The organism is Serratia sp. NFX21, assembly GCF_048517035.1.
Classification (GTDB): Bacteria; Pseudomonadota; Gammaproteobacteria; order Enterobacterales; family Enterobacteriaceae; genus Serratia; species Serratia quinivorans.
In genome coordinates this window covers 570,861-628,172 of record NZ_CP183196.1, presented here as the reverse complement: position 1 = coordinate 628,172, position 57,312 = coordinate 570,861, and the positions used below count along the sequence as shown (strand labels likewise).

Here is a 57,312-nt window from a genome sequence, read left to right as displayed (position 1 = left end):
GCGCACGCCGCCCCAGGTGGTGCCGGTGTTCGGATCTTTGGTGCCGCCAAATGCCAGCAATGAGCTGGAAATCGGCCGCCGCGATGCCGCCAGCGTCCAGCCAATGTGGTTCCAGTCACTGCTGTAGGCCAGCCCGCCGACCCAGTCGACCACGTCGAAGCCCATCGGCGTGGTACCGATATCCCCCGCCCAGCGATCGTTCTTCCAGCCAACCGCCACGCTGGTGCCGGTGGTTTTCTGATGTTCGTCGCCGCTACAACCCTGGGTATTACAGGTGCCAAAGGTCTCGTAATATTTACCGCTGCCGTCGCTAGAGAAACTGCCGGCATCCAACTGCACGGTATCGGAACGGAAAAAAGCCCGCCCGTCGTACAACGGCATGTCCACCTGCAGCATGGTGTCGTGCGCTTTGTAATCGGAGATACCGCCGGTGCCGCTCGAACCCCAGTAATCGTGATCGAGCGTGACGTTAACGTCCTGCTGACGGTACAAATCTGCCGCATCCGAGCGAATACCCCGCTTGAGCCAGTCGTCGCTCGGGTTGTTGCGTGTCAGATAGGTATAACTGTCGTTATCCTGCGGCACGTCTGGCGCAATGCCGCTGGCCACCATCGCCTGTTTATAATCCTGTTGCGCCAGCGTCGGTTGGCGTTGGTCGCGCTCGAGCCGGGCCGCATCGCGGTAAATCAACGCCTTCGACTGGCTTGCCGGCTCTGATTGGGCCGCGGTTTTTAGCCGGGTAAAGATATCGGTGGCTTTTTGCGGTTCGCCAACGGCATACCAGGCGTTAGCCTCCCGTCGCTCGCTGTTGCCTGAGGGGGTTGGCTCCGGCGCTTTGGTTTGCAGCCGCTGGCGTGCCTCGTTCAGCTTGCCCTGCGCCACATAGGCCTCGATTTCGCCCAGTCGCGCATCCGGGTTATTCGGTTCGCGAACCCGCACCCGCTGATAGTCGGCCAGTGCGGCGTCATAGTCACCGCGTGCCAGCGCCCAATCGGCCAACTGGAGATCGATACGGGTGTCCGCCGGCTGGCGGCGCAGATAAGCCACCGCACCCGGCTCGTCGCCTGCGGCACGCAGCCGCTCGGCATGTTCCAGCGTCGCCTGCATTTTCAGTCGCTGCGCCAGTTCGCGCATATTGTCGTTCCACTGCGCGCTAGGCAAAGTATTCAACTGCGTCAGCGCCTGCTGGTCGCGATCGCTGCCGGAGAGATACAGCGCATAGGCATAGGCCAGTTGCGGGTTGCCGCGCTGTTTTTGCGCCAGCCGACTGAACAGGACATCCGCCTGCTCTGGCTGTCCGGCCTGACGCAGCGTTTGCGCGTAGTGGTAGGTCAACCAGACGTCATCGGGGTCCATCTGCTGGGCGCGGCGATATTTTTCCGCCGCCTGATGCCACTGCTTTTGCTGTGCCAACTGCTCGGCCTGCTGCTTGAGCATATCGAGCTGCAAACCCTCGAGCGTACTGCGCATTTTGTTTTGCTGGCTGCGCGGCAGGCTGTTGAGATAGGCCAGCGCCTTTTCCGGCGACTGACGCTGATAGATATTCACCAGACCGCGCACCGCACTGCCGCTGCCCGGATCCAGGCGTAGCGCCTGCTGATAGAAACGCTCGGCGGCGGCATCATCTTTACGCGCCACCGCAACGTCACCCAGGCCGATCACCGCACTGCTGTCGGTGTTGTCGAACTGCCGCGCCTGTTGGTATTTTTGCTGCGCCAGCGCCAAATTACCGGCTTTCAACGCCTTGTCACCTTCGTCGACCGCCAGCCAATAGCTGTTGCTCTTGATCAAACTCTGCCATTTACTGCTGCCATAGCCGCTTTTATCGGCCTGCAACGCCTGGCGGAACAGGCTCAACGCTTGCGGACGGTTACCTGCGCGGGAATAAGCCTGCCCGAGCGCGCCCAGCACTTCGGCGTCATTGGGAGAAGCCGCCAGCGCTTTCTTCAGTTCGGGAATGGCGGCACGGCTGCCGCCCTTGTCGACCTGCGCCAGCCCGCGCACCCGCGCCAGATAGGCCGGGTCGGACAACAACGCCTGCTGTCGTGCCAGTTCTTGCCGGGCGCTGACCGCCTGATCGCCTGTCTCAAATACCCCGAGAAAACGGTTCAGAGCCGCCACGCTTTGCGGGCTGACCGGCATGGCTTTCACTTTTTCCAGCCACAGATCGGCGGCATCCCCGCGACCGGCCGGGTCTGCGGCCACTTTCTGCAGTAAATCATAGGCCTGAGCATCGCGATCCTGACTAAACAGCATCCGCGCCAGCGACATGCGCAGCGGCACGTTGCCGGAATATTGCTGATCCAACGTCTGCAGTTGTTTCAGCGCCGCCGCTTCCTGCCCGGGCAGCCGAGCCACCAACCGCCAGTATTCCACCGCCAGCTCAAGCGTCGGCGGATCCCCATGGAACAGAGCGTCATACTGCGCCTTGGCCTCCGGCAAACGTCCGGCGGTCGCCATCAGCCGCGCCTGCTGCAACTTTTGGCGGGTTTCCGGTTGGGTCAGCAGCATATTCATTTCCGCCTGGCGATAGGCGCTGGACTGCGGCGCAATCTTTTTCAGCTTATCCAACTGCTGTTGCGCCAATGCCTGATTCCCCTGGCGTAACGCCAGGCGCATACGCGCTGAAATCACCTCCGGGTTGTTCGGATCCATCAGTTCAAGCCGGTAGAGCGATTGGCGAACCAGCTCATCTTTGTTGCCGGCCTCGCCAACGCGCACCTGCTCCAGCAGCCACTGTTCCGGCGCGACGGTTTCTGCCCCCTGCGCCTGCGGTAGCATTGCCAGACTTAAAGGCACCAGACCCAGCCAGTTTATTCGGAAGTTACGCATTGGCCGCCCCAGGAGGGTTGAAGTTCACCCTGCCGATTAAAACGATAACGTTGTTGATCCCATCCCTGGCCAAACAGCGCCAGCGAGGCGCTGAAATAGGCGTCGTCGCCCGGCGGGTTTTGCTTAATGCGTTGGCGTTGTACCTGTAACGCCTCGGGTTGATTGGCCAGCATCGGCAACATCGAGGCAGAAAAACCTACCGGGCCGTTACCCGTGGTTTTGCCGCTGGCGGTGTCGGTTTTCTCCGGCGGCACGCCCTGTTGAACGGTGAGCTGTGCCATAGGTTGCAACTGCTTGAGCAGCGCCGCCTTGTGTTGATCGTCGTCCGCCAGCATACCGGCCCACAAATAGGCCCTGATGGCGTCGTAGCTGCCGATGTTCGGCTTGACGGTGTCCGGTTGCCAGCCTTTGCCCACCTGCCACACCACCCAGTCCGGCAAGAAGCCGTGAGGGGCCGTCTCCAGCCATAGCCGTTGATTGGTTTGCTGCATCGCACGCCATGGGCCGTTCAACGCGGCAAAACGCGCCAACAGTTGCGGCGGCAGGTAGCTTGGGTTGAGCCGCCAGCGATCTTCCGCCACAAACCCCACCTTACCCGGTAACAACATCAGCCCCAGACCGGGAATATCAGCCACTTCTTCACGGGCAATCCGCTGCAACAGCAGGGTACCGAGAGTTTGATAGCGACGGCTTTTCCACAGGCGACCCGCCTCCAGCAGGTTATAGGCAATCCACAGATCGGAATCGGAGGCCGAATTGCTGTCCAGCACCGTCCACTGCTTTTTATCGTCCTCACCCCATAGCCAGGCCGGCAAATGGGCGCTGAGATCGCCCGCCGCCAGATTATTTTCCGTCCACGTCAGCAGTTGGTCGAAAGCAGGTCGATCGTTGGCCACCAGCGCGAAGAACAGGCCATAACTCTGGCCTTCCGAGGTTGTGATTCGATTCGGGCTACTCGGATCGATCACCCGTCCCTGCTCGCTGATATAAAACTGTTTGTACTGTTGCCAGGCCGGCCACTCGCAGGTGGCTACCGCGCTGAATGAGCACAGTAGCAACATGCCGAATGTCAGACGCTTCAATGCCGCAGGCATAGCGATTAATCCCGATCTTCAGGCGACAGGCGACGACGGCTGAAGGCTTTCAAACCACGCCACAACAACAGCGCCAGGATCACCACCACCACGACCGCAATCACTGCCAGCAACACCGGGTGAGTCGACAGCGCATGCCAGATACGCTCCCACCACGGCAGGTGACCGACGTAATAAACGTCGCCCACGCGCAGGCTGTTCACCCCGGATTCCCGGATCACCGCCACCGAACCAAACACCGCCGCACGCTTGCCACTGTCCAGCAGTGCATTGTTGAGCAGGTCGTAGCCACGCGGGCTGTCGGCCAGCAACGCCACAATGCTGCGCTGATCGTTAAACGGTGACTGCACGCCAACAATCGCCGACATGGCCCCTTCTGAACTGATGGTAGTTTTGCTGTCCGCCTTGGTGTCCTCCGCCAGCACGTCCATGGTCGGCAGCGGCAACTGCCGCGTCGGCTGCTTCACCCAGCTCTGGGTGGCATCCACCAGCAGGTTGATTTTTTTGTCGTCCCGCAGTTCCGGCGGAATAGTGCCGATCATCAGAATATCGGCATCGCGTTCCTTGGCCTGCGACCAGTCGTCACTCACCGTCACCGCCAGCGCCGGATAACCGGTCTGGGCGCCGATAACGCCCATCGCGTTCAGCAATGCGCTGACCTGAGATGGCTGTGGCTGCTTGTTCACCAGCACCAGGGTCTGCGACAGATCGGCCAAACGGCTGAAAGGGAAACCGGCATTGGCAAAGGCACGCAGATCCGGCATCGCCATAAAGTGGCGGTAACCGGAGAAATCAATGGTCGATGAACCGTCGATCACCGCATGGTTGGCGGTGAAGGAGTAGGTTTCACAGCGTCCTTCGGCACCGCTGGCGAGCAGAGTGGTGTAGTCAAAGTCGAAACGCAGTTGGTTGGTGGCTCCCAGCCGCAGCGCCGGGATATTGACGCTCTTGTCCGAGTCGATCAGCCCCTGGGTCAGTGGCAAACGTAACAGTTGAGCGCCCTGCTCATGCTCCGGCACCAGCGAATAGGCCTGCACAAACTGGTTGTTCAGGCTGACGCTCAGGCGCGAGCCGTCCTGAATGCGCGGCGCGGTGTAGCGATATTTCAGATGCATATCAATGCCGGTACTGCGGATCAGGAACAGGTCCGGCGGCAGATTCATGGTCAGCGAGATCGGACCCGGCTCAATGCCGCTGGTCTGCAGTTGTTCAGCATACTGCTGCAGCTCGGCAAAGGTCATTGGCCTGTCGGTACGCACCCAGTTAGGCGCGTCATACGGCTGGCGCGGCGCCAGTTGTTCGACCTTGTCCACCGTAACATTCTGGCCACGGAACAGGATGTTACCCTGCGCAATGCCTTTCACGGCGGTGATCAAATCGTTGTCGTCACGGCCCTGCACCAGCAGCAGCTTGATGTACGGATTATCCGGATGGCTGATCATCTCCACCGTCGGGCCGTTGACCGGCGGATAATCGCGCAGGAAGTCCGGGCGCTGCTTATTGGTGGCAAAAACGATGGCATGCTGCTCCGGCAGCTTGTTATACAGCGTCGGGAACGACTGGCCGCGCCACTGCGCTTTGCTGCCGAACCACGAGGCCAGAATGCCCGCAGCCCGCTGCTGGGTGATATCCGGCTGGCCGGCAAACACCATTGGCAAGGTCAGCGGCCGGTTGTCGCGACTGTCGAAGAACGGCTCCGGGAAATGCGAAAGCTCGTTTTTCACCGGCAGGGTTTGGTAGCGTAGATTCAACGAACTGGATTTGCTGACTTCGAGCCACAGCGTGGTGCTGGCCGGGTTTTCACAAATGTTCTGGTAATGACCAACGAACACCAGCCGCACACGGTTAAAATCGGTGATATAGCGCGGATCGATGGCCATCTGGATACGATTGGGTTTGCCGAGCTGCTCTTTGGCGAGAGTGGTCACGCCCATCAGTTCGTCATTGAGGTACACCTTGACGTGCGACTCCACCGGGATCAGCGAAGGTGACGGGGTGAATTCCAGGTCGAGCATCGCCTGCGATACCACTTCATCGCTGCGCACACCGAATTCGACCTGGCCATCCGGCCGGGTGCCACGCAGGGTAAAGGTGCCCGGCGGCGGCGCAATCTTGGCAAACGGCAATTGCACGTCACGCACCGGCGCATTCGGATCCTGCGGCGCGACCGATCCCATGGGTGTCGTAACCGCTGCGTCGGCTGGCACCGCCAGCGGCGGTTGTGCGGCAACGGTCGGCGCGGTGGCAGTTTCAGCCTGAGACAGGGTGCTGATGCCTAAGGCCAGGGCGGTAAACCAGGTTATTTTTCTCGTCATCGTATCATCATCAATGTTAGAGCCTGGGGGCCAGGCGAGTAAGCGGGCGGTTTGCCTATACCACTGTCTCTTTTTGGCTGAAGGCCGGAGCCCTGCCGACGCCGTGCGGGATAAATGACACTATCCAGCCAATCAGCGTCGTGGTTCCAACCAGCAGGCGGCGCACCATCGGCGGTGCGTAATCCGCCATACGTATATAACCCCGGAAGCCCAGCGCCAGAACGTCGCGCAGGCTTTCGATCGGTTTATCTTCAGGGAACCCGTCCTGCCACAACGCCCAGGTATCGGCGCGGGCAAAGGTGCACTGAATAAAATCAATATGTTCACGGGTGCTAAGGCCTACCATGCGGATGCCCACCTTGCTGCCGAAGGCGCGCGTGACCACGCACGGGAAGCTGTATTCCTGCTGACCGCGTTTGAGTAACAACGACGCCTTGTCACCGTCTTTCAGCGCGTCCGCCACGCGCATCTCAATCCCCACCCCGCCGTCGGAGTAATCGCGCAGCGTGCAGGGGAACAGATGGCCGTCGGCACGAGCAATGGCGGCCGGCATGGCAATCTCCACCCGGTGCGCCTGGCGAACTTGCTTGGCCTCTACCGCCACCGCCACCGCGCCGCCGAGGATGGTCATGTTGTACAAGACCCACACCAGGCTGATGATCACCGTCATCACTTCATCCGCCGGGCCGTAGCCCAGACGCCAGACGCCGAAGAACAGCCCGGCCAGGTTCAAAATCACCAGGAACATATAGGGCCGGGTAATCACCCAGTCGACATGCTCCTCCTCCACCAGCCCGCCTTTGGCGGTCACGTTGAATTTACCCTTGTGCGGATTGAACAGCGCCACCGTGGTCGGCCGGGCGATGTACCAGGCCAGCACTGTCTCGTAGATCTCGCTCCAGAAAGAGTGGCGGTATTTGCCCTGAATACGCGAGTTGGTCAGGCTGGCGTGGATCATATGCGGCAGCACGTACAGCGCGATCGCCAGCGCCGGAGCAAAGATGATATAGGCGTGCAGCAGCAGGAAAGCCAAAGGCGCGGTGAGGAAGATCAGCCGCGGAATACCGGAAAGGAAGTGCAGCATGGCGTTGGCGTAACACAACCGCTGCGCCAGTTTCAGCCCCTTGCCGAACAACGGGTTGTCCAGCCGGAAGATCTGCACCATGCCCCGCGCCCAGCGAATACGCTGCCCAATGTGCGCCGACAGGCTTTCGGTCGCCAGCCCCGCCGCCTGCGGGATACGAATATAGGCAGAGGTGTGCCCGCGCCGGTGCAAACGCAGCGAGGTATGGGCGTCTTCGGTAACGGTTTCCACCGCAATACCGCCGATTTCATCCAGCGCACTGCGCCGCAGGATAGCGCAGGAGCCGCAGAAGAAGGTCGCGTCCCACATGTCATTGCCGTCCTGCACCAGGCCATAAAACAGCGTGCCTTCGTTCGGTGTCTGGCGGAAACGCCCGAGGTTGCGTTCAAACGGATCCGGCGAGAAGAAGTGATGCGGGGTCTGCAGCATCGCCAGTTTTTTGTCTTTGAAGAACCAGCCCATGGTCAATTGCAGGAAAGAGCGCGTCGGCACGTGGTCACAGTCGAAAATCGCCACAAACTCACCGGTCGCCTGTTTCAGTGCGTTATTGATGTTACCGGCCTTGGCGTGTTCATGGGTTGGCCTGGCAATATATTTCACCCCCACCTCTTCGGCGAAGGCCTTGAATTCAGGCCGGTTGCCGTCGTCGAGAATGTAAATGGTGACCTTCTCTTTTGGCCAGTCGATGCCCAGCGCGGCGTAGATAGTGGGCTTCACTACCCCCAGATCTTCGTTATAGGTTGGCACCAGCAGATCGATGGTCGGCCAGGTCGAACTGTCGGCGGGCATCGGTACCGGCTGACGGTTAAGCGGCCAGACGGTCTGGAAATAGCCCAGCACCAGTACCACCCAGGCATAGGTTTCCGCCACCAGTAACAGCAGACCGCAGGTCAGGCTAAGAGGATCGTCCCAGTTCAGCGTGGCGGTATAGCGCCACCACAGGTAACGACAGGACACGGTCAGCGACAGCACGATCAGCATCAGCGCCGGCAGGCGGCCCGGTACACGGCGCACTACCATGGCGATGCCCCACAACAACAGCACAAACACAAACTGCGCAGGCAGGTCGAACGGCTGCGAAATACACAGGATCGCCAGGATCGCCGCCAATACGCCGACAATAATAAACAGCACGCGGCGCACTCGCTGGTTCATCCGGCTCAGCCGTGCCACCGAGCGCTGCTCCAGTCCGGCATTTTCCAGCCGTTGCGGGATAGTTTTCAGCCAGTTGGCGTAGCGCAATTGCAGGCGCTGCCAACCGGCGAAACGCTGATGGTCCATCGGCTCGCGATCGGTACGGAACACCAACAGCCACAATCCCTGCACCAGATAACGCAGCACATCAGCCGGCCGCGGGCGGCTAGACGACAGATGCGGGAACCAATAGGCACGACCGGCCCGCAGCCGTTGCCAGCCCGGCGATTCAAAGCGCAGAAAAATCCAGCCCAACGCCACCAGCAGCGTAGTGAAAAAGGCGGTAAAGGCCGATGAGCCATGGCGACGATAGGCGCGATAACGCGTCTGCACCGCCTGTTGGACCGGCGGCACCAGCAGCAGGCTCATCACCCGGCTCATGGCGCCGTATCCTTCAGGTTGATCAGACACCAGTTGGCCAGCGTCAGCACTTCATCTGCGGCCAGGCTTTCCGGTCGATACTCGCCCAGCGGCTGCTTTACCGCCAGCGCTTCGGCCATCGCCTCATCACGGTGGATGACCACCGGTAACAGTCCGCCCAGGGTTTGCAGCCATAGCTGATGCAAATCCTGCTGGAGCTGGCTGGCAGCGAAATAGTGGTTAATCAGGAAACGGCAACCTTCCGGTAACGCCTGTTGATGCAACCGCACCTGGCAGTTAGCGTCCGGGGCGATCAGCATAAATACGCAGTCAGCCAACGGCAGTGCCTGCGCGGCCAACAGGGGGTCATCCGCCGGCAAGTCCAGCAGGATCCAGTTGTACTGCGCACTGGCGCTTAGCTGCGCCAGATTCTCCTGCCAGCGGGTGGGATGTTGCCGGCAATATTGTTGTAAATTTAACCGTTCTGCCGCGGTGAGCTGACCAAAGGGCAGAAAGTCGAGGTTTTCGCAGTAGCGCATCGCGCCCTGCTGCCATTCGCCGCCGTCCTGCTCCGCCCTGGCCCAACCGCGTGGCAGCTCAAACGGCGTATTAAAATGCAGACGCAGCAGGTTATCCGGCGCGAAATCGACGGCCAGCACCGACTCGCCCAATTGCTGTAATGCCCACGCAAGCGCCGCGGTGACCGACGTTGCGCCCATCCCGCCTCGCAAACCCTGCAGCGCAATCACTGGCATAAATTAGTGGCTCCCCGTGTTCTGCACCAGTTCGGCCAGCAGCGGCCAGCGAGTCATCATCTGCGTTAAACGCTCCTGACGCGAAATATCGATATAACTTAATTTGGGTAAGGAAAATGCATGACTGAGGGCCAGCAGATCATCCTGTGTTTCTGGCGGTACTACTGCATGAAAGCGCGTTAATTGATTATTCATTCTGCCGCCTTTAAAAATAGGCTAATGTTAATTAACTATAGCAACGTAATAAAAAGACATGGCCAATAAGATGATTCCTAACAGATATTATTACACAGAATGTAAGATTTGTTATTATTGATCCCAATGATAATATGACTGAATAGCAATGCTCAGTTGGCCACGACGACACTTTCAACGAAAGTAGAAACATAACCTATGGCGCAATCTTTCTCATTAGGTATTCGGCAGGTTTGGGAAGAACTGTCTGTCATGCAGGCCCCGGGTCTGTATTGGGTGAATATCGACCGTCAAACCGATGCTAACCTGCTTTGCCAACAAACCCTGGCCGCCCAGGCCACAACCAGCCAGGTGGCATTGATTTGCAGTGGGGATAAACCTGACCGACTGCTGGCCGAACTTGCCTCACCGGCGCTGAAAAAAATTCCGCTGTACCAGCTGCCGGAAAAAAAAGCCGCGCTGACGCATTTCAGCGACGACCTGATGCGCGCCTTAAAACCCCAAAACCGCTTATTAATCCTGTTGGCCCATGCCAGTTTGTGGCAAACCTTCACCAGTGAAGAACTGCGCGACTGGACCCGCACTACCGGCGCCTGGTTACGCCGACAAGGCTGCACGCTGCTGATCCTCAGCCACGGCGGCGGCGTCAACAAACTCAAGGGGCAACTCAGCGCCCAGCACCGGATCCTTAACGGCCTGTCCAGCCTGCAGTGGCAACAGGACAGCGCACAGTATTTGGTTAACTGGTGGAGTACCGAAAACGGCATCAATGCCAACCAACTGCTGACGCTGTATGCCGGTGAAAACGGCTGGCAGGGTGACGATGACAACAACAAACCCTCGCCGACCTCCATTCGCAGCGATGAAGGACTTTATCTGGCCCAACAGAGCATTCTGGAAGGTGCGCCGCCGCTGTCGGCCAACTGGCAACTGCTGGAAAGTAATGCGCTACTGGCGCAGCACGGCATGCTGACACTCTCGGCAACGTTGATTTTTGCGCTGTACCAAAGCGATGAAATCGATGCACTGGCACACCAAATCCACAGCCTGCGCCGCCAACGCGGCAACGGGCTGAAAATCGTGGTGCGCGAGATGAGCGCCAGCCTGCGTTACAGCGACGAACGCCTGCTGCTGGCCTGCGGCGCCAACCTGATTGTGCCGCACGTGGCACCGCTGTCGCGCTTTCTGACCATGCTTGAAGGCATTCAGGGGCAGCGCTTCTCACGCCACGTTCCGGCAGATATCGACGCCCTGCTGGCCGGGTTGCGGCCGTTGCAGTTGAAGGGCTACATGCGGCCGGATGATTTTAGTCAGGCGGTCATTTCGCTGATGGGCAACACGCTGTTGCCGGAGGATGGTAAAGGCGTGATGGTCGCACTGCGCCCGGCGCCGGGGCTGCGTGCCGAACAGGCGATGACCCTGTGTTTTTTGCGCCGCTTCGGCGACGTGATGACCGTGGTGCAAGGCCGGCTGGTGCTGTTCCTCTCCACCTGCCGAATTAACGATTTGGATACCGCCCTGAAATTTATCTTCCGCCTGCCGGTAGACGAAGCCTTCAGCAACCGGGTGGTCTGGCATCAGGACGTAGATATTATTTCAGAAATCAAACGGCTGGCGCACAACGCCCCGGTTCCGTTGGGCGCGGCGACCGCAGCGGTGGCACCACGTCAAACCGCCGCCGAGGCAGCAAGCCCGCAGGAACGCCGTCAACCGGTGGCCTTCACGCTAACCACCACGGCACAGGAGAACAAGCATGTTGAACCTTAGCGATATTGTGCAGTTGATTATCCTGTGCGCCATTATTTTTATTCCACTGGGCTATGCCTTTCATCGGCGTTTCCCGCACTGGCGTCAATACTGGCAAAACCTGTTGTTATCACCGCGCTATTTAAAATCCGCCGGGTTATGGGTGCGCGAAGGTTCTTCATCCCAGATTAAGCGTAAAAACAGCCATGAAGCCAACAAATAACCCGCAATCCGATAACTCCCTGTGGCGCTACTGGCGTGGGCTGGGGGGCTGGAACTACTACTTCCTGGCCAAGTTTGCCCTGTTGTGGTTCGGTTACCTGAATTTCCACGCACTGCCAAACCTGGTGTTCATGGCATTTTTGTTGATGCCGATACCGGCGCTGCGCGTGCATCGCTGGCGACATTACCTGGCGATCCCGATCGGTTTCGCGCTGTTCTATCACGACACCTGGCTGCCCGGCATCAACAGCATCATGAGCCAGGGCTCGCAACTGACCGGCTTCAGTGCCCAGTATCTGCTGGAGTTGACCAACCGCTTTATCAACTGGCAGATGATTGGCGCCGCCTTTGTGATGCTGATTGCCTATCTGTTTTTATCCCAGTGGATACGGGTGACAGTGTTCACCGTTGCCGCGCTGGTGTGGCTGAACCTGGTCAATATTGCCGGCCCGGCAGTGTCACTGCTGCCCGCCAGCAGCACCGCTTCCACCAGCGGCACACCGGCAGCGACAGCCCCGGCGGCTGGCGGTGATAGCGTCCCGGCGGACAGTGCGCCACCCACCAGCGCCAACCTGACGGCCTATCTGAACCAGTTCTACGATAAGGAAAAGGCCCGCGCCACCGCCTTCCCGGCCAGCCTGCCTGCCGATGCTCAGCCATTCGACCTGCTGGTGATCAATATCTGTTCGCTGGCCTGGGCCGACATGGATGCGGTGAAACTGGAAAACCACCCGCTGTGGTCGAAGATGGACATTATGTTCGACAACTTCAACTCGGCGACCGCCTACAGCGGCCCGGCGGCCATCCGTTTGCTGCGCGCCAGCTGCGGTCAACCCTCACACCACGACCTGTATCAACCGGTGAATCAGCAGTGCTATCTGTTTGATAATCTGGCCAAGCTGGGCTTCAAAGAACAGCTGATGCTCGATCACTCCGGCGTGTTCGGTAACTTCCTCAAAGAGCTGCGTGAACAAGGGGATATACAGGCCCCGCTGATGTCTCAGGCCGGTATCGGCAATGAACTGGCGTCGTTTGACGGCGAACCGATTTACAACGATCTGGAACTGCTCACCCGCTGGCTGAGCCAGCAGCAAAAGGCCGGCGATACCCGCAGCGCCACCTTCTTCAACGTCATTCCGCTGCATGACGGCAACCGTTTTGTCGGTTCGAACAAGAGCGCCGACTATCAGCCGCGGGCGCAAAAACTGTTCGACCAGTTGAATACCTTCCTTGATCAACTGGAGAAGTCCGGGCGCAAGGTGATGGTGGTGATTGTGCCGGAACACGGCGCAGCGCTGGTGGGGGACAAAATGCAGATGTCCGGCCTGCGGGATATCCCCAGCCCGAACATTACCCATACGCCGGTGGGCATCAAACTGGTGGGCATGAAAGCGCCGCATCAGGGCAGCCCGCTGCAGGTTAAAACGCCGAGCAGCTACCTGGCACTTTCCGAGTTGGTCGCCCGCCTGGTCGACGGTAAAGCGTTCACCGCCCCAAGCGTCGACTGGCAGGCGCTGACGCAGAACCTGCCGCAGACGGCGGTCATTTCGGAGAATGACAACGCCATCGTGATGCAATACCAGGGTAAACCGTACATCCGCTTGAACGGCGGTGATTGGGTGCCTTACCCCCAGTAAATGCAGCTAAGAGTCTGGCCCGTTATTATTAAGCACGCCTTCGGGCGTGCTTTTTTATAGCCGATATCAGGCAAAGTTAAACTTAAGCGATTCAATTATTATGATCGTGCGAAGATTCCTAACTAACGATTATTTCGTCAGGATTTCGTTAAGAGAAATAAGCGCTATTAATACGAATTAATTATTCGCTCAATAAACTAATTAATAAACCAATGGGTTTAATCAAAAAAATGCCGGCGTAAATGCCGGCATTCTAATTAATCGTGATTGATAACAAAGTTATGCCGCAGGATTTTCATCCTGATCGACCGCAAAGCAGGCCACCATCTGTTCGCCGTATTGCTTCAACTGGGGCTGCAACTGGGTACAGGGTCCAAAAGCACGACGGCAGCGGGCATTGAATGCACAACCCGGCGGTGGATTCATCGGGCTGGGCAGTTCGCCGGTCAGCTTGATGCGTTCACGACGCATATCCGGATTCAGACGTGGCGTCGCAGACAACAACGCCTGGGTATACGGATGACGCGGGTTGTTGAAAATGGCATCTTTGCTGCCCTTTTCCACACAGCGACCGAGGTACATCACCATCACTTCGTCGGCAATATGCTCAACTACCGACAAATCGTGCGAGATGAACACATAGGACAGCCCCAAATCCTGCTGCAGATCCATCATCAGATTCAGTACCTGCGCCCGCACCGAGACATCAAGGGCGGAGACAGGTTCGTCGGCAATCACCACGTCCGGGTTAAGCATCAGCCCGCGTGCGATAGCAATACGCTGCCGTTGTCCGCCAGAAAACATGTGCGGGTAGCGATCGTAATGTTCAGTTTTCAGACCGACCTTGGCCATCATCTCCAGCGCTTTTTCACGACGTTGCGCGCTGTTTAGCCCGGTATTGATCTGCAGCGGCTCCTCGAGGATCTGCCCGACCTTTTTACGTGGGTTAAGCGATCCGTAAGGATTCTGGAACACAATCTGGATCTTCTGGCGCCGCAGCTTCTCCGCGGTGACGTCCGGTTTCAGCAGATCCTGCCCCTGATAGTACAGCTCACCGCCGGTCGGCACTTCAATCATCGTCAACAAACGGCCCAGCGTTGACTTGCCACAGCCGGACTCGCCCACCACCGCCAGCGTTTTGCCACGCTCAAGGGTGAAAGAGACGCCGTCCAGCGCTTTAACCAGCCTTTCCGGGGCAAAGATGCCCTTCTTGACCGGGTAGTGTTTCTTCAGGTCAATCGCCTGCAATAAGGGTTGGTTCTGGCTCATACGGTCGGCCTCCCCGCATCATCCAGCGGTGTGTGACATTTAACCTGACGGCCGGGAATGGTGCGTAATTCCGGCTCTTCAACGCGGCAGCGCTCATTGGCGTACGGGCAACGCGGGTTGAGCAAACAACCGCTTGGGCGGTCATATTTGCCCGGTACCACGCCCGGCAGCGAAGCCAGGCGCGCCTTGTCAGCCGCGAACTCCGGCAGCGCGCGCAATAGCGCCTGAGTATAAGGATGCCGCGGTGCGCGGAAGATTTCCGATGCTTTACCGGATTCCACTACCTGACCGGCATACATCACGATGATGTGATGCGCCGCCTCGGACACCAGCGCCAAATCGTGGGTAATCAGCAGCAGCGCCATATTTTCCCGCTGCTGCAACTCCAGCAGCAGCTCGATAATTTGCGCCTGGATGGTCACGTCGAGTGCGGTGGTAGGTTCATCGGCAATCAGCAGCTTCGGCCGACAGGCAATCGCCATGGCGATCATCACGCGCTGGCTCATCCCACCGGAAAGCTGGTGCGGATACACGTCCAGCCGCGAGGCCGGATCGGGAATGCCCACCTGCGTCAGCAGATCGATAGCCCGCTGACGACGGGTGCGACGGTTGCCGCCCTGATGCACCTTCAGCGCTTCCATAATCTGGAAACCGACGGTGTAGCACGGGTTCAGGCTGGTCATCGGATCCTGGAAGATCATCGCCACTTCCGAGCCCACCAGTTGGCGGCGCTCTTTTTCGGAAATTTTGCGCAGATCCTGGCCGTTAAACTCCAGCTTTTCGGCCATCACCTTACCGGGGAAGTCGATCAGCCCCATAATCGCCAGCGAGCTGACGGATTTGCCGGAGCCGGATTCACCGACGATCCCCACTACCTGGCCCTGCTCCACGCTGTAACTGATTCGGTCTACCGCGCGGAAAGGGGTGCCTTCGTCACCGAAGTGCACCGAAAGCTTGTCTACATTTAATAACGCCATCTCTCTCGTCCTCTTTACTGCTTGAGTTTGGGGTCGAGAGCATCACGCAAGCCGTCCCCCATCAGGTTAAATGCAAGCACCGTCAGCAGGATCGCCACGCCAGGGAAGGTTACTACCCACCAGGCGCTTTGTGCGAACTGCAGTACGTCGGAGAGCATGGTGCCCCACTCCGGCGTTGGCGGTTGTGCACCCATACCCAGGAAGCCGAGAGCGGCCATATCCAGGATAGCGTTCGAGAAACCCAGAGAAGCCTGAACGATCAGCGGCGCCAGGCAGTTTGGCAGGATATTGATAAACATTTGGCGCATCGCACCGGCCCCCGCCACGCGTGAAGCGGTGACGTAGTCGCGGTTCACTTCCACCAATACCGCAGCACGGGTCAGACGCACATAGTGCGGCAAGGCGACAAAGGTTAACGCCAGTGAAGCATTGACGATCGACGGACCGAAAATCGCCACCAATACCAACGCCAACAGCAGGCTGGGCAACGCCAGCATAATGTCGACGATACGCATGATGATGGCATCCACCACGCCGCCAAAGTATCCGGCCAGCAGGCCCAGCACCACGCCCATGATCAGCGACAGCACCACCACCAGGCAGCCAACCAACAGTGACAGTCGGGCGCCATACATCAGGCGCGACAGCACATCGCGGCCAACGTCATCAGTACCCAGCAGATATTGCCAACTGCCGCCTTCCTGCCAGACCGGCGGCTTGAGCAACGCATCGCGGAACTGATCCGCCGGCGCATGCGGTGCCAGCACCCCGGCACCGATGGCAATCACAAACATCAGAACGATATACACCAGGCCGACAACGGCCCCTTTATTGCGCTTGAAATAGTGCCAGAACTCCTGGAACGGGCTCATCGGCTTCGGCGCACCTTTAACTACAGACTCAGTGACTTGAGACATTAGAGCGCCCCTTATTTCTTGTGGCGAATACGCGGGTTGACCACGCCGTAGAGCACGTCTACCAGCAGGTTAACCAGAATAATCATACAGGCGACCAGCAATACGCCGCCCTGAACAACCGGATAGTCGCGACGTTGCAATGCGTCCATCAGCCAACGCCCCAGGCCCGGCCAGGAGAAGATGGTTTCGGTCAGGATCGCACCGGCCAACATGGTGCCGACCTGCAGGCCGATCACCGTCACGACCGGCAGCAAGGCGTTACGCAGCGCATGCACCACAATCACCCGCATACGGCTCACGCCCTTGGCGCGCGCGGTACGGATATAATCTTCGCCCAGCACTTCCAGCATCGAGGAGCGCGTCATACGCACAATGACCGCCAGCGGGATGGTGCCCAACACGATGGCCGGCAGGATCATATGCATCACGGCGTCAGCGAAGTCGCCCGGTTCGCCCCAGATCAGGGTGTCGATCAGCATAAAGCCGGTCAACGGCAGGCTATCGTCAAGGAACACCGTATCGCTGACCCGTCCCGATACCGGCGTCAGGTTGAGCTGCACCGAGACCAGCATGATCAACATCATGCCCCACCAGAAAATCGGCATCGAATAGCCGGTCAGTGAGATACCCACCGCGGTATGATCGAATATTGAGCCTCGCCTGACCGCCGCCAGCACCCCAACCGGAATGCCCACCAGCACGGCGAAAATCATCGCGCAGAGCCCCAACTCCAGCGTAGCCTTGAAGCGCGGAACGAACTCTTCCCAAACGGAGATACGGCTTTTAAGCGAGGTACCCAGATCGCCATGCAACACGTTGGATACGTAAGTGAAATATTGTTGATAGAGCGGTTTATCCAGCCCCATTTCCGCCATCAGGTGTGCATGGCGTTCTGCGGAGATCCCGCGTTCCCCGGCCATGATGGTCACCGGGTCGCCGGGGATCATATGGACGAATGCAAAAGTCAGCAAAGTAATGCCGATAAACGTTGGGATAACTAACCCCAAACGTCGGAGTATGAACTGCAACATATCCCGAACTCTCTGTATCAATGCCCGGCAGCTCATCGTCCGCCAGGCTTATTAAAGCTCACACACCTCTGGTGCTTCTCTGCCTACGGGCAACCCCACCCCTCCCTTAAAGAGAGGGGCGTGGTATTAACCGGTAGTAAAATTAATCCAGAGAGACATTCTCAAAGTGATGCTTACCAAGCGGATCCACGACGTAGCCCTTCACTTCCTTACGCACTGGCTCGTAAACGGTGGAGTGGGCAACAATCAGCGCCGGAGCCTGATCGTGCATCACTACCTGAGCCTGTTTGTACAGTTCGATGCGTTTGTCGTGGTTCGATTCGGCGCGCGCCGGTTGAATGAGATCTTCAAACGGCTTGTAGCACCAGCGAGAGTAGTTGGAACCGTCTTTAGCCGCGGCGCAGCTAAACAGCGTGGCGAAGAAGTTATCCGGATCCCCATTGTCGCCGGTCCAGCCCATCATCACCGTCTGATGTTCGCCCGCTTTGGCGCGCTTGAGGTATTCGCCCCACTCATAGGTTACGATTTTGGCTTTCACGCCGATTTTCGCCCAGTCAGACTGGATCATTTCTGCCATGCGGCGCGCGTTCGGGTTGTACGGACGCTGTACCGGCATTGCCCACAGATCGATGGAGAAACCGTCTGCCATGCCCGCTTCTTTCAGCAGTTCTTTAGCCTTGACCGGATCGTAGGTGTAGTCTTTCACCGCGTCGTTATAGCCCCACATGGTCGGTGGGATCAGGTTCTTGGCCGCCTGGCCTGCACCCTGGTACACCGCGTCGATGATCGCCTGCTTGTTGACCGCCAGGGTCAACGCCTGACGCACCTTCAGGTTATCCAGCGGTTTTTTCTCAACGTTGAACGACAGGTAGCCGACGTTCAGCCCCGGTTGTTCCATCAGGTTGATGGTTTTGTCCTGCTTCATGCGCGCGATGTCAGCCGGGTTCGGGTACGGCATCACCTGGCATTCGTTTTTCTGCAGTTTGGCGTAACGCACGGAAGCGTCTGGCGTGATGGAGAACACTAAACGGTCAATCTTCGGCTTGGTGCCCCAGAAACCGTCAAACGCCTTATAGAGAATTTTGGAGTCTTTCTGGTATTGCAGCAGTTGGAACGGACCGGTACCGATTGGGTTCAGGTCAATTTTCTCCGGGGTGCCGGCCTTCATCATTACGTCGGCGTATTCGGCAGACAGAATAGAAGCGAAGTCCATGCCCAGGTCAGCCACAAACGGGGCTTCCGGACGGGTCAGCACAAAGCGAACGGTGTAGTCGTCCACTTTCTCGATTTTGGCGATCAGCTTCGGCATGTCCATGCCTTCAAAGTACTCATAGCTGCCGCCGGAGACTTTGTGATAGGCATTTTTCGCGTCCAGCTGACGTTCGAAGGAGAACACCACGTCGTCGGCGTTGAAATCACGGGTCGGTTTGAAGTCTTTGCTGCTCTGCCACTTCACGCCTTTACGCAGGTGGAAGGTGTAGATTTTGCCGTCTTCGCTGACATCCCATTTTTCAGCCAGGCCCGGCTGCAGTTCGGTGGTGCCGATTTTGAATTCGACCAGACGGTTGTAAATAGGCACCGAGCTGGCGTCATAGGTAGTACCCGAGGTGAACAGCTGCGGGTTGAACCCTTCCGGGGAACCTTCAGAACAGTAAACCAGAGTCTTGGCTTGCACGCTGGCCGCAACGGTCAGCGCAATCAGCCCAATACCGAATTTCAGAATCCCTGTTTTTCCCAAGGAACTTGTCATCGTTTGTGCTCCATTATGTGATGTGATGTGTGTATTACCGCCAGAGCCTGTATTTTTTATTGCGCGGCCTGTGCAGTCGTGCCCGAAGGCTGGGAGGGATAATTGCGCGAGAGAGCCGGGTGGAACGCCTCCCGGTGGGGGCGTCTGAGCGCGTGGAATTCACTCAAACAACTCTCGCTCTTACCCCTGAGGCTACCAAATTGCCAACTGTTTGGGGTGTCGTCAATATAACCAGTGGGGATTTACGCAGACTGTGAGAAACAGCAAACAAACATAAAAAAAACCTTTTTTTAACAGTGGCAGCATGAAAACTTATGCTATGCGGTCATTTTTAGTTCGATAGGCTGTGTTGCAGAAAGTTGCTGGTGTTTAACTCCGATAAAAAACTAAAAAAGTTTGTTGCTGAATGATGAATATCTGAACGGTTATTTTTGTGATCGGCGTAAAAGACAGGACGAAATGCTGTCCTGTCACCCGAAAGGGTGAGGCGTCGGCGCATTTTTTTAGCCGGGTGACGCCACAATCTATTCACCGTAAAAAAACTTTCGTCTGTTAAAAAGCCGGGGGCAAAAGGATATCCCCCGGCAACGTGCTACAACCGATTTATTGCGTGCCGGCGCTGTTGCCCAGGCTGCTATTCATATTGTTCAGAATATCTCCGTTATCGGCGTCGATTTCCCAGGAGAACAACCCGCCCAACTGCTTATCGAGCACATACTTGCCCTTCGCCTGTACCGAGCGGGCATCGTCGAAGGTGATCAGGTCACCGGTGGAAGGTTTGAACACATAAGGCGCTTCGGCAGTGGCGTCGTAGCTGTACTGCCATTCACCGCTCATAAACTCATTGGCGATTTGGCGGTAATCCACGATGCCATTTTCCCAGGTGCCTTTTACCGGGCCGGTCGCGGTGCCGGTAAACGGAATGTTGTTCTGGTAGCCGTTAACACCGGTCCAGCCGCGGCCGTACATGGCAGTCCCCACCACGATTTTGCCCGGCTTCACCCCCTGCGTCAGCAGCGCGTTAACGCCATTCACCGTGGTATAGGCCGTATCCGGTTTCCAGGACGGCGCTTTCAGTGCGGTCTGATGGCCCAGGTTTTTCAGATCGAACGCGCCATAGAAGTCGTAACTCATCAGGAAGATGTGATCCATCGAGTTCTGCGCGGTGTTGTAGTCCACCTTGTCGATTTTGTCCTTGCCGGCACTGATCGCAGAGGTCAGTTCATACTTGCGACCGGTTTCCGCGGAAAGCTGATCCAGCATCGCCCGCAGTTCTTTCATCAGTTGCACATAGGTCGCCCCATCCTGTGCGCTGCCCAGTTTCGGGTTAGCGCCCTGCCCGCCCGGGAACTCCCAGTCGATATCCACGCCGTCAAAGAACTTCCAGGTTTGCAGGAACTCTTTCACCGAGCCGACGAAGCGATCGCGCTTGGCCTTGTCACCCATAAAGAAGAACGGGTCGGACAGGGTCCAGCCACCAATCGACGGCAGGATTTTCAGGTCCGGACGAGCCTGCTTCAGCGCCATCAACTGACCAAAGTTACCTTTGTAGGGGTCGTCCCAGGCGGTCACGCCTTTTTGCCCTTTCTGCAGTGCGGCGAACGGATCGTGGATCGACACCTTGAAGTCTTCACGCCCCTGGCAAGAACGTTGCAGCGCCTGGAAACTGCCTTCGATCTCTTTCAGGCTGTCGTTGATGCCGTCGCCGCCGCAGATTGGAATGAAACCGTACAGCAAATGCGTCAGGTTCTGTGCCGGCAGTTTATCGACGGTGAAATTACGGCCGTAAACGCCCCATTCAACGAAATAAGAACCGACCACTTTGCCGGAATCCTGCTTATAAGGCTTATTCTTTTCCAGCAGCGGTTCTTTTAACGGTGCCAAATGGCTGCCATCGGTATCCGCCACGACAATTTCGGTGGCATCGCTGGCGGTACAACCATCAGCATTACATAACGCCACCTGCATTTGATAACGGCCGCCTTTATTAACCTTAAAGTTTGCCGTGCCCGAAGCGCCGGTTGAGGCACCGCTCCAGACTTCTTTGCCATTTAATAATACTTTTGCCGTAGTACCGGTATCGCCATTCCATAAATTCCATGAAACGGAAACGTCGGCGGCACTTTTCACCTTCACCAGGTTATTATAAGCCGTCGCCGCCTGATCGACTTCGACAATGGCGAACTTGGTATTGCCCCAGGCCAGCGTAGGCTTGCCCGGCACGGCGGCCTGCGCCGCAGAGCACAGCGTGCTGCCGATCAGCAACGCCAACAGCGGTTTATTAAATTTGCGCATAACTGATTCCTTTATTCCGAGAGGATAAACGTAAAATATTTAATGACGACCGCCGATTGTCGGACAAGAATAATTCCGCAATAACTCTGGCCGATTAAAATGAATAACTAAGTATTAATCTTTCCCACGTAACGGAAATCTATCATTCCCATTTCGTGTATTCAGACTATAGATAAATTAATCCTTAAAACAATAGCGCTATCAACCGGGTTTTATTGAGCAATAATGAATTAATTTAATAATAGATAACCAGCAGCAGTGGGAATCAGGATAGTGAATTAAATACAGGGAAAGGATAAATATTTGTCATGCCACAAGATGTTGTCTTCATTGACAACACTCTAAATGTGCTGTTATTTTAAACAACACGAAGGAGACGGAAGTGCCTTCTCAACTGATCTATCAGGACAAAATCCAACTGACAAACACTGAATTTATGCAAATGGTTATTTGGCATGTCGATCCCCCCGTTAACGGCAGCACTCATAACTACAAGTACAGGTTTGCCTACGTCAAAGCGGGCATTTGCCGTTTACGTTATGACAATGAAGCAGGTAAAGGCGACCACAAACATGTGGGCGACAAGCAGCAACCTATTACGTTTACCCACCTGACAGCGCTGCAACGCAGCTTCTTCAATGAAGTCGCACGACTAAGAGGTGAAAGAGAATGAACAGAGTCACCATCCGCGTGGCTTCTCTTGAGGAAGTACAACGCAATTTGGAGAAAGCCCTGCAGGGCAACAAGCAGCAACAAGGAAGCTACATCACATTTTTAGACTGGGAGAGCCTGTGGAAAACCCTGTCGCCTAAAAAAATGCAAATCCTTCATACCATGACCGGCGCTGGCGAACTTTCAATCCGGGAAGTGGCACGTCGCGTTAAACGGGATGTTAAAGCGGTGCATACCGATCTACAGGCTCTGTTAGGCTGCGGCATTGTTGATAAAAGCGAACGAGGCATTATTTTCCCCTATGACGAAATCCATTTTGACTTCGTAGTCGGCAAGGCCGCCTGAATGACAGACGAAAAAAAACCTGCTTTAAAAAGCAGGTTTTCTTGAATGTGGTCGGCGAGAGAGGATTACTTGCATCTGCGATGCCGCCCTGCGGGCCGTTGCTAAAGCAACGTTGTCTCGCTGCGCTCGGCTCAAACCTCCTTCGGAGGTTCTCATCCTATAAACTACAGACGAAAAAAAACCTGCTTTAAAAAGCAGGTTTTCTTGAATGTGGTCGGCGAGAGAGGATTCGAACCTCCGACCCACTGGTCCCAAACCAGTTGCGCTACCAAGCTGCGCTACTCGCCGATGCGGGGCGCATCTTACTGCTGACGATATTACGCGTCAATCACTTTCTCGTCCCGGTCAATCAAGTGGTGATAAAAGCGGCATAAAGCGCGCTACAGCAGCCTGCAGCGCGCTTTTTCATCATGCCTTGGCAGTTTTCAGCGCCGGTGATTGAGCACGCAAGAACGGCAACAGGAACAACGCAGACAAACAGGCAGCGATCGAGATCACCACGAAGAACCCATTCCAGTGCCAGATTTCCATGATGCGGGCAATCGGGTAACCGGACAACGCCGCCCCCAGATAAGCAAACAGGCCGACAAAGCCGGTTGCCGCCCCGGCAGCATCCTTGTGCGAACATTCCGCCGCTGCCATGCCGATCAGCATCTGCGGACCAAAGATAAAGAAGCCGATAGCAAAGAAGCAGGCCGCCTGCAGCAGGAAAGTAACACCCGGCATGATCCACAGCGCTGCAACCGACAGGAAGATGCCGATGGCGAAGATCAGGTTCATTGGCCCACGGTTACCACGGAACAGTTTGTCAGAACCCCAACCGGCCACCAGCGAGCCGATAAAGCCACCCACTTCGAACAAGGATATCGCCGAGTTGGCGGTCATCAGCGAATAGCCTTTCTCCTGCGTCAGATACAGGTTACCCCAGTCGTTGATGGCCGTACGCACGATGTACACCAGCACGTAAGACACCGCCAGCAGCCAAATGTATTTGTTGGTCAACACGTAGCGCTTGATGATTTCGCGGTTGGTCAGCCCCTGGCCTTCCGATTCCTGCACCAGTTCCATGGCATCGTTACGCCATTTACCCACGCTGGGCAGCCCCATGGTGGACGGCTTGTCACGCAGGCGCCAGCACATCAGCAGGCCCAACACCACGCCGATAATACCCGGAATAATCATGCCGTAGCGCCAGCTAAAGTGCAGCGAGATAAAGCCGACCAGCAGCGGGATTAACGCACCGCCAAAGTTGTGCGAAGTATTCCAGATCGCCCACCAGCTACCGCGCTCGGAACGCGAGTACCAGCTTGTGAGGATTTTCGAACATGGCGGCCAGCCCCAGCCCTGGAAGAAGGCGTTGAGGATCCACAACGTCCCCAGCATCAGCAGCGAAGAACTGAGACCGAAGAAGATATTGAGTATGCCGGTCATAATCAGGCCCAACCCCATAAAATAGCGCGGGTTGGAACGATCGCTGATCATGCCTGAAATAAACTTCGAGCAGCCGTAAGTGATGTAGAACAGCGTACCGAGAATACCGACGTCGGACATCGTCAGGCCAAGATCGCTCAGCATCGCCGGCATAATGAAGTTGAAGCTTTTGCGCGTGAAGTAAAACGCGGCATAGCCGATGTACATCGTCCACATCAGCTGGATGCGCCAGTATTTATAGCTGGCATCGATCTGTTTTTGATCGGTAACCGGCGGCACATCATCGCGGCTTTTAAGGAAAGACCACATGTGAAACCTCAGAGAATATGAAAAGTGCCGCTATCATGCTGCGCGCGCGCGAAAATGACTTACGCCGGATTCCCGACGCGCCTAGGAGTATTTCCTAGTTTGGCCCTTCCGCCGGTGAAACTGTGGGTAAGATCACATTCAAACAGGTGCCATTCTCCGACGTCAGCCGCAGGCGGCCGCCCAGCGCACTGATGCGCTCCTGCATGCCGCGCAGACCATAACCCGGCTCATGATGGGCTAGATCGATACCGACGCCGTTATCGCGAATGGTCAGCAAGACTTGCGGCAACCGCCCTTTGCGCTGACGAAGACGTGCATCCAGCTCAATCCGGCTGGCGGCGGCGTGACGACAAACATTGGTCACCCCTTCCTGACACACCCGATACAGCGTAATTTTCAACGTCTCATCCAGCAACTCATCCGGTACCTGCCACTGCATCACGCTCACCAGCGACGTATCCTGCGGTAATGATTCGCGCAGCATCGCCGCCACCGCCGCCGAAAGCGGCAAATTATTCAGCGCAGCCGGCCACAGTTGCGTCAACACGTCGTGGACGCCGTCATATACCCGCAGCGCCAGCGTATCTATCGCCTCGGCGCAGCCCATCACCTGCGGCTGCGGTGCCAAACGCTTGATAATACTGGCCTGGGTGCGGATCACGGTGATGGTTTGACCGACCTCGTCGTGCAGCTCCCGCGCCACCTCGCGCCGGGTCTGTTCTTCTGCCGTGACCAGCGCGCGCGCCAGTTGGCGGTTTTCCGTCAGCCGCAGCCGCAGTTGCTGGTTCAGCTCGCGCTGGCGTTGAATACCCGCGCCGAGCAACAGACCGGTCAGGCTCTGGGCCAGCAGCGACAACAGTAAATCACGGTGCGATTCGGGCTGTGGCGGTTCGTTGGCTACCAGCACCACCCCATTAAGCAAGGTTGCCAACAGCGCGCCCTGCCAGCCGTAGCGATAGGACATAAAGACTATCGGGATGGCCAGACAAAACGGCGCGAAGCGACGCAGCTCAGCGGCATTAACCTGCTGTTGCAGCCAGATACTGAGCGCAAACAGCAGTAAGTAGCTGGCCAGATGGCGCAACCGTAGCGTCACCGGCTTATGGATCAGGCCCGGTTCAAGCGGCACCCAGATCTGCCGCGCCAGATAGTGCCACAGCAGCAGACAGGTTGGGGCAATGGTAAAACCACCAGCCAACCCCAGCAGCAGCGCACGGGCACCCTCGCCGTTCACTAGTTGCCACACCAGCGCCTGCAGCAACGCGGCCACCGCCACTACCGCGCCCTGCATCAATGGCCATTGCCATTCGCTGTCACTTTCCTGATGCCGCAGCAACCAGGGGGAGGCCACCAGACTGAGCAACACCGTCAACACCAGCACCACCACCGAAGCCCACAGTGCCGGCCCGTAACCGAACTGATCGGCCAACACCACCATCAGCAGCAGATCGGCCAACAGGATGCCCGGCCAGAAGCGGTAAGGGCTTTGCAGCAGAATGCCCATACGCAGACCAAACGGGAACAGCAACAACGCCTGCCACGGCGGGTCGATCAGCGCGGTGCCAATCCCCCACAGGCAAAATGCACTGGTGGCATAGATAAAGAACAACGCCAGTTGGGTGATCAGGCGTTGCATCACAGGTTCAGCATCCGCTTCGCCAGCTCGACGTTGTTGTTGATACCCAGCTTGGCGAACAGATTGGCGCGATGCACGTGTACCGTTTTGGGTGACAACCCCAGCGCAGCAGCAATCTCCCGCACCTCCTGTCCTTGCGCCAGCAACAGTGCGATTTCGCGTTCACGGCGCGTCAGTGGGTCCACCTTCACCCGCGCCAGTTGCTGGGCGATTTCAGGCATCAGATACACGCCACCGCTGGCGACGGTGCGTACCGCGGTGATCAAATCTTCCGGCTTGCAGCGTTTGGACAAGAACCCGCAGGCACCGCGTTCCAGCGCCAGCTCCACCAGCGCCGGGTTGTCATGCATCGACAGCATCACCACCCGAATACCGGAGGGAATATCCGCCAGCAGATCCAGCCCGCTGCCGTCCGGCATCGAAATATCACAGATACAGATTTCCGCCTCCAGACCGGGCAGGCCAGCGCGTGCCTGAGCCGCGCCGCTGAACTCGCCGACCACCTGAATATCCGGCTCCAGCGACAGCAGTTGCACAAAGCCCGATCGCACAATGTCATGATCGTCAATAAACGCCACGCGCAAGGTCATGGAAATCTCCGGTCCGAGGGGGAAAGTGCGCAAGTATAGCGCAAGCCTGAGCCAGATTAGTTGATGAAAGGAAGGTATAAGCAGATTTTACCGGGCGCAGTGCGCCCGGTATGGGGGAGGTTACAGCTCGCTTGGCGACGCTTTTTCCTGCGGAATATCACACCAGTTGTTTTTGGCCACGATGCCGCCGTTCGGCGAGGTATAACCGAGGCAGCCGAGAATGGTATCGAACAGCTCAACATGGCGGTGGGTCTTGCCAACCCGCTGCTGCGCCTGCAATTGCTCAAACGCTCCGCGATGCTGTGGATCTTCCAGGAACTTGTCGGATGCCCATACCATCATTGGCACACGGAACTGCTCCACCGGCGCCATTTCACGCGGCGTGCCGTGCAGGTGTGAATTCTCGCCGATCGATTCGCCGTGATCGGAAGAATAGAACACAATCGCCTTCTTCTCGCGCACCTGATCAATCACATTGGCGATAAAGCTGTCGGTATACAGCACCGAGTTATCGAAGGCGTTAACCAACTGGTCCTTGGAGCAGAAATCGTCAACGCCGATACACTCCGGCTGATAACGCGCGTAGCTACGCGGATAACGCTGGGAATAGAGATAATGTGAGCCCTTGGTGTGCAGGATCACCAGATGCTTGCCCTTGGGATAACGGGCCAGCGACTCCTTCATTTCATCCACCAGCAGCATATCGTCAACCGATTTGCCGTCGTTGCGCTTTTCGGAGGCGATCATCTCGCGGAACGAATAGTTGTTCACTTCGGTGTTGTTATAGAACCAAACCTCGCTCTGCATGGCGAACAGCTCGGAGGTGAAGCCCAAATCTTTCATTACCGCGAACACGTTTTGCTCTTTCAGAGTCCGTTGCGGGTTATCTGCCGTGCCGCCTTCCCGCACGAACATACAGCGCAACGACAGTTTGGTGGCGGTATCACAAGACGTGCCGCGGAACGCCACCAGATTTTTCTCTTTGGACAGCCGTGGCGTAGTGTCACGGTCGTAGCCAAGAATGCCCATGTGATCCCAGCGCGTGGTTTCACCAATGATAAACACCACGTAGGTATCATCAATATCGGCCGGTGCAACATAGGTAAAGTTCTTGGCCGGGTCGAACAAATTGGCCTGATCCTGACTTTCGTCATAACGGGTGTAGGCAAACAGCCCCAACGCCGACAGCCAGTTGGATGGCAAATAGGAATGTGCAACCACGCCACCGTAGCTTGGCAAATCCACATTGGTGATTTTTTCCTGCGCGCTTTGCTCGTTATCCAGCATACGCAGCGGCACCCAGACCAGCGCCACCACCGCCACCAGCACCACCAGCGGTTTTATCCGGTGTCCGGGCGTTTTCAGTTGCTCGATCAGGGTATAACGCAGGTTGTTTTTCCAAATGCACAGCAGCGGCAATGCGCTGAGCACCACCATCCACAGCACGAAGTGCATACCGACCACTTCTTTCGACAGGTCGATATCGGTGGTCATCACCGACACCACAATGCCGTAGCCGATCACCACGTTGAAAAACGTCATGTAATAGCTGGCCGCCACGGAAATCAGCACCAATAGCGAGGCAATAATCCGGTAGAACAGCCGGCCGCCGAGCGAGACCAGCCGCATAATAAAGAAGGTGAACAGAACGATGGCGATAACCTCGGTTACCGCAGAAATGACCTTAATCCCCTGAATGCCGTGCGAAAACGAATCAAAGCGACGATAGAAAACGGAAAGGTTCAAAAAGATGCCGATATAGATCGCTAACAATAACGATAAATTCTGCTGTGATAGCGATTTAACTTTGTTCATGTAACGCGGTGGCTCCGGGGGCTTTAACAGTTCTGAAGTCAGTCAGACATTCGATGCGGCTGCAGGTTCAGCCGATCGGCAATAAGCGCTATTTTGGGGGTAAGAATCAAGAGAATTCTCACAAAATAACCATTTTTGCCATTTTTTGTGCAAGGGATAAAGGGGCACGAGACGAGAAATGGAGGGCTGAAACCCTCCATTTGTTCCGTGATATTGGCGGAAATCTTACTTAACGTTAAGCGTTACATCAATATTGCCGCGAGTGGCGTTGGAATAAGGGCAGACCACGTGGGCTTTTTTCACCAGGTCTTCCGCTACGCTGCGCTCGATGCCCGGCAGGGTGATATCCAACTGCACTTCGATGCCGAAACCGTTGGGGATTTCGCCAATACCGACGGTGCCGTCAATTTTGGCTTCGGCCGGGATCTTCACTTTTTCTTTCGCCGCGACAAACTTCAGTGCGCCGAGGAAGCAGGCCGAATAACCGGCAGCAAACAACTGTTCCGGGTTGGTGACTTCACCGCCCGCGCCACCCATTTCTTTCGGCACGCCCAGTTTGACATCCAACACGCCGTCAGATGAGGTCGCACGGCCATCGCGGCCACCGGTTGCGGTGGCATGAGCACGGTACACAACTTTTTCAATCGACATACATCATTCCTTCTTTCTGGTTGGAGGCAAGACGGCAATTCCTGCAGGCGGAACGTCGTCATTGGTATATCTTTCACGATTAAATCGCACACTATATATTTACTGCTTACTTCCAGTGTAGTCCACCCATGCCGATCCTGCTGCCGGCACTGGGGATCAAAGCTGGTTGATTAGCTTGCCACGCAGCTTTTCCAACTGCTGTTTGATATTGACGATTTCATCGAGGCTGCAATCGGTAGCGCACATCACGGCTTCCGGCACCGACTGCGCTTTTTCACGCAGCGCACGGCCGGCATCGGTTAACGCAATAATCACCTGCCGCTCATCGGTGGTGGCACGGTAACGCGCTAACAAACCGGCGGTCTCCAGGCGTTTGAGCAATGGCGTCAGGGTGGCGGAATCGAGAAATAGCCGTTCGCCAATGTCCGTGACCCTGATTTCGTCCCGCTCCCACAGCACCAGCATCACCAAATATTGCGGATAGGTGAGTTCAAGCTGGCTCAGCAGTTTGCGATACACCTTATTCAGCGCCAGGTTGGCGGAGTACAGGGCAAAGCAAAGTTGCTGGTCAAGCAGCAGCAGGTTTTTCGTCGCGGGTTGTTCGGTGTTTTCGATTTTCATGCTCTGAATATAGATAGTGCACGATGTAATCGCAAACTATTTTTTTGCCAATATGCTACCTTGTTAAAAGCAGGGGATGCCACAGCGAGGTGCTGTGTGGAGGGAAAGGACATGACAGACACTCTGACAGAACGCGCGCGCCGCTACGCCACCAAGGCCCATGCGGCTATCGATCAGCGCCGCAAATACACTAATGACCCCTACATTGTTCACCCGCAGGCGGTAATGGAAATCGTCAGCAGCGTGCCGCACAGCGAAGAAATGCTGGCCGCCGCCTGGCTGCACGACACGGTAGAAGATACGCCCACCACTCTTGGCGATATCGAAAGCCACTTTGGGCCGCAGGTCGCAAGCCTGGTGGCGATGCTGACCAACGTCAGCGGCACCGGTGACGGCAACCGCTTCGAGCGTAAAAACCGCGATCGGCGCCACAGCGCCAAGGCTTCACCACAGGCCAAGACCATCAAGCTGGCGGACCTGATCGACAACACCCGCTCACTGCTGGACTATGACAGCCATTTCGCCAGAACCTATCTGATCGAAAAACAGCGGCTGCTGGAAGTGCTGACCGAAGGTGACCCGACGCTATGGCAGCAGGCGCATCATATTGTCGAAAAGGGGCTGGAAAGGCTGCAATTGCCACCGCATAACGTTCCGGCAAGCTGGTTTGAACATGCCCGCCGGCGCTACCGGGAAAACGATGCGGCATAGCCGACAACCACTTCAGTGCGCAAAATAATGCATACCGCCATCCACCGGGATCACCGCCCCGGTGATATAGCGCGCCTGCGGGGAACAAAGAAACGCGGCCAGATAGGCCATATCCTCCGGCTCACCAAAATAGCCAATCGGGATATTCTGTTCGATAAACGCCTGGCGGGCGGCCTCCGTCGGGTGCAGTTTTTCACGCACCTGCTCGCTATTAATCCGCCCGGGCTGCAGCGTATTAACCGTAACCCCTTGCGCCGCCACGTTGCCTGCCAGCCCCTTGGCCCATAGGTGCAACGCCCCCTTGGCAGCGGTGGCAGCGTTCAAACTGCGCGGCTCCATCGAGCCACTGATGTTGATCACCCGTCCCCAGCCCTGCGCCAGCATCCGGGGCAGCAACGCATGGGTTATCCGACGCGCCGGGGTAAAGTTCAGGGCAAAAGCTTCTTCCCAACCGGCATCGCCTTCGCTCAACGAGGTCGGGCGAGCCCCACCGACCGCATTAATCACAATATCGATGGTCCCGAACTGCTGTAGCGCCAGCGCCAGCATGCTGTCGAGCGCTTGCGCATTGGTGATATCTGCCGCGATGACATAGGGCCGTATGCCACCGGCTTGCTCAACCTCATCCGCCAGGGTCTGCAAACGGTCTTCCCGGCGCGCCGTCGCCACCACAGTCACCCCCTGCGCCGCCAATACCCGAACCATGCCTGCGCCAATCCCTTCGCTGGCACCGGTCACCAACGCGATACGCCCCTGTAGATGCAAATTCATAAGATATCCTAATTGAATAATTCAATCTGGTTACAAAGATAACGCCATTGAATCACGTCCCAGTCTGTGTGAATATTCCGTAAACTCGCGGCAATACTGTGCAGGAATTCACTGATGTTCGATTGGCAGGATTTAAAACACTTCGTGGTGCTGGCACGCACCGGTTCATTGTCGGCAGCGGCACGGGAACTGGGCTGCGATCACGCCACGGTAGGGCGTCGGGTGGCGGCGCTGGAGAAAGCCCTCGGCCTGCCGCTGATCCTGCGCCTGCCGCGCAGCACGCCGCTGACGCAGGACGGAAAGGTGATTGCCGGCCTGGCGACTGACATCGAAAACCAAAGCCACGCCATAGTCCGCCATGCGCGCAGCATTGGTGAAACACCGCAAACCCAGGTGCGTATCAGCGCCCCGCCGTCGATTGCCGCGCGGGTTATTGCCCCGCAGATTGCGCAATTTCACCAGACTTTTCCGCATATTACGCTGATACTCTCCGGCGAATCGGCGATCGCCGAACTGGATCGCGGTGACGCCGAAGTGGCTGTACGCATGGTGCGGCCACAGCAGCCGGATTTACTGGTGCAACGCATCGGCATGATGCGCTATGCGCTGTATGCCACGCCACAGCACGCCGCCCTGCCGGAGGCGGCGCGGGCCTTCATCGGCTACGATCACCACTACCAAAACCAACCGCATCAACAGTGGCTACAGCAGCTGTTGCAGGGCCGCCCGGTGGTATTTCAGGCCAGCGATCTGTTCTCGTTGCAAGAAGCCGCACGATCGGGACTAGGAGCGGTAGTATTACCGACGTTTGTTGCCGATGGCGACCCAGACATGGTTACACTGCCCACTGCAATCGCTGCCCCGACCCGCGAGCTGTGGCTGGTCACTTACCCGGACCTGGCCCGCTCGACGGCCGTGCGCGCGGTAATGAATTTCCTGGCCGAAATCATCGGGGAAAAATGCCCACTGACACGCTAAAACATAAGTCATGCTAACTTGATACTGGACAAATCTTACGCGGCGGATTATTACTGGTCACCACAGAATGGACTTTAGGGACTGGTTGAGAGCATGACTTTGCGTACTGAATTTGGACGAATTCTGATTACCGGCGCGGGCGGCCGGGTGGCGACGGCATTCCGTCAATCGGTGGGAAATCGCTATCAACTGCGGCTGGCGGAAAAAGACCTCGGGCTGCTGACCAACCTACAGCCGAATGATGAGATCATCAGCTTCGACATTGCCGACATCGCCGCCTGCCGCGCGGCCTGCGCCGGCATCGATACCGTGTTGCATCTGGCGGCCGATCCTTCTCCTGACGCCGACTTCTGCAATTCATTGATGGATAACAATATCCTCGGCACCTTCAATATCTTCCGCGCAGCGAAGGACGCCGGTTGCAAACGCGTGGTCTTCGCCAGCAGCGCGCAGGCGGTGGAAGGTTATGCGTTGGATTACCAAATTCGGCCGCAGGACGCGCCCAAACCAAAAAATCTGTATGGCGTCAGCAAGGCATTCGGCGAAGGCATCGCCGCCTACTTTGCCCATCAGGAAGGACTTTCCGCATTGTCGGTGCGCATCGCCAACTTCACCACGCTGGAACCAGGTGAGCAGCTCAGCGCTCGTGATATGAGCGCTTTTCTCAGCCACCGCGACGCCGCCGATCTGCTGGAACGTTGCCTGCGCATTGAAGGCGTACACCATGCGGTGGTGCACGGCGTTTCCAACAACCGCTATAAGCGGCTGTCGCTGGAGGAAACCAGCCAACTGCTGGGTTACTACCCACAGGACGACGCGTTTAGCATCCTCGGTTTCGGCTAAAGTTTGCTATCAATACGCTGCAGCAGGTAAGGGAAAAACGGGTTGGAGGCGATGCGCATTAGCGAATCGAGGTCCACCACCAGCACCGAGCGTTCACCACGCGCAGCAAGCGTGCCGAGGCTAATACCAAACTCGCCACGCTGCACCGGGAAACGACCATAAAGTGAATCGCTTACCGGGAATGGCAACGCCACATGCGACAACGAATAAATATCCGCTGGGTAAGTCATGCCCAGCGGCTGCTCACTTACCGTCGTTGCCCCGGCTGGCGTTACGCTGGCGATCGCCTCACTGCTATCCGGTGAGGCGTTGGCAATCACCGTGGTCTGGTAGCGGCGTGGGGGCGCAGGCAGCAATTGGCTGACCGCCGCCGCCGCGTTTGGCCGCAGCAGCGGACCGAAGTTGACCGTACGATTGACGTCAAACAGCACCAGTTCGCTGCCGTTAGCCGGCAATTCGTTGTATAACGCGCGGATCACCGCCCGGGTGCTGACGGTAGAATCCATCACCGACTGGAAGGTCAGCACCGGCGCTAATTTATCCAGCCTACCATCACGCGCCGCCCGGGCGATTTGCTGTTGCAGGCCATTGCTGAGCAGATAAGACTGACGTGCCCCATTCACCGGGAAAGAATTGTATTTAAACGGATTAAACTCCGGCAATACGCCGAGCCACGCGGCCTTGGCAAACGCCGGGAACACCGCAGGCCAACCGGCAATACCGGCGAAACGGGCAAAACTGGTGACGCCAATCATCGGTGAGATCAGGATCAACCGCTGCGGTGCCGCCAATTGCGGATCGTCCAATGCATCCAGCGCGTACTTCATCGCCAGCGCACCGCCGTTGGAAAAGCCCACGATATGCAGCGGCTTGTCGCCCCCGGCCTTACTGCGCGCCTCACGTACCGCTAGCCGCGTTGCCGCCAACCAGTCTTGCCATTCAATATCGGTCAGGGCGCCCGGCACCGTGCCGTGTGCCGGCAGGCGAATGCCGACCGCCACATAACCATGCTGACGGTAGTTCTCGGCAATGTGCCGCAGGCTGTAAGGGGAATCGGTCAGACCATGTAACAGCACCACCGCCCCACGCGGTTCGCCCTCTGGCATCAGTTCATAGGAACGGTTCCAGTCACGGGCAAAGTGCTCCGGATACACCGGACTGCCGTCAAAATAGCGATTAAGCGGAATACGTTCGCTGGCGGAGAGTTTGTCCGTGACGTTGACCTTCACCTCATCAAACACCCGGCTCTCTGCGGCCAGATAACCCTGCCAGTCGGTGTTGTCCATTTCGGCGGCCGACAGCTCGTGTGGCACAAAGGTATGCCACGGCTCCAGCGCCGGACCGCTCTGAGTATCGTAAACGCGCACCGCAAACAGCGTGAGCAATACGGTGACAGCCACAATTGTCAGCCGTTTGGTCCATTTAATTATCGCCCTGGAAGGCATGCCCACTCCTGAATTCACGGTTATCCCAGCAGCGATTATAGAAGTTAAATGCCCGCAGGGGCAGCTCGACGATCGCCGGGCGTGACCCACCGATTTTTAGAACCTGCTCACAGAACCTGCATTTCCCCGCCATTTTGGCGGATAAAAATTGATCTGCCGACGGAATGTTTGTAGGTTTTCTGTAACGATACACTAAAACGTTACAGTTAAAGACCGGACACAAAGTATCGTACCCGTTCCCCCTGTCCCTACAGCGTTACCCACAGGGGAAATCATCTTCACCACCAGCATCGCAGGCTGTCTGCGATCGGGAGCCAGGCTGATGAAATCACTGACATGCCGTTTAACGCCGCGTCTGTTTATCACGCTGTTATTTATGCTGTTTATCTTGCCACTGCGCGCCAATGCCGCCGAAGTTAACCTGAGGGTATATTCATCGCTACCCGACGATGGTTACTCCGCGCACGCCATCTGGTTTCACCGTTTCAAACAGAATCTGGACCAGCGCCTGCCGGGCAAAATCGCCCTTAATTACTTCCCTAACGGCATGCTTGGTAAAGAGGCCGATGCGGTCCAGCAGGTACGTATCGGCGCGATCGACATGACTATCTCCGGGACTTCCATCTGGGGCACGCTGGTGCCGGAAATCGGCGTGCTGGATCTGGGCTATCTGTTTGACGATAACCAGCAACTGGGTCAGGCGCTGGATGGCCAGGCGGGCCAACTGCTGAGCGCCCTGCTGGCCAAGCAAAGCAATATCAAGGTGCTGGGCTATGGTTTCAGCCTGGGCGCACGCAACATTTACAGTAAAAAACCGCTGCAGTCACCGCAGGATCTCAACCGGATGAAAGTACGCGTACTGCCGGCCCCCAACTTTATCGCCACGCTAAAAAGCATGGGTGCCACGGCGATCCCGATGCCCGGCGGTGAGGTTTACTCCGCACTGCAAATGGGAGTGATCGACGGTGTGGAACATGACGCCGCCACGGTCTACACCAGCAAGTATTACGAGATTGCCAAATACGCCACGCTGACCCGCCATATCTACAACCCGATTGTCGCCACCATCAGCCAGGCGGCGTTCCAACGCATCCCGCAACCGCTGCAAGCCGACTTCTTGGCGGCAGCCAGCGAAGCAACGGTTTATGAACGCAAAATCGCAGCGGAAAAAGAAATTCAGGCGATGGACAAACTGAAAGCCGCCGGTGTGATCTTTACCGAAACCGACCGCGACTATTTCCGCCGGCAAACGCTGCCGCTGCAGGCGGCATTTAGCGGGAAATACCCACAGGCCAAAGCGGTGCTGGATGCCATTCATGCCACAGCGCAGCCCTAACGCACGCCTGGCGGAGGATTTGCTATGACCCTTCCTGTAACCCTTGAAATGAGCGTAAAAAAAGTGGCCATCCTGACGCAGTTAAGCCGCGGTCTGACCCGCTTTACCGCCTGGGGTGGCGCACTGGCACTGCTGATTAACGTGGTGGTGGTATTCGCCTCGGTGATTTGGCGCTACGCGCTGCACAGCCCGATTGAATGGGCGGAAGAAGTGGCGCGCGCGCTGATGGTAACGCTGGTGTTCTTCGGCGTCGCCACCTCCACTGGGCGTGGCCGACACATCGGCGTCGATCTGTTCCTGCGCTGGCTGCCCGCGGTAGCCCGACCCTACGTAGTGCATGCCAGCCGTTGGGTGCTGGTACTGGTGGCGCTGGGCCTGACGGTGTCCAGCTTCAGCCTGGTGGGTATTTCACTGCCACAGACCACCGAACACGGTCTGCCACAGGCGATCTTCGTGGTTCCGGTGTTCATCGGCGCGGCAGTAATGCTGGTCAGCGCGCTCGATCACGCCTGCCAGGCACCGTTGAAAGTGGTGTTAATCAGCGCCGCCGCCGTCGCTCTTCTGGGCGGCGCTGGCTACCTCAGCCTGCATGCCCCGCTGGGGTTCAGCTCGCTGCCCGCCGCGCTGATGCTGGCCTGCTTTATCCTGGGCATCATCTCCGGCGTGCCAATCGCCTTTACCCTGGGCATGTCGGCTATGGTGTTCTTTCTTAGCGATCCGTCGCTGCCATTCGTGTTCTTTGCCCAGCAGGTGACCGCCGGCGTCGATCATTTTGTGCTGCTGGCCATTCCGTTCTTTCTGCTGGCCGGTGCGGTGATGGAGGTCAACGGCATGTCGTCACGGCTGGTTGAGCTGATCGTGCGCGGCATGGGGCGTTATCGCGGTGGCCTGAATATGACCACGATTGTATCGATGGCCTTCTTCTCGGGTATTTCCGGCTCCAAACTGGCAGACGTCGCCACGGTCGGCGGCGTGCTGATGCCCGCGGTACGCCGGGCACGCCAGCCGGCCGCAGAGTCTGCCGGGGTGTTCGCCGCTTCGGCGATCATGGCGGAAACCATCCCCCCCTGCGTCAATCTGATCGTGATGGGCTTTATCGCCAACATTTCGATTGGCGCACTGTTTATCGCCGGCCTGATCCCGGCGCTGTGCCTGCTGGTGTTGCTGCTGATTGCCGCCGTGATCTTCGGCAAGCGCATCAACGTCGATGACGCCTACCCGGTGCGAATGCCAACCCGCCAACTGCTGATCGGTGCCGCCGTCGGGCTGGTGATGATTTTGATGATCGGCAAGGGCGTGGTGGCCGGTATCGCCACCTCCACCGAGATTTCCGCCTTTGCCGTGGTTTACGCCATCGTGGTCGGTCGGCTGGCCTTTGGGGAACTGACCCTGAAAGCCACGGTGAAACTGTTCGTCGACACCGCCGCGCTGTCCGGCATGCTGTTGTTTATCGTCGCCTGCGCCACCAGTTTGTCCTTCGCTCTGACTATCGAGATGATCCCGCAGCAGTGCGCGCAACTGTTGGTCGCCATCGGCGCGGACTACGGCCCGTGGCTGTTTCTGCTGCTGTCGATTGTCATCCTGATTATTTTCGGCGCGGTGCTGGAGGGGGCTCCGGCGCTGATTATCTTTGCCCCCATCCTGGTCCCTATCGCCACCCAGCTCGGCTTCAACCCGCTGCACTACGCCATTGTGATGATTCTGGCGATGGGTTTCGGCCTGTTTTCCCCGCCGATCGGCCTGGGCCTGTACACCACCTGCGCCATTTGCGGCGTTCCGATGCAGGACGTGATTAAACCTATGGCCAAGTACCTGCTGATCATCCTGCTCGGCATCATTGTTATCGCGCTGTTCCCGGCGCTCACCACCTGGCTGCCCACGCGGCTGGGCTACTGATTTTCTCAAGCAAGGAGTCACACCATGTTCTCTGATTTAACCAACAAACGCGTGTTGATCACCGGTTCCACCGCCGGTATCGGATTGGCAACCGCCGCCCTGTTCGCCCAACACGGCGCCAGGGTGGGGATTAACGGCATGCGCAGCGAACCGCCGGCAGAAATCGCCGCCTTCCCCGGCGAATGCGCGTTCTTCTCCGCCGACCTATCGCGTTCCGCCGGCTGTGAAGCGTTGGTGGAAGCCTTTGTCGCCCGCTTCGGCGGCATCGACATCCTGATCAATAACGCCGGTGGGCTGGGCGGGCGCAACGGGCTGGAAGCGATAGACGACGAGTTCTTTGATCGAGTGATGGATCTGAACTGCCGCTCGGCGCTGATGGTAACCAAATTCGCTATCCCTCACCTGCGCGCTTCGGCACGCGAGAGCGGCGCTACCGCCAGCGTGATCAGCACCGGCTCCATCGCTGCACGCGAAGGTGGCGGCATCGGCGCCGGTCTGTATGCCAGCGCCAAAGCCTGGTTGCACAATATTCATCGCAACTGGGTGAAGGAGTTCACCCAAGACAACATCCGTTTCAATATCGTCTCACCGGGCAGCATCGACACCGCCTTTCATCAGGGTAAAAGTGAAGAAGTGCTGGGCAAGATGTGCGCCTCGATCCCGATGGGCCGCTTTGGTCGCAGCGAGGAAGTGGCACCCACTTACCTGTTCCTGGCATCGCATAACTGCAGCGGCTACATCACCGGGCAGATTATCGACGTCAACGGCGGGCAGATTGCGCCCTAAGGGTCTGTGACTCACTTTCGGCCGCGTGATAAAGTCAGGGTAATGGGCTAATGCAAAACGGGAATGTAATGGCGAATATACGTGATGTGGCACGTCATGCCGGAGTGTCGGTCAGTACGGTTTCCAACGTGCTGAACGGCCGGGTCGATCAGATGCGCAAGGATACGCTGGCCCGTATCGAAAAGGCGATGGCGGCGCTGCAGTACCAACCGAACCGTGCGGCGCAGCAGCTCAAAACCGGGCAGGTCAAAATGCTCGGCCTGCTGGTGCCTTCGATCGTCAACCCCAGCTTCGCCGCACTGGTGCGCGAGATTGAGCTGGCGGCCAAGCAAAACTACGGCTATCAGGTGTTGCTGGGCGATACCCATCGCCAGCAGGAAGAGGAGATCCGTTTTCTCGACGATTTGCTGGCGTTAGGCATCCGCGGCGTGGTGGTGGCCTCCACCTTTTACGATCGCCCCCATTTCCGTGAGGCTCTGAAACGCGGCCTGGTGATGATTAACTACGACGAACGTGCCCTGACGGCCCCAGGTGAAACGGCGCTGCCGATCGACAGCGTGTCGATGGACAATAGCGCCGCAGGCAACATGGCGGCCCGGCATCTGATCGCCCAGGGCTGTCGCCGTATCGCTTTCGCCACCGCCTCCGGCATGACCAGCAGCCGCGCCAACAAGATTGCCGGCTACCGGCAGGCACTGGAGGCCGCCGGGCTGCCGGTCAGGGTGATCGAAGGCAAAGCGCAGTTCGCCTACGGCGATGCCGAAATGGCCGAACTGGGGAAAACGCTGGCTGAGCAGATCTGCCAGAGTGAACCCCGGCCGGACGGCGTGGTAGCGTTGAACGACATGCTGGCCATCGGCATGATTTCCGCCTTCCAGCGGCTCGGTGTGCGGGTGCCGGAGGATATCTCGGTTGTCGGCATCGATAACATGTTTCTGTCCGAACTGTTCAACCCGGCGCTCAGTTCTGTGGCGCCACCGCTGCGTGAGATGGCGGTAAAAATTGTCGATCGGCTGATCGGCCGGTTAGAAAACCCTGAACTGCCGGTGGAGGAGTTTTTATTTGCTCCCAGCCTGGTGTGCCGCCAGTCGGTCATTAACGCGTAATCCCCGGCGGGGTCGCTGCCCCGTCCTCATTCACATGAAACTCCTGGCTGCGCTAACGCGCGGCGGGGTTTCGCTGCGCCCAAATCGCAGCAGGAGATTAAAAATGAATAATGAATCTTGCGTTTACTGCCATCCAACCGATGAAATCGTGCTGTGGCAAAACCCGCTGTGCCGGGCGATATTCATCGCCGACAGCCCCTTCCCGGGCTGGTGCCGGGTGGTATGGCATGAACATATCGCCGAACTGAGCGATTTACGCGACGACCAACGCAACAGCATCATGGCGGTGGTGGCGCAGGTTGAGGCGCAACTGCGGCAATTGCTGACGCCGGCGAAGATCAATATCGCCAGCCTGGGCACCGCGCTACCGCATTTGCATTGGCATATCATCCCGCGTTACCTCGACGATTCGCACTTCCCGGAACCGGTCTGGAGCGCGGCGCTGCGGGCGCCAACGACGAAAACGCTGCCGGAGAATTTTATTGAATTAATGCAGGAGCGGCTGGCGATAACGCTGGGGGCATGATACTACGCCGGGCGATGCCCGGCGTTTTCAACTTGATTACGGCTTTTCGGAGATTTTGCGCAGGTATTCGTTATTTTTAAACGCAATAATGATCATTTCAAAGCAAACGCGAGTGAACACGCCGCCGATGATGATCGCGAACAGACCACGGAAAAACTCACCGTAGAACATCGCACCAATCCCGCCAACAATAATGCTCAGCAGGCACAGCCAGTAGACACCGGTGATGATTTTCGGTGTCAGCATCGCATCAAAAAAGAAAATGTTTTTCATTGTAAATCCTTCCTTAGGCCAGTATTTAATTATCCCAGAGGCGCCACATGGGTGCGGCAAGCCTTTTTGTCACGCCGGTTATGATAGCGAGTAACACGATGAAAAGCGCCCAGAAATCAGCACGCCATTACATAAGGGTTGAGGATGTTTAACAAAACAGGCAACAAAATACTCGGCGGTTTGGCGGCATTGCTGCTGCTGAGCCAAAGCGCACTGGCACAGGAAACGCTGATCTTCGTGCGGCACGGGGAGAAACCCGCCAACAACAGCGGGCAGTTAACCTGCAAAGGGCTGAACCGCGCACTGGCACTGCCGGACGTGTTGCTGAAGCGCTACGGCAAACCGGACTACATTTTTGCCGCCGGGCCGAAGGAAAACAAGCTCGGCAGTTCACTGCGGGCGCTGTCGACCATCATGCCCACCGCCGTGCGCGTCGGGCTGCCGATTGGCATTCAGTTCCACGCCGATGACATCACCGGGCTGCAGCAGGAACTGCTCAGCGAGCAATACCAAAACTCACGCATTTTCATCGCCTGGGAACACAAGAATCTCGATAAGGCAGTGAAGGCCATCGTGGCCGCACGCGGCGGTGACGCCAATTTGGTGCCAAAATGGCCGGGCAGCGACTTCGACAGTATCTTTGTGGTGACGCTGGATCAGGACAAGGTTTCATTCAGGCAGGAAAGTGAGGGTCTGACGCAGTTGGCGGAGACCTGCCCTGCTGCGGGATAAAGCCAAGCCGCCTTTGGCGAGTTCGGTGAGATGACATAAGGGAGTCTCATCGGGCCTGACTCATTTTATCTGGCTGCTGACGGCGTCATAAGCCCCAACCGAATCGCCTGTCGGGCGTTACTGACGCCAAGTTTAACCACAATATTTCTCATATGAAACTTCACCGTACTCGGGGAAATACTGGCGATGGCGGCAATCTCGCCATAGGTTTTCCCCATACTGGCCCAATACAGCACCTCACTCTCCCGTGGGGTAAAAATGGGTTTTTCCGTATCCGCATGATGCTTCCGCCGGTTGGATGAAATCCGCTTTTCCAGATCCTCTTCCCCACTGCCGCCGAGGATAACCGATAACAACGCCAGGCTATTCATAGAGTCGTGCAACACAAAGGTGAAGCCGTTAACAAAGATGTACGACGTTGTTTAAGTGAGCGTCTCCCTCTCCCAAGGGAGAGGGAACAATATCACCTTAAGTGACCGGCATTTCCTCCTCAGGAAGCGGATTTTTTATACTGCGCTAATGGTCCAGATAGAGATAGTGCATCCAACTGGTCATGCGTAGCAGTACCTTGCGCATGACCGCCACGTGGGTAAAGTGGTCGGAGTAAACCGCCACCTGCGAAAAAATGCCGTCAGGTAATTCATCGATTTCACTGTTGGGTGCCAGCTCAATCACCGCCAGTACACCATCACTGCCGGCAGCCACACTCAGCGATTGTAGCGTCCCTTGCGCCTGGTAAGACCCGCCGGGGACTACCGGCAGAATTCTGATCAATTTACCGGGGAATACCTGGCCGGGAAATGCATTAAACACCACTTCGGCTTCGTCGCCGGCCTTAAGACGCAGCAACGAGTTTTGGCGGAACTGAGCAATGATTTGCCGTTTTTGCTCAGGAATAAACACCATCACCGGCCGCAGCGGAATTGCCGCGGCGTAGGTCCCTGGGCGGATCAGCACCTGGGTCACGTAACCGTCGCTGGGAGCGCGTATCACCGTTTGATCAAGATTATATTTGGCCTCTGCCAACTGCGCCCTGAGGCTAACGATTTGAGACTGTTCCCCGTTAATCACACTGTCTAACTGACTTTTTATTTGCGCTTGCTCCGCCACGGAACCTTTTACCAGCGCATCTTGCGCCAGATAGTTCTGCCGGGCGTTATCAATATCACTTTCCGAAAATGGATTGACCTTGGCCTGGCTGCCTCGGACATAACGCTGATAGTCTTTATATAACCGGTCGCGCTCTGCACTAACCCGAGATGTGTTGGCAATAGCTTCGTCGAGCTGCCCTTTAAGCACCTGAGTATTATTAATCTCAGTGACCAAATCAGCCTGGAGTCGATTGACCCGTGCCTGATAGCGTGCGGGATCTAATTTAAACAGCACTTCACCTTTTTTTATTAATACGTTTTGCTTCTCGGTTACTTCGCTAACCACGCCCGTCACCTGTGGCGTAATAGGGATTGAAATAACCGCTTTCTGCGCCAAATAAGTATAGGGGTGGTTATAATTCATTAGCAGAATTAACGCCCCAATTAAAAACACCCCACCTAATGCAGCCGTGGGCACGGTCCATTTATTGACCGGTATTTTGAAAATCTTAAATATGGACCAGGCAAAAGCGACATAAGTCAGGATAATGAGCAGATCCATGGTGGCTACTCCGAAGGCGGCGTTTTATTACCCGCCAGTTTCAACTCCAGCTCCGCCACACGTTGCTGCAACTGTGCGAACGACGCCTCCTGACCTTGCATACCCCAACCACGCTCGGGGCGATATAAAGTAGCCCATATCCATAAAAACGGCCAGATCACGTGCAGAGTAAATAAACTTACCCAGCCCGCGACATGGATAGCATCGGCATGCGGATGGTTGCGTGCCTTGGCAATAAGATAGGGAATATCATGCAGAATAATAATCCCATAGAAAATAATAAGGAAAACCAGAATAAGTACACCCAACGCGAAGTAATTAAGAAACATAACTGCCTCTCATTTGCGGAACCCGTGTTCACTGGTAAAGATAGACGCGTTTTTAGCTTTTTGTGCTAAAACTGGGTAAGTTTATTTCGGCGGGTGTACCTTATAGAAAATGAACCAAAATAGATAACAACGGCACTTTGATTTTATGGGATTTTTAGGTTTAAGCGGAAGAACCGTTACCACTCTGACGAGTAGCACAAACCATCCAGTAATAATGATTATTATTAAAGGTAAACTCATTCAAAACCTGGAGCCCCAGTTTGCGCGTATGTGCCGCATAAGAGCGTGGGTTAATTTTATTCACAAATGTGACCAAGACATCAAAACGCGATGACATTTGTTTTAATGCAAACGCAAACAGCGCTTCAAGCACCCCGCTGCCCCGAACCGAAACGTCGACACAGATCGGCCCGTATTGGTAAGAGTTCTCCACCGTCAACACCTGGCCGGCAAACTCACATTCTCCCAATCTGCCAATCATGTGCTCAAATAAAGGCCAGGGTGCCCAAAACTGCCAGGAAGCGGCCATCACGAACGCGACAATCTTACCTTCCTGTCTGGCGACAAACAGCCCTTGTTCTTGCTCGATCAACGCGACCATTTGCTCATAGCTCAGCAAAGTGGTCACAAAACCATCTTTCTTGTCTTCCTCACTGATGGTTGCTACCTGATACCGCTTGAGCAGTTCAGTCACTTGTTCAATATCAGCCACATTGGCCACACTCAATTCCATACAACCCTCCTCGAAAGTCGAAAATAGCCCAGTTTTTTTAGAAATTTATCATTGCAGTAAAAATTAATTCTCTGTATCCCATTAAAGTTACCCTTTGATAAATAACAAACGGCGCAGTCACAGGAATATAAACCCCGGTAATTCATCAACCCGAACTGACAAACTTTCTGCGAATGAACACGTTGAATTCATTATTTCCAAGCCTTGCTAGCTAAACTACTATCAAAGTAATCTGTTTTATACGTACAGATCAGAGCGATATGGAGTGGAACAGATGCCGATGGAGCAGACGGAAGCGGGAAGACAGGGCAGCCTGTACCGTCAGATTGCCGAACAGATCAAACAGGCAATCCACGCAGGATTTTTACCTGCCAATACACGTTTGCCGTCGGTAAGAACGCTGGCCACTCAATACAACATCAGTCTGACAACCGCACTTAAAACCTTGCGTACCCTGGAAGACGAACATTACGCCGTAGCCAAACCCAAATCCGGTTTTTTTGTCGCACCAAGACGGCATTCGCTGCAAAAGGACGCCGTTATCGTGGAACAGCCACGTGAGATTGCGCCGCTGGATGAACAAACCGAACTGCACATGGCAATGGTGGGGGAAGATTGCCGCGTTCGTCTGGATCTGGCTAATGGTGATAGCTCTTTGTACCCCATCAAAAAACTGAGTTTGATCATGCGCCAGCTGGGTTATAGCAAGCCATTTTTGCTTGGTGATACGGTCAAAGGCTCTGGCTATGCGCCGTTAAAAACAGAAATTGCCCGACGAGCGATAGACTACGGCTGCAACATCAACCCGGATAACATTTTAGTGACCAACGGCTGCGTGGAGGCACTGTCGCTCTCGCTGATGGCGACAGTAAAACCGGGAGATGCGGTTGCCGTTGAATCGCCCTGCTATTTCGTTTTATTGCAAATGTTGCGTCATCTCAAACTACGCGTGATTGAGGTTGAAACGGGTAACGAAGGCTATGTTGATAGCGAAAAGCTGGTTGCGCTGTTCCAGAGAAAAGCGGTGAAGGTGTTTGTCACCCTCGCCAATGTTAATAACCCACTGGGCAAAACCATACCGAACGAAAAAAAAGCGCACATCGCGCGGCAGGCCGATGAAAACGGGGTGATTATTATTGAAGATGACACCTTTGGCGACATCGCCTTTGGTGTTCAACGACCATTTCCAATGAGGGCCTTTAGCCCCAATGTCATCCTGTGCAGCGGTTTCTCTAAAACCGTGGCGCCTGGCATGCGTGTCGGTTGGGTTCACAGCAACCATTACATGCGAAAAATCACCTCGCTAAAATATACCTCGACCATGGGCTCACCCATATTGCCGCAAGCAACCATTGCCGAATTACTGAGCAATGGCGGATACGACGCCCATCTGCGCAAGCTCAGGCAAAAGTTGGCTAACCTGGTGAACAAAATCCGTCAGGTAGTGCTTCTAGCATTTCCCCCGGGCACAAAAGTCTCTGAGCCTGAAGGCGGTTATGTGCTGTGGGTGGAAATGCCGAAGAATGCCTTGAACGTACGTTCACTGTTTATCAAGGCGCGTAATGCCGGGATCGGTATCGCCCCCGGGCATATTTTTGCCACGGATAACCGCTACGATCACTGTTTCCGACTGAATGCAGGCTTTGGTTATAACGATGAAGTTGAACAAGCGATCGCCCAGCTTGGGCAATGGTGTACTCAATCACTTGTGGGGCATGAAGGGGGTTGATTGGCGGAGATCACAGGAGTCGCACTTGATGGTTAAACACATGTAAAACTTAAATAATTTCCATTAAAAAACCAACCACACCCCCAAAAGAACCACCAAATTTAGCTGTTAATCATTAGTGATGTCAAAATGAAGCATAAACATAACGAATCGCAAGTTGTAACTCAAACACCCTAAGACTAATCCACTCAAACGAGAGGCAGATGATACAGGTTAGCCAACCATGAGAACGTGTGGATGCGCGATACCCCCTAAGAATCGGTTTACGGCTTGTCAGCGCTCTGCCTGCACAAACCCACTTGTAATACTATTTGACACGGCCATTTAGACAATCCGAGGGAAATTTTGAACAAATGAGATAAGAGAGCACGTTTAAGTTTGATAGATAATATGCTTCCAATTCCCTATTCACCATTATGTCTTTCAACCTAACTTTTTATCTCAATACCAACATACTAGAATCGACATAAATATTGCCTTGACACCCTAAACAGAATAATTAAAAACCTCGTCAATTGAGTAGCACCAATTTAAAAACCATCAAAAAAATACTGACGAATTTTTATTTTTTTATTGTTTTAAGTATAAAATATGAAGGGTGACTTTTTACATCACGTAAATTTTTATTTATTCCTTGAACTGTTTTCATTGGCCTAACCAGACCTAATAGTAAGCTTTTCGGTGTAATTACCGTTCCTAAAAAACCTAAAACTGCAAGTCCCGCATCAATTGAAAGATCCTTGACTGCGGACTTTTTTAATGAATTCAATGCATTATTTACATCATGCATTCCTTCATCAAGAATTCTCTCTTTAAATTCATTATTGATAATATCTATATGTTCAGAGGTTGTGGCTAGCTCTAATTTAAAGGCAGTATCTTTTAATATCTTCTTATATGAGTTAAAACTACCACCATAGTCATTCTTTATCTTTGCAATCGTATCTACACTGATACCATTCAAAAAAGGCGTTTTAATTTCTAACATTTTCCTTTTTATGTTGTCCTTTCTATTAATTTCATTCAAAACATTTCCAGTAAACTCACATTTAGTTGCAAGAGAAGAGTTTAACTGACCAGACAATTCAATATTTAGATTCAAGTGCGTAAAATGCTCTTGTATTGTTCTATTTACTACACCATCAACCCAATTCTGATATGTTTCTTTATCTCTTGGTATAGATTTAACAAGTGAATTAAAATCTATCTTTAAATTCCCACCTTCATCATAATAGGTTTTGCCCAAAGAATATTCATATCCATTTACATAGTCTGAAGAGCAGTTTTTTATTTCAATAATAACATTTCCAGAAATATCACCATCACTAAGGATTTTAACCTTATTAGTGTTTCCCAACCTTTTAACGGGAGTAACGGATAAAGCATTCTTATATAGCTCTACTATTTTTATTGAAAAGTTTTCTTTTATAGACAAATCGCTTGCTTCATTGATCAAAACCTTCTTTTTTTTATCTGAATCATAACTTTCTGCCGGGCTATATACAAAGCCAAGAGTCCCATTACTTATTAACGAACTGTGATTTTTTATAAATCTCATGAAATCTGCAACATTATTTTTAGCAATATCAGTCAATGATCTTGAGTTAGAAGATTGTATGATCGCATTACTTACATCAGCATCCTTTAGAAGGATATATGTGTTTATTATTTCGTCATCGAGTATAATTACATCCATTGTTAATAGTGACTTTCTAAAATACTCTATATCCTTATTATTTGGCATATATATATTTAATGGTGATACTAACCCAAGAGTACGAATAATTGATGGTTCAACGTATTTTAGAAAATTGTCATGATACCTCTTCAAATATTCATAGAATAAATCATCCTGAATTCCTTTATAATTAATACTGACATTAATGTCATCATATAGTTCAGTATCAAGTAGTATATCAATAATATTACATTCCATTTAACCCTCCAAATATATCTTTCGTATTTCGTAAGAATATTTTACTTGATAGATAATAAATTAGAAATGTCCAACACTCTAAGATCCTATCTACAAAAATTAAAAATCACCATAGTGATATTTTTCCAAACTAAGAACCGTTATAAATTTTAGCCCCTTCCTCCTAAAAAACTAACTCATTCTTTTTATTAAACTTTTAATCCATGACATACTCGTTTCTATTGCCCAGTCAGTTTGCTCGTCAGTTAGAGACACCATCATACCTGCCCCTGGGCCATGCCCTAGCGGATTTCTAATTTTTGAAAAAAAAGCCCTTAAAAAATCAGCTTCCCAACTATAAATAAATTGCCCATTACTTTTACTCACTAAATTATCAATATAGTTCTGAGCTCCTTTTTCCTTTCCATGCGTCCAACCATTTTCATCAGAAATTATTTTTATTGTACTTTCCAATGATCTTGCCGCATAAAAAGCTGCATCTCTGCCGTTAGAGTCTCTTCTATCAATAGCCTCTTTAATATCAATATCCACATTTTTCCATTTCTCATCGGACACCAGAGCCCAAAATGGCTTTTCTATAACCGTTTCCGAAAGTTCATCTGATGACATCTGAATAAATCCATTATGGTAATTCAGCTTAACTCCTGCCTGAGAAAACCTGACATTTAGCTCGTCTACGCAAGAGTTAAATTTCTCATTAATAATATTATTAGCTTTTCTCATTCCATCAGAGGCATCTCCCGGCACAGTCATAGAGCTACGGAATCGCAAGGCGCTAGACTTTGCCAAAAGTATTTTTTTTGGTAACTCCGCATTAATAATATTTACTTCCTTCTCTCTGAATCTAAAAGCCAACTCAATAAAGCTAATTCTATTTTTAATAAATTCATCAGGTGAAATGCTACTATCGTAAGCTTTTAACAAGAAGTCCTTGCAAACTTTATCATACGTCCAAAACCCAGAATTAGTACGCATAGAACCCATCACATTTGTTTGGTATGAATAGTATCTAGGAGATAACTCTTCTAAACCTAACTCCATGCATAACATATCATGAATAGATTTCCATTTTACCTTTCCAACGTTATCTTCTTTACCATCTACCCAATAAGGGATTAGTTGTTCATGTATTATTTTATAGCATTGGGTTAATAATCTTGCTTCATCTTTTCCATAGCTAGCCCAGAAATCCCTAGATAAATAGCGCCGTGTGAAAATATCATTTAGCATTCATTGAGCTCCCCCCCAGTTGCTTGTATTTTACAAAATATCATACCCCTCATTGAGCTACACACACTTTTGAACACGGCTTAACTGTGTTCCAATTTTTATCCCTCAATACGGATTGCGCGCAATGCTATCCCCTCCTCGCCTGCCCGCTTCTTGTGTCGCTTTTCATGCAGTTGCATGATGGCCCGCAAACCGCGCCAGCACTGGGGCGGCAGGAAGATCGTAAGGGCATTATAGGCATGTAAATTCATGCACCCTATGCATGCAAGCTCAAAAATGAGAAGCCCGCCAAGGAAAAAGCCGCAGAAAGCGAACAGAGAAGGGAATAAAAAAACCGCCCCTTAAGAAAGGAGCGGATGCTATTAATCAATGTAGACAATTATTATTCCCATAACGGTTCAACGTTCGGTATTCCGACGGCGGCGGTACCGTAATAGTTTCCGGAGGTATAGGTTGCCGGATCACATGCTCAATACTTTCACGCGTTTTAAAGGTGCTGGAGCAGTCGATATTCTGACACTGGTAGTAGGCCTCTTTGGTCTGCTCCGTCAGATAACGGCTGGTGCGGATGTGTGCACCGCTGCGGTAGAAAGGACAGCGCATTATCGTTTAAGCCTCATTTGCTACTTTAACTTTCTTACAACTTTTTACGCCCCATAAGCGGTACTTCAAATGCCAGTAGCGAGAGCCATTAGTATTCACTAATAGATATTGGCCGCCACCATCAGCGAGCTTGCAGGGTTTGTCTTGGGAGTTTTTCTGAACGCACCTTTACGTCAGTCAAAGGCATTGCGTCTCCTTCTGGGGGTATCAATTTTTAGGGGTACTTTTTAACCCCCAAAAACACCCCTTAATGGGGGTAGATTTGAGTAGACACAGGTTGACATCAGAAGAGATGCATTTCAAGTTAACCATTGGTTTTTAATGAAAAATATTGACTTTAGTTGACATGAAAAGATGAGCATTGGCGGAAGATCACAGGAGTGATAAATCAACCACAATCCATTGATGTAACTAATGTTTTCAATATGGAAATTTTATTTTATACAATTCGCTATACATGAACACCACCATGACCAATTTTTACTCAGCCTCTACAATTAGGCGCTGACCAGAAAAAAAGATTTATAAAAAAACAGGTCACAGTAGTCACTATTTAATTTTATCGATAAAAATCATCGACTTATTTAGTGAGTGGTTAATTCAAACCATACATAACCGTTCACTTTAGAGTGAACAGCAGCAGTCAACCCCACCACACAGGCCAATTTTCTCCCTTCACACGCTTATGAAGCGCCCCATAGTGCCTGGTTTAAGGCTCAGACAACCCGACCATTGTGCAAATGTTAAGAACAGCCACACTAGAAATAACCATTGCGATAATAACCTTGGAAATAAAAACATATCTAAATTATCTGACACCACGTCTCCGCAGTTCCGACTTATAGCCTATTGCAAAGTTTCCGGAAGTAAAACCCGGTACCGGGATGGTCGGATACGCCGTATTGGCCCGGCAAGGCAGGCTGACGGTAAGCTTAGAAAACACAACATCGGGTAGCCATAATAGTTCCTGGAGCCACCAGATCTTGTGAACGGTGTTGCCGATCGAGGAGGAGCGATTACCAGATCAGGAACTGCCGGAAATCGGATCTGCGGGAAGAGAAATGAGAGCTATTGTGAAATTGGCAGAAATGGAAGAGAAACTTGAGCAAATTAGCAATAATGAGAATATGTATCATACGGGGAGATGATTTGGCATTACCGGCGATTGAAAACAGGGCGACGAGCGAGCCACGCACGCCCCCTTGTTAACATCGGTATCTGTGGTGAGTTTTAACCTTTCTGTCTACCACACCCGGTAAGGCTATATTTCCCCGGGCGAAGGACAGATCAGGTGTTATGCGACTGTTTAAGCAACGCCAGGAATTGGCCTTCCAGCGCCTTCACACGGGCCAGGTAGTCTTCCGGGGTGCCCGACATACCGACGGCAGCCAGGTAATCGCGCGCCAGTTCTCGCGCCTGCTGCGCGTTCATTTGCTGTCTCAGCATGATTGTGTTCTCCACATATAAGTAATGAGTAAAATGTCAAAGAGATCGCGTGAGCAAGTTAATGCCGCAACGTTATACCAGTTCCCCTTGGTGAAGCCTTGCTGCAGTTCGCTGTTAAGGGTAATTCCCTGTTTTCCATAGTGCCGCATTTATGGGCGCTGACGGGTGTGATGTCCAAACACAGGTGACCATCAAAATTTGACACTCACGCACGAGCTGAACAGACACGCAGCGTAAGCAGGTTTGTGCGAAAGCCATCGGGGAATACCGAATCAAACAGGTAATCTATTTGATAATGGCATAATCACTTCCATTACCGTATTTGACATCTATCCCGTCCCGTCCGCAGCCTGTTACTAACAATAATTGATATTCAGCACAATGCTTTTACTTGCTGGTCCGGTCTGAGCGGTATTTTTAACTACCAAGTCAGCTTGATAGATAACATTTTTAACATTACCGTTTTGGATATTATCCCAATATTCTATTGGCGCATCGAAAACTATTCTTTCATCCTTGTCTTTGATGCTTAAATAACTGCCATTATCCATATCCAGCGCAGTATTGCCGTCAACCAATCCGCCCATCGGGGATGGAAAATACCAAATCAACCACCAGATGATCGCTACTGTCGCAGGCAGAACTTTTAGTGGCCGTTACAGCTGCGATCGACCAGACATCACGGTGATCGTTGATGAAGTTGTACTTCAGTCGGGCTCCCTTGCAAAGTACCGCGCTGCCTTTTTCAGAATATCTCGTTCCACCTCAGTACGTAAGCTGCGCTTTCAGCTTGAGGATCTCCGCTCTGGCCTCCAGTAAATCCTGGGTCTGATGTCCGCTGTTATCAGGTTTTACTGAACGCAGCCATTTATAAAGACGGTGTGCCGACACGCCAAGGCGTTCTGAAACGTCGACAACGGAATAGCCCTGCTAGTGTTCTGGCGGACGGCTTCTTCCTTCAATTCAGGGGGAAATCGTGGTGTGCCCCACGCTCCTCCTATGCTCAAACTATAGGGCAGGAGCGTCTACCGGGGCGGGGTCAGGCCAGTCCCGAGGAGCGAGTTGTACATAAAAAGAGAGTCACAATCGGCGTATACACGATAGAACACCGTCAGAGGTATTCCATGATCATCACAGTACTTGCAACAACATCGCCCGCTACGTCAGTCCCACCACGAAGCACAGATCGAAAGCTCAGATTATTAGCACCGTTTTGAACAGGAACTTCGATCTGTGTCATACTGATTGGTGCCCCATTTACAGACAGTTCAGCCGTCAATCCAGGTGCTAGAATCAATTCGCTGGTCAGTTTAAACCGCACACTTACAGCACCGGTACATGAAATTGTTTGTTCCTCGTCCCTTGTATTACCCTCGAGGATAGTTGGGCCCACGGCACCATAGTCGAACACCATGTTAGCCACAGAGGAACAGGTAACATTCGGCGGAGGTACCACTCCGCAACTCGACCCAGGCACAATCACGCCGGGTAGTGATATTCCGGTCGCCCAATATTGCAATCCGACACAGACGTTCCCCCACGCGATGGTATCGTGTCTGAACATCCAGTTCGGTTCGAACTGGGTCCCCCCCGTCCCGTTCTTCGCGGCGAACTGTTGTTGTAGTTCGAACAGAGGGGTCGGGGCGTAGTATGTGATGAAATTCTTACTGACAGTCGGGACCATGAATCCCCCATCGGGGTGAGTCGGTGTGGTAGTGCTGCTCCATGCTCCCATAGCCAGATAGCATCTAGCAGTGTTGCATGGGATTATTTGCGGATCAACGTCGGAGGGCCAAGACCAAATAAAGGTTAAAGACACATAGGACCCGCTGTAGCCCGCCTTGGGGCTGTGTCCGGCAAACGCACCGTACGACAGGGTAGAGTGTAGGACGAGCGCTGCTATCACAGGATAAATAAGACGTATATTGAGCATTATTTTCTCGTAAGGGATGCCGTAAGACGAAGCGGTTATTATGGGCTATGACACACTTTCAATTGGTGATTTACCCATATTTTCCACCGTGCCTCATACGTCTGCACCCGCGCCTCGGTTTCTGTCACTGACAGCCCTTGTCGCCTGGCTTGCTCGTAAAGCCGCATCCGTCGTGCACGATGGTTTTCTAACGCACGAGGCGCAATGGTGGTCCCCGTGGGGGTGAACCACACGCCCAGCCAGTCAAATCCATGTTCAATCCTTCCCAGTTGGGTTTTGTCCGGGTGAGCTTCAAAACCACCCAGGTTAAAAAATTCATGCAGTCGTTTAACACAACGCCGCAGCTGCCAACGCGTACGCGTAAGCAGCACAAAGTCATCCATGTAGCGTGCATAAAAGGTTCCCTCCACCGTAGAAAAATAGCTGTCAACGTGGTGCAGTAAACTCCCACCAATCAACGGGCTGAGTGCACTGCCCCGGCAAATTCCGTGTTCTGGCGTATGAAACTCACCCGCATCTTCCACGCTGTAATACAGATACTGTTCAATAAGGTCGACTAACACCGGGTCATCGACATGCCATTGAACCTGGTTGAGCACCTGTGCTTTACGAATATGGCGGTAATAACCCCGAATATCCGTCCGATAAACAAAGGCATACTCTTCTGAACTTAACGACTGCCATACCTCGCAGACCGACTGCTTACCACCGCCCCGGCCTTTAAGATGGGCGCAGCGTTCATGCCTAGGCAGTTTCTCTTCCACCTGCAGCGCAACCCATTTCAATACCAACGCATCTTGCGCGCACCATTGAACCCAGCTTCTGTCTCGATAATGGTGAACCTGCATCGGCTGCAAGCGATAACCGCCGCTGCATACCTGCTGGTAGAGTGCTTGGCCCCGTTGTGGCCAATGGAAACGCAGGTGCCAAACATCCGCATTGGGCGGTGCATGCCTGCGACGATTTTCCAGCCAGGCATAAGCCACCTGCCAATCCGACTCAGCCTTATTCATATTCCAGGCTGAAGGTGGCAATAGCGCTAAATCGCCCTCGCTCAATGGCTCGATTAGCTATCGCATCAGGCTCACCTTGCACATAGGCCAAAACCGTCAAGGTATTGTTGCCGCTCACCAGTCGAACACCTTCACCGGCTTTATTCAGCGGCAATGGCTGCCCAGTCTGGGTTTCCATACCAATCGCAATCCCCGATGCCTCACTGCCGCCCTCAATGGCCAGTAACCCCGTCAGGTGTGGGTTCTCAATGCCGCTTAGGGTCACTTTCACCGTTTTTCCCAAACTCAGATCGCATTCCGTCAGGTGGATTTCAAATGCCTGCCCGTGAGTGCGCTGGTTGGCATACAGGTACTTATCGATTACCGTGCCAAACTCCAGCCGGATATTCTCTTCCCCCGGCGGGATCACGCAGGGTTCCGCCACCAGTGCGCCGTGCAGACGAACGTTGTAAGTCTGTGCCGCCGGGCTCAAGGGCGCGATGAGGGCCAATAGTATTGGCGTTAACAGCATCATTCGCCCGTTCATTGGTAGACCGCCTTCAGGGTCGCGGTCGCGACAAATGGCCCTTCTTTTAGCTCCGCCCCCAACCTTTTTACCGGCACGGCTTGTAGCGTCGGTGGGCTGGTCAACCGGATGGGGATCGGTTTGTTCAGCTCAAACGGCGTGCCGTTTTGCTTAATCTGAATCGCCAAGTCATTGACGTCACTGGTCACCGCCGCTTTGTCGTAATCCGCCGGAGTGCCAATAATTTCCAGCGTCATATCCCAGGCGTTGGAGTTCGGATCGCAGGTGATCTGGTAATTCATATCCTGGAGATAATTCACCCCATCCACCTTTTTAACGCCGACCCGGTTGCCAAAATCGACATCCACATTACCGCCGTCATTAATGGTGCAAGCCGGTGGTTCAATCAACGTGCCAAAAAGTTTCATATTCGGGGCAGCCTGGCTCATATCGCTCAAAAACCCACCTGCTATAAACAACACCAGGCCCAAACAACGTTTCATCATGTCGCCCTTTTTCACAGGTACTCCACCTTCATCGTTGCCCCGGCGGAGAAGGGGCCACCAGTCAGTGTGGCTCCCGGCCGTTTGACCGGCACCGCCTCAAGCGTTGGCCAATTCGGGTAGGTAAAATTTAACCAGCGCTTGATAGGCATCCGATTGCCGTTACTACGTATCTCAATACCGAAGTCAGTTTTATTGGTCAGCAGCACATCACCATCAAACACTGCGCCATCACCCTCAATCAGCATCCTCACCGAGTTTGACGAGCCCCCTTTGCACTGGACCGAATAGTCCACCGGCCGTTTTTTATAGTTGCCATCCACCCGGGTCGTCAGCACATCGTTACCGAAATCAACCTCAATCAATTTATTGTTGTTGATCTCGCAAGGCGGTGCCGTAATGGTCACCTTGACCGTTATGGTGCTGGTTGTGGCTTCCACCGAGGGTATTGCTGTCGTTAGCAATATCAGGCAGGCGGCACACAACGCCTGCTGTGTTTTACGGGATTTTCTAACAGCCATACCGTTCGCTTTACTCATAGTTAAGCCTGAAGTTCAGTTGGGCCGAATAAGCCCCCGCTTGCAGCGGCGCGCGGGTACGCTCCGGCGTGACGGTATAGTCAAGCGTGTCTTGCCCCACAGCCAACATCAGCGGTGCCCCCCGGCTACCCAGGCGAATATCCCGGCCGAGCATATCGTTCATGCGCAATCCCAACCCGGATGCGCCCCGGACTTTCACCAACTGCGGGTTGTCGGCGTCTGCCGGTGCAATAAAGCTGAGTGACACCGCTGGTTGATGGGGGCTCCACAACAGGTTGCCATTGCGCTCATCACGGTTATTGGCCGGGCTGCGCAGGCAATCCCGTAAGTGCAGTTGCACTGTTACCGGGGTTCCTTGGTCCCCTGCCTGCGCCAAACGTGCAGTCCCCGCATCACCCAGCCACACATCCTGATAAGCCGAGGCCATCTCCAACCGGCAAGCGCTTTCCGTTAACGCACCATGTACATGCAACACACCGTTGGCACCGTCCACGCTGGCGTTATCCGCTGCCTGAACATCCGGCATCAGCGCCATCATGCTGGCTATCACCATCGGCACCATCAAGACCGCTGCCACTTTAACCAGCAGGTATTGCCGCTCCTGATGAAACAGGGTGTTGTTCCTATTCTTTTGCTGTTGCATGCTCGCTCCCTCTGTCTGTGCCGGTGATCAGCTTGGTTTGACTGGCTTGGCCTGACAACTGTTCCCACTGCAGGTGAATTGCAACTGCGGGCGGCCACCATAGTCATTGACGTAGGTCAGTACCGGCGCATTACCCAGTGCGGATGCGCCCACGCTCAATGTTTCGTTGCCTTTTGGTGCCACCATCAGTGGCTTAAAGCCGCTGGCACTGCCCCCACCTTGTTTGCTGCTGGCATCGACAATTGTCACGTAATACGGCGTCGGGTTATTGACCTGGTATTTATCCCCCTGCTTTGTTAACGTCAGCTGTTCCTGCCAGGGGGCAGTGCCTTCGGTGTTGCTCAGCGCCTTCGGCCGATAAAACAGCTTGATGCGCGTCTGCAGGGCCAATTGCAACGTGTTGGGCTTGTCACTCTTGGGTGGGATCTCGCGCAGGTTGAAGTAAAACAGCGTCTCACGATCCTGAGCCAACAGGTTTGCTGCCGGTAATGCCTGCACCTTTACCTGGCTTTTTGCACCTGGCTCCAGACGTTGCAGCGGCGGCAATACCGTCAACGGTGTGGTTATTTTGGTGCCCAGCGCATCTTCGACCCAGCCTTGTGCCAGGTAAGGCAATTGCTTATTTTCATTGCTGATACTGAGGCTGGTCGATTTTTCGCCGCCGTTAAACACTACGCGGGTGCGGTCCAGCGCCACCGCAGCCTGCACCTGTTGCAGGCTCACCAGGCTTAACAGCAAGCCGCCAGCCAAGGGGTAAAAGGATTTCGTCATTAGGTTCTTCATGGGTTACTCGCTATCTGTCATGCTTTACATTCAGTAAAAATTTAACCGGCAGAGGAAACCGCCGTACCGGCCCGCCACAATGGCAAAATTCAGTGTTTTCGGGAGCTATCATCCCGCCTTGCTGTCTATAACGGCATCCGCGGCCAACAAGCGGCAGGGCAACAGCAGATCGGTAATGCCGCTGTTCGGGATTTGCGCAGGTAATGCCAACGCACACTGCGCCTGCCCGTTCCAGTGCACAGTCATTTCTTCACTTGGGTTAATCCCACTCAGGTACACGCTGCCACCGTCATTGACGATACCCACATCCTGCTTTTTGTGGTTTTGCACCGTTGCACCGAACGGTGGCGTAGAACCATCCGCCAGGCGGATCACCGCCATCGCTTTTTCACCGGCTATCACTTCAAAACGCCGGTAGCCAATAGCGCCTTCCGTCAGCGTCGCCTGCACTACTGAGCGCGTGGCTTCGGCATTTTCAGGCAGCTTGTTAACGTCAATGCTGATCCGGTTGCGGTAATAACTACTGACATCCGTCACCACCGCCTTGCCGAAGCGGTTGGTGCGCGTCACCGCCCCGTAACCACCAAT

The 57,312-nt window shown here is 54.5% G+C and carries 51 protein-coding genes, 1 tRNA gene, 1 other RNA gene and 3 pseudogenes (2 of these 56 running past the window's edge); 15 read left to right on the top strand and 41 right to left on the bottom strand.

What is annotated here, in order from left to right; translation table 11 throughout:
- The 6 genes in view from bcsC to bcsR are tightly spaced (at most 55 nt apart) and all read right to left on the bottom strand, a layout consistent with a single transcriptional unit that may run on beyond the window.
- Positions 1-2,832, bottom strand: partial view of a cellulose synthase complex outer membrane protein BcsC gene (gene bcsC, locus ACNT1W_RS02925; RefSeq protein WP_419246399.1) — the 5' portion only. It extends 642 nt beyond the left edge of the window; the window shows 2,832 of its 3,474 coding nt (coding positions 1-2,832); its start codon is at positions 2,830-2,832; the stop codon falls past the left edge of the window.
- Complete coding sequence (gene bcsZ / locus ACNT1W_RS02920; protein WP_218217403.1) at positions 2,814-3,926, bottom strand: cellulose synthase complex periplasmic endoglucanase BcsZ; 1,113 nt, start codon at positions 3,924-3,926, stop codon at positions 2,814-2,816. Before bcsZ ends, bcsC begins: the two co-directional genes overlap by 19 nt.
- A gap of 5 nt (positions 3,927-3,931) precedes the next feature.
- Positions 3,932-6,241, bottom strand: coding sequence for a cellulose biosynthesis cyclic di-GMP-binding regulatory protein BcsB (bcsB, locus tag ACNT1W_RS02915; RefSeq protein ID WP_017891246.1), 2,310 nt, complete (start codon positions 6,239-6,241; stop codon positions 3,932-3,934).
- A 55-nt stretch (positions 6,242-6,296) separates the two neighbouring features.
- Positions 6,297-8,900 carry a UDP-forming cellulose synthase catalytic subunit gene (bcsA, locus tag ACNT1W_RS02910; RefSeq protein WP_012004620.1) on the bottom strand — a complete coding sequence of 868 codons (2,604 nt, stop codon included), beginning with the start codon at positions 8,898-8,900 and terminating at the stop codon, positions 6,297-6,299.
- The gene (gene bcsQ, locus ACNT1W_RS02905) at positions 8,897-9,634 is read right to left on the bottom strand and encodes a cellulose biosynthesis protein BcsQ (protein ID WP_012004619.1); all 738 of its coding nucleotides are present in this window, start codon (positions 9,632-9,634) and stop codon (positions 8,897-8,899) included. Before bcsQ ends, bcsA begins: the two co-directional genes overlap by 4 nt.
- A 3-nt stretch (positions 9,635-9,637) precedes the next feature.
- On the bottom strand, positions 9,638-9,829 hold the full coding sequence (gene bcsR / locus ACNT1W_RS02900; protein WP_017891243.1) for a cellulose biosynthesis protein BcsR: 192 nt from the start codon (positions 9,827-9,829) through the stop codon (positions 9,638-9,640).
- 198 nt (positions 9,830-10,027) lie between these two features.
- Here bcsR and bcsE point away from each other — a divergent pair, with 198 nt between their 5' ends.
- From bcsE to bcsG, 3 genes are read left to right on the top strand one after another with little or no spacing between them, the layout of a single operon-like run.
- Positions 10,028-11,596 (top strand): cellulose biosynthesis protein BcsE, encoded by a 1,569-nt coding sequence (gene bcsE / locus ACNT1W_RS02895; protein ID WP_419246398.1) that lies wholly within the window; start codon positions 10,028-10,030, stop codon positions 11,594-11,596.
- Entirely contained in the window at positions 11,583-11,798 is a 216-nt protein-coding gene (gene bcsF / locus ACNT1W_RS02890) for a cellulose biosynthesis protein BcsF (RefSeq protein ID WP_017891241.1), read from the top strand. Before bcsE ends, bcsF begins: the two co-directional genes overlap by 14 nt.
- Positions 11,782-13,434 (top strand): cellulose biosynthesis protein BcsG, encoded by a 1,653-nt coding sequence (bcsG, locus tag ACNT1W_RS02885; protein ID WP_419246397.1) that lies wholly within the window; start codon positions 11,782-11,784, stop codon positions 13,432-13,434. The genes bcsF and bcsG overlap by 17 nt, the downstream gene beginning before the upstream one ends.
- Positions 13,435-13,713: 279 nt before the next feature.
- Here the strand turns inward: bcsG and dppF are convergent, their stop codons facing one another.
- The 6 genes from dppF to ACNT1W_RS02855 form a co-directional block, all read right to left on the bottom strand.
- On the bottom strand, positions 13,714-14,703 hold the full coding sequence (dppF, locus tag ACNT1W_RS02880) for a dipeptide ABC transporter ATP-binding subunit DppF (RefSeq protein WP_012004614.1): 990 nt from the start codon (positions 14,701-14,703) through the stop codon (positions 13,714-13,716).
- Positions 14,700-15,680 carry a dipeptide ABC transporter ATP-binding protein gene (gene dppD, locus ACNT1W_RS02875; RefSeq protein WP_037422859.1) on the bottom strand — a complete coding sequence of 327 codons (981 nt, stop codon included), beginning with the start codon at positions 15,678-15,680 and terminating at the stop codon, positions 14,700-14,702. Before dppD ends, dppF begins: the two co-directional genes overlap by 4 nt.
- Before the next feature lie 14 nt (positions 15,681-15,694).
- Complete coding sequence (dppC, locus tag ACNT1W_RS02870) at positions 15,695-16,597, bottom strand: dipeptide ABC transporter permease DppC (protein WP_012004612.1); 903 nt, start codon at positions 16,595-16,597, stop codon at positions 15,695-15,697.
- 11 nt (positions 16,598-16,608) lie between these two features.
- Complete coding sequence (gene dppB, locus ACNT1W_RS02865) at positions 16,609-17,628, bottom strand: dipeptide ABC transporter permease DppB (protein ID WP_017891237.1); 1,020 nt, start codon at positions 17,626-17,628, stop codon at positions 16,609-16,611.
- A gap of 142 nt (positions 17,629-17,770) precedes the next feature.
- The gene (dppA, locus tag ACNT1W_RS02860) at positions 17,771-19,378 is read right to left on the bottom strand and encodes a dipeptide ABC transporter periplasmic-binding protein DppA (RefSeq protein ID WP_012004610.1); all 1,608 of its coding nucleotides are present in this window, start codon (positions 19,376-19,378) and stop codon (positions 17,771-17,773) included.
- A 603-nt stretch (positions 19,379-19,981) separates the two neighbouring features.
- Entirely contained in the window at positions 19,982-21,673 is a 1,692-nt protein-coding gene (locus ACNT1W_RS02855; RefSeq protein WP_419246396.1) for a glycosyl hydrolase family 18 protein, read from the bottom strand.
- 382 nt (positions 21,674-22,055) lie between these two features.
- Between ACNT1W_RS02855 and ACNT1W_RS02850 the strand changes: the two genes are divergently transcribed.
- Both ACNT1W_RS02850 and ACNT1W_RS02845 read left to right on the top strand, forming a co-directional pair.
- Positions 22,056-22,346, top strand: a complete 291-nt coding sequence (locus ACNT1W_RS02850) for a toxin-antitoxin system TumE family protein (RefSeq protein WP_017891236.1) — start codon at positions 22,056-22,058, stop codon at positions 22,344-22,346.
- Complete coding sequence (locus tag ACNT1W_RS02845; protein WP_017891235.1) at positions 22,343-22,690, top strand: hypothetical protein; 348 nt, start codon at positions 22,343-22,345, stop codon at positions 22,688-22,690. Before ACNT1W_RS02850 ends, ACNT1W_RS02845 begins: the two co-directional genes overlap by 4 nt.
- Before the next feature lie 48 nt (positions 22,691-22,738).
- Here ACNT1W_RS02845 and ACNT1W_RS02840 read toward each other — a convergent pair.
- From ACNT1W_RS02840 to ACNT1W_RS02805, 8 genes are all read right to left on the bottom strand, one after another.
- A non-coding RNA gene (locus tag ACNT1W_RS02840) (RtT sRNA) lies at positions 22,739-22,867 on the bottom strand.
- Between the two features lie 34 nt (positions 22,868-22,901).
- Positions 22,902-22,978: transfer RNA gene (locus ACNT1W_RS02835), tRNA-Pro, on the bottom strand.
- Between the two features lie 120 nt (positions 22,979-23,098).
- Entirely contained in the window at positions 23,099-24,430 is a 1,332-nt protein-coding gene (locus ACNT1W_RS02830) for an MFS transporter (protein ID WP_012004606.1), read from the bottom strand.
- A 94-nt stretch (positions 24,431-24,524) separates the two neighbouring features.
- Entirely contained in the window at positions 24,525-26,066 is a 1,542-nt protein-coding gene (uhpB, locus tag ACNT1W_RS02825) for a signal transduction histidine-protein kinase/phosphatase UhpB (protein ID WP_115183461.1), read from the bottom strand.
- Positions 26,066-26,656 (bottom strand): transcriptional regulator UhpA, encoded by a 591-nt coding sequence (uhpA, locus tag ACNT1W_RS02820; RefSeq protein WP_419246395.1) that lies wholly within the window; start codon positions 26,654-26,656, stop codon positions 26,066-26,068. The genes uhpB and uhpA overlap by 1 nt, the downstream gene beginning before the upstream one ends.
- Before the next feature lie 120 nt (positions 26,657-26,776).
- Positions 26,777-28,471, bottom strand: coding sequence for a kdo(2)-lipid A phosphoethanolamine 7''-transferase (gene eptB / locus ACNT1W_RS02815; protein WP_012004603.1), 1,695 nt, complete (start codon positions 28,469-28,471; stop codon positions 26,777-26,779).
- Positions 28,472-28,696: 225 nt separating this feature from the next.
- Positions 28,697-29,122 carry an organic hydroperoxide resistance protein gene (locus ACNT1W_RS02810; protein WP_004950797.1) on the bottom strand — a complete coding sequence of 142 codons (426 nt, stop codon included), beginning with the start codon at positions 29,120-29,122 and terminating at the stop codon, positions 28,697-28,699.
- Between the two features lie 156 nt (positions 29,123-29,278).
- Positions 29,279-29,743 carry a MarR family winged helix-turn-helix transcriptional regulator gene (locus ACNT1W_RS02805; protein WP_017891230.1) on the bottom strand — a complete coding sequence of 155 codons (465 nt, stop codon included), beginning with the start codon at positions 29,741-29,743 and terminating at the stop codon, positions 29,279-29,281.
- 111 nt (positions 29,744-29,854) lie between these two features.
- On the opposite strand from ACNT1W_RS02805, the gene ACNT1W_RS02800 reads away from it, so the two are divergent.
- A complete protein-coding gene (locus tag ACNT1W_RS02800; RefSeq protein WP_017891229.1) occupies positions 29,855-30,454 on the top strand; it encodes an HD domain-containing protein in 600 nt (199 codons plus the stop codon).
- Positions 30,455-30,466: 12 nt separating this feature from the next.
- On the opposite strand, the gene ACNT1W_RS02795 is transcribed toward ACNT1W_RS02800, so the two are convergent.
- Complete coding sequence (locus ACNT1W_RS02795) at positions 30,467-31,225, bottom strand: SDR family NAD(P)-dependent oxidoreductase (protein WP_017891228.1); 759 nt, start codon at positions 31,223-31,225, stop codon at positions 30,467-30,469.
- Between the two features lie 114 nt (positions 31,226-31,339).
- Between ACNT1W_RS02795 and ACNT1W_RS02790 the strand changes: the two genes are divergently transcribed.
- Positions 31,340-32,203 carry a LysR family transcriptional regulator gene (locus ACNT1W_RS02790; RefSeq protein ID WP_261409480.1) on the top strand — a complete coding sequence of 288 codons (864 nt, stop codon included), beginning with the start codon at positions 31,340-31,342 and terminating at the stop codon, positions 32,201-32,203.
- Positions 32,204-32,296: 93 nt separating this feature from the next.
- Positions 32,297-33,046 (top strand): NAD-dependent epimerase/dehydratase family protein, encoded by a 750-nt coding sequence (locus tag ACNT1W_RS02785; RefSeq protein ID WP_012004598.1) that lies wholly within the window; start codon positions 32,297-32,299, stop codon positions 33,044-33,046.
- Here ACNT1W_RS02785 and ACNT1W_RS02780 read toward each other — a convergent pair.
- Positions 33,043-34,491, bottom strand: coding sequence for an alpha/beta hydrolase (locus ACNT1W_RS02780; protein WP_419246394.1), 1,449 nt, complete (start codon positions 34,489-34,491; stop codon positions 33,043-33,045). The two genes, ACNT1W_RS02785 and ACNT1W_RS02780, sit on opposite strands and share 4 nt — an antisense overlap.
- 322 nt (positions 34,492-34,813) lie before the next feature.
- Here ACNT1W_RS02780 and ACNT1W_RS02775 point away from each other — a divergent pair, with 322 nt between their 5' ends.
- The 5 genes from ACNT1W_RS02775 (at position 34,814) to ACNT1W_RS02755 (ending at position 40,141) form a co-directional block, all read left to right on the top strand.
- Positions 34,814-35,827: a TRAP transporter substrate-binding protein gene (locus ACNT1W_RS02775; protein ID WP_218217394.1), complete on the top strand. Its 1,014-nt coding sequence runs from the start codon at positions 34,814-34,816 to the stop codon at positions 35,825-35,827.
- Positions 35,828-35,851: 24 nt separating this feature from the next.
- Positions 35,852-37,723 (top strand): TRAP transporter large permease subunit, encoded by a 1,872-nt coding sequence (locus tag ACNT1W_RS02770; protein WP_012004595.1) that lies wholly within the window; start codon positions 35,852-35,854, stop codon positions 37,721-37,723.
- 24 nt (positions 37,724-37,747) lie between these two features.
- The gene (locus ACNT1W_RS02765) at positions 37,748-38,509 is read left to right on the top strand and encodes an SDR family NAD(P)-dependent oxidoreductase (RefSeq protein ID WP_012004594.1); all 762 of its coding nucleotides are present in this window, start codon (positions 37,748-37,750) and stop codon (positions 38,507-38,509) included.
- A gap of 68 nt (positions 38,510-38,577) precedes the next feature.
- Positions 38,578-39,615, top strand: a complete 1,038-nt coding sequence (locus ACNT1W_RS02760) for a LacI family DNA-binding transcriptional regulator (protein ID WP_419246393.1) — start codon at positions 38,578-38,580, stop codon at positions 39,613-39,615.
- 103 nt (positions 39,616-39,718) lie between these two features.
- Positions 39,719-40,141 (top strand): HIT family protein, encoded by a 423-nt coding sequence (locus ACNT1W_RS02755; protein ID WP_012004592.1) that lies wholly within the window; start codon positions 39,719-39,721, stop codon positions 40,139-40,141.
- Positions 40,142-40,177: 36 nt separating this feature from the next.
- Here the strand turns inward: ACNT1W_RS02755 and ACNT1W_RS02750 are convergent, their stop codons facing one another.
- Positions 40,178-40,414 carry a DUF4282 domain-containing protein gene (locus tag ACNT1W_RS02750; RefSeq protein WP_012004591.1) on the bottom strand — a complete coding sequence of 79 codons (237 nt, stop codon included), beginning with the start codon at positions 40,412-40,414 and terminating at the stop codon, positions 40,178-40,180.
- Between the two features lie 144 nt (positions 40,415-40,558).
- Here ACNT1W_RS02750 and ACNT1W_RS02745 point away from each other — a divergent pair, with 144 nt between their 5' ends.
- Positions 40,559-41,146, top strand: a complete 588-nt coding sequence (locus ACNT1W_RS02745; RefSeq protein ID WP_112363423.1) for a histidine phosphatase family protein — start codon at positions 40,559-40,561, stop codon at positions 41,144-41,146.
- 65 nt (positions 41,147-41,211) lie between these two features.
- Here ACNT1W_RS02745 and ACNT1W_RS02740 read toward each other — a convergent pair.
- The 4 genes and pseudogenes from ACNT1W_RS02740 to ACNT1W_RS02725 form a co-directional block, all read right to left on the bottom strand.
- Positions 41,212-41,559 (bottom strand): annotated as a pseudogene (locus tag ACNT1W_RS02740) (helix-turn-helix domain-containing protein); the annotation flags it as partial.
- Positions 41,560-41,662: 103 nt separating this feature from the next.
- Positions 41,663-42,799: an HlyD family secretion protein gene (locus ACNT1W_RS02735; RefSeq protein ID WP_012004588.1), complete on the bottom strand. Its 1,137-nt coding sequence runs from the start codon at positions 42,797-42,799 to the stop codon at positions 41,663-41,665.
- 5 nt (positions 42,800-42,804) lie between these two features.
- Positions 42,805-43,128, bottom strand: coding sequence for a DUF3302 domain-containing protein (locus ACNT1W_RS02730; RefSeq protein ID WP_012004587.1), 324 nt, complete (start codon positions 43,126-43,128; stop codon positions 42,805-42,807).
- Positions 43,129-43,288: 160 nt separating this feature from the next.
- A complete protein-coding gene (locus ACNT1W_RS02725) occupies positions 43,289-43,861 on the bottom strand; it encodes a GNAT family N-acetyltransferase (protein ID WP_012004586.1) in 573 nt (190 codons plus the stop codon).
- Positions 43,862-44,135: 274 nt separating this feature from the next.
- Between ACNT1W_RS02725 and ACNT1W_RS02720 the strand changes: the two genes are divergently transcribed.
- Positions 44,136-45,590 (top strand): PLP-dependent aminotransferase family protein, encoded by a 1,455-nt coding sequence (locus ACNT1W_RS02720; RefSeq protein ID WP_261099658.1) that lies wholly within the window; start codon positions 44,136-44,138, stop codon positions 45,588-45,590.
- A gap of 562 nt (positions 45,591-46,152) precedes the next feature.
- Here the strand turns inward: ACNT1W_RS02720 and ACNT1W_RS02715 are convergent.
- From ACNT1W_RS02715 to ACNT1W_RS02650, 14 genes and pseudogenes are all read right to left on the bottom strand, one after another.
- Positions 46,153-47,526 carry a hypothetical protein gene (locus ACNT1W_RS02715; protein WP_419246392.1) on the bottom strand — a complete coding sequence of 458 codons (1,374 nt, stop codon included), beginning with the start codon at positions 47,524-47,526 and terminating at the stop codon, positions 46,153-46,155.
- Between the two features lie 171 nt (positions 47,527-47,697).
- A complete protein-coding gene (locus ACNT1W_RS02710) occupies positions 47,698-48,756 on the bottom strand; it encodes an AbiJ-NTD4 domain-containing protein (RefSeq protein ID WP_419246391.1) in 1,059 nt (352 codons plus the stop codon).
- Between the two features lie 366 nt (positions 48,757-49,122).
- Positions 49,123-49,362, bottom strand: a complete 240-nt coding sequence (locus ACNT1W_RS02705) for an ogr/Delta-like zinc finger family protein (protein WP_419246852.1) — start codon at positions 49,360-49,362, stop codon at positions 49,123-49,125.
- A gap of 3 nt (positions 49,363-49,365) precedes the next feature.
- Positions 49,366-49,497 (bottom strand): annotated as a pseudogene (locus tag ACNT1W_RS02700) (Arm DNA-binding domain-containing protein); the annotation flags it as partial.
- A gap of 1,149 nt (positions 49,498-50,646) precedes the next feature.
- Positions 50,647-50,805 (bottom strand): hypothetical protein, encoded by a 159-nt coding sequence (locus ACNT1W_RS02695; protein ID WP_419246390.1) that lies wholly within the window; start codon positions 50,803-50,805, stop codon positions 50,647-50,649.
- 356 nt (positions 50,806-51,161) lie between these two features.
- Positions 51,162-51,392, bottom strand: a complete 231-nt coding sequence (locus ACNT1W_RS02690; protein ID WP_419246891.1) for a hypothetical protein — start codon at positions 51,390-51,392, stop codon at positions 51,162-51,164.
- 70 nt (positions 51,393-51,462) lie between these two features.
- A pseudogene (locus ACNT1W_RS02685) lies at positions 51,463-51,806 on the bottom strand (transposase); the annotation flags it as partial.
- Between the two features lie 970 nt (positions 51,807-52,776).
- Positions 52,777-53,751 carry a reverse transcriptase domain-containing protein gene (locus tag ACNT1W_RS02680; RefSeq protein ID WP_419246389.1) on the bottom strand — a complete coding sequence of 325 codons (975 nt, stop codon included), beginning with the start codon at positions 53,749-53,751 and terminating at the stop codon, positions 52,777-52,779.
- A complete protein-coding gene (locus ACNT1W_RS02675; protein WP_419246388.1) occupies positions 53,744-54,265 on the bottom strand; it encodes a fimbrial protein in 522 nt (173 codons plus the stop codon). Before ACNT1W_RS02675 ends, ACNT1W_RS02680 begins: the two co-directional genes overlap by 8 nt.
- 8 nt (positions 54,266-54,273) lie before the next feature.
- Entirely contained in the window at positions 54,274-54,684 is a 411-nt protein-coding gene (locus ACNT1W_RS02670; protein ID WP_419246387.1) for a fimbrial protein, read from the bottom strand.
- A gap of 89 nt (positions 54,685-54,773) precedes the next feature.
- Positions 54,774-55,298 carry a fimbrial protein gene (locus tag ACNT1W_RS02665; RefSeq protein ID WP_419246386.1) on the bottom strand — a complete coding sequence of 175 codons (525 nt, stop codon included), beginning with the start codon at positions 55,296-55,298 and terminating at the stop codon, positions 54,774-54,776.
- Positions 55,291-55,941, bottom strand: a complete 651-nt coding sequence (locus tag ACNT1W_RS02660; protein WP_419246385.1) for a fimbrial protein — start codon at positions 55,939-55,941, stop codon at positions 55,291-55,293. Before ACNT1W_RS02660 ends, ACNT1W_RS02665 begins: the two co-directional genes overlap by 8 nt.
- A 27-nt stretch (positions 55,942-55,968) precedes the next feature.
- Positions 55,969-56,712 carry a fimbria/pilus periplasmic chaperone gene (locus ACNT1W_RS02655; RefSeq protein ID WP_419246384.1) on the bottom strand — a complete coding sequence of 248 codons (744 nt, stop codon included), beginning with the start codon at positions 56,710-56,712 and terminating at the stop codon, positions 55,969-55,971.
- Positions 56,713-56,832: 120 nt separating this feature from the next.
- A protein-coding gene (locus tag ACNT1W_RS02650) for an outer membrane usher protein (protein ID WP_419246851.1) crosses the window boundary here: on the bottom strand, positions 56,833-57,312 show its 3' end. 2,064 nt of this gene lie beyond the right edge of the window; 480 of the gene's 2,544 nt are visible here — the last part of the coding sequence; its start codon lies off the right edge, out of view; its stop codon occupies positions 56,833-56,835.

What these genes read in the sequence shown, in the direction of transcription:
- ACNT1W_RS02655 (WP_419246384.1), bottom strand. Translation starts at nt 56,712, where the DNA reads ATGACGAAATCCTTTTACCCCTTGGCTGGCGGCTTGCTGTTAAGCCTG.
- ACNT1W_RS02735 (WP_012004588.1), bottom strand. Translation starts at nt 42,799, where the DNA reads ATGGATCTGCTCATTATCCTGACTTATGTCGCTTTTGCCTGGTCCATA.
- bcsG (WP_419246397.1), top strand. Translation starts at nt 11,782, where the DNA reads ATGAAGCCAACAAATAACCCGCAATCCGATAACTCCCTGTGGCGCTAC.
- dppB (WP_017891237.1), bottom strand. Translation starts at nt 17,628, where the DNA reads ATGTTGCAGTTCATACTCCGACGTTTGGGGTTAGTTATCCCAACGTTT.
- bcsB (WP_017891246.1), bottom strand. Translation starts at nt 6,241, where the DNA reads ATGACGAGAAAAATAACCTGGTTTACCGCCCTGGCCTTAGGCATCAGC.
- ACNT1W_RS02785 (WP_012004598.1), top strand. Translation starts at nt 32,297, where the DNA reads ATGACTTTGCGTACTGAATTTGGACGAATTCTGATTACCGGCGCGGGC.
- ACNT1W_RS02845 (WP_017891235.1), top strand. Translation starts at nt 22,343, where the DNA reads ATGAACAGAGTCACCATCCGCGTGGCTTCTCTTGAGGAAGTACAACGC.
- bcsZ (WP_218217403.1), bottom strand. Translation starts at nt 3,926, where the DNA reads ATGCCTGCGGCATTGAAGCGTCTGACATTCGGCATGTTGCTACTGTGC.
- ACNT1W_RS02725 (WP_012004586.1), bottom strand. Translation starts at nt 43,861, where the DNA reads ATGGAATTGAGTGTGGCCAATGTGGCTGATATTGAACAAGTGACTGAA.
- bcsR (WP_017891243.1), bottom strand. Translation starts at nt 9,829, where the DNA reads ATGAATAATCAATTAACGCGCTTTCATGCAGTAGTACCGCCAGAAACA.
- ACNT1W_RS02855 (WP_419246396.1), bottom strand. Translation starts at nt 21,673, where the DNA reads ATGCGCAAATTTAATAAACCGCTGTTGGCGTTGCTGATCGGCAGCACG.
- dppD (WP_037422859.1), bottom strand. Translation starts at nt 15,680, where the DNA reads ATGGCGTTATTAAATGTAGACAAGCTTTCGGTGCACTTCGGTGACGAA.
- ACNT1W_RS02750 (WP_012004591.1), bottom strand. Translation starts at nt 40,414, where the DNA reads ATGAAAAACATTTTCTTTTTTGATGCGATGCTGACACCGAAAATCATC.
- dppA (WP_012004610.1), bottom strand. Translation starts at nt 19,378, where the DNA reads ATGACAAGTTCCTTGGGAAAAACAGGGATTCTGAAATTCGGTATTGGG.
- uhpA (WP_419246395.1), bottom strand. Translation starts at nt 26,656, where the DNA reads ATGACCTTGCGCGTGGCGTTTATTGACGATCATGACATTGTGCGATCG.
- ACNT1W_RS02790 (WP_261409480.1), top strand. Translation starts at nt 31,340, where the DNA reads ATGTTCGATTGGCAGGATTTAAAACACTTCGTGGTGCTGGCACGCACC.
- bcsA (WP_012004620.1), bottom strand. Translation starts at nt 8,900, where the DNA reads ATGAGCCGGGTGATGAGCCTGCTGCTGGTGCCGCCGGTCCAACAGGCG.
- ACNT1W_RS02730 (WP_012004587.1), bottom strand. Translation starts at nt 43,128, where the DNA reads ATGTTTCTTAATTACTTCGCGTTGGGTGTACTTATTCTGGTTTTCCTT.
- ACNT1W_RS02830 (WP_012004606.1), bottom strand. Translation starts at nt 24,430, where the DNA reads ATGTGGTCTTTCCTTAAAAGCCGCGATGATGTGCCGCCGGTTACCGAT.
- ACNT1W_RS02660 (WP_419246385.1), bottom strand. Translation starts at nt 55,941, where the DNA reads ATGCAACAGCAAAAGAATAGGAACAACACCCTGTTTCATCAGGAGCGG.
- ACNT1W_RS02770 (WP_012004595.1), top strand. Translation starts at nt 35,852, where the DNA reads ATGACCCTTCCTGTAACCCTTGAAATGAGCGTAAAAAAAGTGGCCATC.
- ACNT1W_RS02780 (WP_419246394.1), bottom strand. Translation starts at nt 34,491, where the DNA reads ATGCCTTCCAGGGCGATAATTAAATGGACCAAACGGCTGACAATTGTG.
- ACNT1W_RS02810 (WP_004950797.1), bottom strand. Translation starts at nt 29,122, where the DNA reads ATGTCGATTGAAAAAGTTGTGTACCGTGCTCATGCCACCGCAACCGGT.
- bcsF (WP_017891241.1), top strand. Translation starts at nt 11,583, where the DNA reads ATGTTGAACCTTAGCGATATTGTGCAGTTGATTATCCTGTGCGCCATT.
- ACNT1W_RS02720 (WP_261099658.1), top strand. Translation starts at nt 44,136, where the DNA reads ATGCCGATGGAGCAGACGGAAGCGGGAAGACAGGGCAGCCTGTACCGT.
- dppC (WP_012004612.1), bottom strand. Translation starts at nt 16,597, where the DNA reads ATGTCTCAAGTCACTGAGTCTGTAGTTAAAGGTGCGCCGAAGCCGATG.
- ACNT1W_RS02710 (WP_419246391.1), bottom strand. Translation starts at nt 48,756, where the DNA reads ATGCTAAATGATATTTTCACACGGCGCTATTTATCTAGGGATTTCTGG.
- ACNT1W_RS02755 (WP_012004592.1), top strand. Translation starts at nt 39,719, where the DNA reads ATGAATAATGAATCTTGCGTTTACTGCCATCCAACCGATGAAATCGTG.
- ACNT1W_RS02765 (WP_012004594.1), top strand. Translation starts at nt 37,748, where the DNA reads ATGTTCTCTGATTTAACCAACAAACGCGTGTTGATCACCGGTTCCACC.
- uhpB (WP_115183461.1), bottom strand. Translation starts at nt 26,066, where the DNA reads ATGCAACGCCTGATCACCCAACTGGCGTTGTTCTTTATCTATGCCACC.
- ACNT1W_RS02775 (WP_218217394.1), top strand. Translation starts at nt 34,814, where the DNA reads ATGAAATCACTGACATGCCGTTTAACGCCGCGTCTGTTTATCACGCTG.
- bcsQ (WP_012004619.1), bottom strand. Translation starts at nt 9,634, where the DNA reads ATGCCAGTGATTGCGCTGCAGGGTTTGCGAGGCGGGATGGGCGCAACG.
- ACNT1W_RS02745 (WP_112363423.1), top strand. Translation starts at nt 40,559, where the DNA reads ATGTTTAACAAAACAGGCAACAAAATACTCGGCGGTTTGGCGGCATTG.
- ACNT1W_RS02690 (WP_419246891.1), bottom strand. Translation starts at nt 51,392, where the DNA reads ATGGGCGGATTGGTTGACGGCAATACTGCGCTGGATATGGATAATGGC.
- ACNT1W_RS02670 (WP_419246387.1), bottom strand. Translation starts at nt 54,684, where the DNA reads ATGAAACTTTTTGGCACGTTGATTGAACCACCGGCTTGCACCATTAAT.
- bcsE (WP_419246398.1), top strand. Translation starts at nt 10,028, where the DNA reads ATGGCGCAATCTTTCTCATTAGGTATTCGGCAGGTTTGGGAAGAACTG.
- ACNT1W_RS02800 (WP_017891229.1), top strand. Translation starts at nt 29,855, where the DNA reads ATGACAGACACTCTGACAGAACGCGCGCGCCGCTACGCCACCAAGGCC.
- dppF (WP_012004614.1), bottom strand. Translation starts at nt 14,703, where the DNA reads ATGAGCCAGAACCAACCCTTATTGCAGGCGATTGACCTGAAGAAACAC.
- eptB (WP_012004603.1), bottom strand. Translation starts at nt 28,471, where the DNA reads ATGAACAAAGTTAAATCGCTATCACAGCAGAATTTATCGTTATTGTTA.
- ACNT1W_RS02795 (WP_017891228.1), bottom strand. Translation starts at nt 31,225, where the DNA reads ATGAATTTGCATCTACAGGGGCGTATCGCGTTGGTGACCGGTGCCAGC.
- ACNT1W_RS02665 (WP_419246386.1), bottom strand. Translation starts at nt 55,298, where the DNA reads ATGAGTAAAGCGAACGGTATGGCTGTTAGAAAATCCCGTAAAACACAG.
- ACNT1W_RS02695 (WP_419246390.1), bottom strand. Translation starts at nt 50,805, where the DNA reads ATGCTGAGACAGCAAATGAACGCGCAGCAGGCGCGAGAACTGGCGCGC.
- ACNT1W_RS02760 (WP_419246393.1), top strand. Translation starts at nt 38,578, where the DNA reads ATGGCGAATATACGTGATGTGGCACGTCATGCCGGAGTGTCGGTCAGT.
- ACNT1W_RS02680 (WP_419246389.1), bottom strand. Translation starts at nt 53,751, where the DNA reads ATGAATAAGGCTGAGTCGGATTGGCAGGTGGCTTATGCCTGGCTGGAA.
- ACNT1W_RS02675 (WP_419246388.1), bottom strand. Translation starts at nt 54,265, where the DNA reads ATGATGCTGTTAACGCCAATACTATTGGCCCTCATCGCGCCCTTGAGC.
- ACNT1W_RS02715 (WP_419246392.1), bottom strand. Translation starts at nt 47,526, where the DNA reads ATGGAATGTAATATTATTGATATACTACTTGATACTGAACTATATGAT.
- ACNT1W_RS02805 (WP_017891230.1), bottom strand. Translation starts at nt 29,743, where the DNA reads ATGAAAATCGAAAACACCGAACAACCCGCGACGAAAAACCTGCTGCTG.